Source organism: Rhizobium sp. WSM4643 (genome assembly GCF_025152745.1).
GTDB classification, from domain to species: domain Bacteria; phylum Pseudomonadota; class Alphaproteobacteria; order Rhizobiales; family Rhizobiaceae; genus Rhizobium; species Rhizobium leguminosarum_I.
In genome coordinates, this window is sequence record NZ_CP104040.1 from 3,274,260 (window position 1) to 3,331,930 (window position 57,671).

Genomic DNA, 57,671 nt, shown 5'->3' on the forward strand with positions numbered 1-57,671 from the left:
CTATTCGTTCCTTTTTCGTATTTCTGGATCTGCTGGAAGGTAATGCCGAGAAGTTCGGCCAAGCCGTTCTGGGTCATCCCGAGCGTCTTCCGCCGAACTCTCACGCGGTTGCCAACATAGACGTCGATCGAATTCGGCGATTTAGCCTTCATGTGAATTAGTCTCCCGCGTTATCAGCACGCCCAGCTGTATAATGGAGAGTTTAAGCAAGAATGCAACTAAAAGTAAATATTTCGCAAGGGTTTTTTTCAGCCGTGCACCAGTAAAAGCAACTTGTGGATTATTGCAACGGGGTGCCATTTGGCGCGGTGCTGCTATCGCGCATGTCGCAGCGGACGAATCCCGTTCGAAACCAGCGCCGCTCCGACGCCGTGTCTAAGAGGCTTTTGCGCAACAGCGATCATCGACTTGGCGAAAACGGCAATCCTTCCAACATATTCAAACGAACATTGTCGAAGCCGGTATCCAAAATATGCAGCGCGCCTTCCTGATGACGAGGCACAAAGGTGCCCAATTGCCGACACGAAGCCAAAGATATTTAACGGCTGAATGTATATGCTGGATCTAGAGCAATTCCAGCAAAAGTGCGCAGCGGTTTGTGTCCGGAGTTGCGCAAAAACAAAAAGATAGAGGGTTCCGTGGCTTGGAGAAAAACGGAAATGCTCTAGCCAGCCCGATCGAAACCCTTCTCGCGCGCCGGAGAAGACAAGCTTGCCCGATAATTCGTCGTCCGCATATGCGAAACAGCCGGTGGGAAAACCGCGGATTCCCGTGGTCTTCTGGTTGCTGCTGGCGATTTCCCTCTCACTGGTCATGGGGACGGTGCTGCTTTCCAACGACATGAAACACTTAAAGACAGTCAGCCATTATTTTGGCTTCGATCTTTTTCCCCATGAGGTGAGGCCGCCTCCACCCAAACCCCTTCCCCGCCCGATGCCCCCAGCCAGCTTTAAGCTTCCCTTGCATGCCATCGAACCGCCGATGGTAGAGGCCGCGTCGACTTTTCTACGGACATGGCGGATATCCGGCGCCGCGATGTGTGCGGCACTGCGCAATGCCGGCATCGAGACCAGCGATTGGGCAGCGGCGAGCTTCAACGCCGATACATTCGAGTGCTTTTTCGAGCAGAGCGGCAAGCGGGAAAAGGATCAGCTCCCAAAGTCCATCTTCGTCATCGTTCGCGGCAACGCCGCCGGCACGATCAACAATATGCGCGTGAAAATCATCAATCCCGAGACTGATCGAAATGGCCAGCTCGATCCCGGCATTCTGCGAATTTTCGAAATCATGCTGCGGCAACCGCAGTGGCTCGATTTTCACGAGACCCTGAACGCGATCAAGAATCTGAGGGACATCAAGGAAGACGGATTCGGAGCCAGCATCAGCTTCACCCGCGAGGTGCTCAATCCCGGGAATTACAATTTCACACTCTCGCTGGATGCGACTTCAGGAGCTCAGAAAAGAACGAGAAACTATTTTTCCGGCAGAATATGGCTGCCATTGCCGGACCCCGCGGTCGAGACCGGCAGCCCACAACCGGAAGCAGTCTCCAGGCCTCCCGATGCCGAGGCCCCGGCAGAAAGTCGGGAACACCCGCATTAGAGCCCCTGCGTAGTTTCAGACGCACAAAGGACGCTTTAACTCTTTCAATCCTCGCATCAGCAAAACTGTGCAACGGTTTCACAGGACTTGCGCGAAAACAAAGAGATAGAGCATCTTCGCGACCTGGAGAAAGGCGAACATGTTGTCGATTTCCGGTTTCGCCCCAAGCACCGGCCTGTCACGCCATGTGACTTACATCGTCACGATGTCTGGCCAGAATCTTGTAGAGCTTTTCAAGCTGTCCGCACTCGGCCGTTCGGTGCTGTCCCCACCCGCCAGGCGCCAGACACGCTCGGCATTGAGGTCCTGTGTAACTTGCACAAGGTCATCGTTCAGCGAGCGAATGACGATCTCCGATCGACGCAGCCGCACGACATTCTGACGATCACTGCGAACGGGAGGAAAATGACGCCGACGATGTCGAGAACAAGGGCAGCGAACTGCCGGTCATCGAGAAGAGATAGATCGTTTCGGACGGTCGCCATAAAAAAAACGGCATTTTGAAATGCCATATAAAAATAGCTCGTCAGATAGCTAGACCAATCTTCCATCACCGGCGCCCTCCCCCAGCGGTCTATATCTTGGAGTATGCTGAAAAGTCTTGCAGACACTGACAATGTCCCCTGCCGGGAAAGTATATTTGAGGTTGCATTAGCCTGCTGAATTGAACGCGAATCCCCTGGCGGATCGGTGCCGACGAGCTCGGTCCTTCAAATTCCACCGCGCACATGAAAAAGCTAACAGAGAGAGATAGAATGAATAGAAGACGTTTCCTCGCCTCGCTTCCGCTCGCGCTGTTATATGTTCGTGCAGGCCAGGCCTTGGCACAGGTGCCTGCCGCTGCAGGCTTACGCGCCCTTGCCGACAAGAAGTCGTTCCGATTCGGATCGGCAATCGACCTGCAAAACATCAACGATCCAATCGCTTCCGAGATCTACATCGACAACGTCAATTCGATAACGCCGCGAAACGAGCTGAAGTGGAATGCGACGGAAAAAAGACCAGGCGTTTTCAGCTTCGGCAGTGCTGACCGCATGGTTGCATTTGCACGCAAAAACAACATGAAGGTTTATGGCCATACGCTGATCTGGTATCGCGTCCCGGGCTGGGTGTCTGATATCACGGACGCAAAGACCATTCAGGCGGCGATGAACCGTCATATAAAACAGGTTGTCACTCGCTATAAGAACTCGATCGATGCTTGGGATGTGGTCAACGAACCGTTGGAGTATGATGCACCGGATCTGCGGGATTGTGTTTTCCGACGCCTTCTTGGCGACGATTATATTCGTATGAGTTTCGACATGGCGCACCAGGCCAATCCCGACGCAACGCTGGTACTCAACGAAACGCATCTGGAGAAAAAATCCGACGTGTTCGAACAGAAGCGCGCGCGCATCTTGAAAATCGTCGAGGATCTCGTGGCAAAAAAAACGCCGATCAATGCGGTGGGGCTGCAAGCGCATTTCCGCCCCGGACTCGACCGGATCGATCCGGAAGGAATGGGGCGCTTCTGTGCGGCGTTGAAGGACATGGGTGTCGGCGTTTTCATCACCGAACTGGATGCGTCCTGCCACTTCCTGAACCGCGACAAAGCCCTCACGCCGGCATCCTACGCCGATATTTTCAGTGACGTGATCACCGTGGCGGCCGAACATGGCGACTTGAAAGGCGTGACAGTATGGGGCATGTCGGAAAAATACGGCGAGCGCGATGAGAAAGCGGCCGATCCCGCCGCCGCTTGCACGAAGCGTGTTAATCTTTACGACGAAAATAATGCGCCAAGAAGTGCGGTTGACGGTGTCCGGCGGGCAATAGAGGCGATGTGATGCATAAGACAACGGAGACGCGAACAGATTCATGAAAAAAGCCGTTATTTATGTGGAAAAATTTTTGCCTGCCAGCCAGGCATTTGTTCTCAACCAGGCGGTAGCGTTTCGTACTTTCGAAGCTGAAATTCTTGCCGGCTCGCGAATTTCTTCGGCGCATACAAAAAAATCCACTGTTCCGGTTCATGACATCCGTCGGTCTCCCATTGCGCGGGCCGGTGAACTGCTGCTGAAAATCCCGCAGATCGGCCTTCCCTTCCTCTTTCCTGCGATCGGCAAAGCCGATCTCGTTCACGCCCATTTCGGTAAGAACGGCTATGTCATTGGCCCGCTGGCCCGGGCCGCCGGCAAGCCGCTCGTCACGACGTTTCACGGCTTCGATGCCACCTATCGCGGCGACCCGAAAAAGCCGGGCGGCTTCAATCAGGTGCGTTTCTTCGCCAAGGGCCGGAGCGAGATGGCCAGCTGGAACAGCTGGAACATCGCCGTTTCCGATTTCATCCGCGACCGGCTGCTGGCCCTCGGCTTTCCAGCCGAACGCGTCTATCGCCATCATATCGGCATCGATCTCGATCTCTTCAAAATGGAACCCCGCCCCCGAAAAAAAGGGCTCGTGGTTTCAATTGCCCGCTTCGTCGACTATAAGGGCCATCGTTTCATGATCGACGCGCTTTCGCGTGTGGCCGCCGCCGGCACCCCGGTCGAATTCGTCATGGTCGGCCAGGGTCCCTTGAAGGAGGAAATCGAAGCACTGGCGCGTCGTTCCTTGCCAAGCGTCACGATCCATGAAAATCTGTCGCAGACTGAGATAAGAGATCTGCTCGCCAGTGCGGAGCTCTATCTCCATGGAAGTGTGACCCTCGACAATGGTCACGCCGAAGCTTTCGGCCTCGCAAATCTCGAGGCGGAAGCCGTTGGTACTCCGGTCGTCGCATTTCGCTCGGGAGGCGTCGGCGAAGCGATCGAAGAGGGGAAAACTGGTTATCTCGTGGAGGAGCGGGATGTCGCGGGAATGGCGGACGCGGTCGGAAGACTGCTCAACGACCAGACCCTGTGGACAGCCTTTAGCGCGCGGGCACCGCTTCTGGTGGCCGAGCGCTTCGACTTACGTCGTCAGACGGGGACGCTCGAGGACTATTACAGTTCCGTGCTAGACGAATTTTCCAGCCGGGGTCGGACTTGATGGTGCAGACGGGAAAAAAGCCGAAGTGGGGACTGAACGTATTTCGGCCGCTACGGAACGGATTTGTGAAGGCGAAGTGGCTCTATTATACGAAATTCTGGGGAATGGACATCGATCCGACGGCGAGCTTTTCCTTGAGCGTGCGTTTCGACAAGACCAACCCTAGGGGATTGCATATCGGCGCGGAAACTTACGTCGCCTTTGAGGCTGCTATTCTGACCCACGATCTCACACGCGGGCTCTACCTTCACACGAGGATCGGCAAACGCTGCTTCATCGGCGCCCGCAGCATCATCCTGCCCGGCATCGAGATCGGCGACGAATCCGTCATCGGCTCGGGCTCGGTGGTGACCAAGAGCGTGCCGCCGCGCTCGCTCGTCGCTGGCAATCCGGCAAAGATTATCCGCAGCGACATCAAAATAATCTCCCGCTACGGCCGGATGGATCCAGACAGCGGTTACCGTCCCGATGCGGAATTCCAGAAAAGCTGAGCGGCCTTCGGACGCGTCTGAGAGAGCAATATGAGCACGATAAAGGTCACCATCCTTTTTTCGACCTATAATGGCGCAAAGACGCTACCCCGGATGTTGGAGGCGCTGACCAAGACGACGCTTCCGCGCGATCAGTGGAAGATCGTGGCCGTCGACAACAACAGCAAGGACAATACGCGCGAAATCCTCGACGCCTTTTTGGACCGGCTGCCGCTTGAGATCTATTTCGAGCCCAGGCAGGGAAAGGAAAATGCGCTCGAAACCGGTTTCAAGCATCTCGATGGTGATCTTGTCATCTTTACTGATGATGACGTTATCCCCGAATCAGATTGGGTTGAGACGTTTCTGCGGGTGTCGGAAGAGAGGCACGACTTCAATATCTTCAGTGGCCTCATCAAGCCCGCTTGGGACGTGACGCCTCCAGAATGGGTTCTGAGCTGGGCGCCACTCAATATCCTTTATGCCGACAATTCGAAGGTGCCGGTGGGCGAAATACCGAGTGCCTGGGTCCACGGTCCCAATTGCGCCTATCGTCGAGCGAGCCTGGGCGACGCCTACCGCACCAATGCCGGATTGGGGCCGAATGCGAGTGTTGCCCAATATGCAATGGGGCAGGATACGATGTTTGCCATCGGTATCGATGCCAAGGCATACCATACCGATGCTGCCGTTGTCGGGCACATCGTCCCTGCTGATTATCTTTCCGAGAAATGGATACTGGGGCGCGCGGAGCGCTATGGGTTGGGACAGCCAGTGACGATGCCCGCCTGGTTCAAGGAGCCCCTCTTTGTATTCGGAATTCCGGCCAAGTCCACGATGCTTATGGCTTATGCCTTTCTCAGATATTTTCTCCTGCGATGGATGGGCGACGCCGAAACGCGTTTCAAAGCCGCATGGGAATATCGGAGGCGACTTGGAAACTTTAGGAAAATTAGGTCTTTAGGGCAGGATAGCCGGGGCGCCTTGAAAGGCGATCCTGCATGAAGATTGCCATTATCGCACCCATCCAGCATCCGATCGGAAAGCCTTTTCGAGGAGGCGTTGAATCACAATTGTGGTTCCTCACGCGCGGGCTCGTCAGCCGCGGGCATGACGTAAAACTTTTCGCCGCATCAGATAGCGACAGCTCACTGCCTCTGCACCCGATCGTGGATAGCTCCGTACTGAATTCTGAGCACCTGCAGAAACATGACGGGCGGTGGATCGAAAAATATCGGCGCTTTCAAAGAAACCGGATCGCGGATCAAGCATATTCGCACATGATCGATGTGGTCTGCGCTTCCAAATTCGATATCGTGCACAACAATTCACTATCGAAATACCCCCTAGCGAATGCGCATCGACTGGGCGCTCCGGTGGTGACGACGATCCATACGCCCGTCTTCAAGGAAGTGGTTGAAGGCGCTAAGGCCGCGAGGTCTAAAAAGGGCTCGGATTTCGTTTGCGTTTCGCGATTTCTACAAGAATCTTGGCGCCCCTATATCGAAAGCAAGGTCGCCTATAACGGCGTTGATCTAAATGGCTGGCATTTCAGCGAACAACCCGATCGGAAGAGAACGGCCATATGGTATGGCCGAATAAATCGCCAGAAGGCGCCGCATATGGCGGTGCGAGCTGCCCTGGAGGCAGGATTTTCCATCTCGTTATACGGCTTGGCAGAAGACACGTCGTACTTCGAGACTATGGTGAAACCGCTGTTGGATCCTGAACGCGCAGTCTATCATGGTTTGGCGGATCATTCCGAGCTTTCACTTGCCATCGGCAAAGCGTCGGTGGCGGTATTTTTGCCTGAATGGGATGAACCCTTCGGCCTGACTTTCGTGGAGGCACTGGCTTGTGGGACGCCGATCGTTGCTTATCAAAGCGGTGCGGCACCCGAAATCATCGACAAGGACAGCGGTATTTTCGTCGAGCGGAATGCGAACGTGAATTTCAAGCAGATTTTCACTGAGGCGAGCCAGTTGTCGCGCGAGAACTGCCGTAACCGTGCAAAGCAGTTTTCGATGGATTCGATGCTTGCAAACTACGAGAGAATTTATTCCGAAACCATACAGGGAGCCAGTGTTCGCTGATGAATACGATGACGACCGAGTTGAATGTTGTCTATTTCAGTCTGAACTATCCGGAGCTCAGCCAGACCTTTGTATTCAATGAGATGCGCAGTCTTCGTGATGAGGGGGCAGGTGTGCGGGTTGTCGCATTGCGCCACGCGGAAGTCGGGGCGTCCGATCTGCCGGCAAAATATGGCTTCTCGAACGCCGTAGATTTTGTGCTGTCGCCGGGCGTTCGCCCCCCCAGATCCAGAAGGGTCTTGCAAGCTGCTCGAGCAATGACGGAATGCGGTGTTGGCATTGGCGCTGCACTCCGTGCCAGCATGAAAAATCGGGCTAATGGTTTGCGCGAAATGCCCTTTTCGCTAAAGCTCCAGGTGGCTGCCAAACTGCAACCGAAAAGCCAGAGGCCGGTGATCCACTGCCATTTTGGTCCTGCCGGTCAATTCATGGCGGATCTGAAGAAGCTCGGACTCGGCACAGCGCCGCTTTCAGTGGTTTTTCATGGTTATGACCTTACCCAATATATGCAGGACAAGCGCGCCGACCTATACCACGATCTGTTCGAGCAAGCAGACCTTCTGCTGCCGATCAGCGATCTCTGGCACCGCCGTTTGATCGAACTCGGCGCGCCGCCAGAGAAGATCCGCACCCAGCGCCTTGGCATCGATTGCAGGGCCTTTCGCTTCAGGGAAAGGGTGAAAAGGTCCGACCAGCCACTACGCTTGATCTCAGTGGGCCGTATGACCGAAAAGAAAGGGCACCGCTATATTCTTGAGGCATTTGCCCAGCTGGTCGCCAGCCAGCCCGATCTCGACATCCGCCTCGACTTGATCGGATCAGGCCCGCTGTTCGATGACATTCGCGCGCTCGCCGACCATTATCAGCTAGGCAGCCGTCTCGTCTTGCACGGAAGCCTTCAGCATGACGAGGTGCGCACGCTCCTGGATGAAGCGCATGTATTCGTACTGCCGAGCGTGACAGCTGCCGATGGCGATATGGAAGGCATACCAGTTGCGATCATGGAAGCCATGGCTCTAGGCCTTGCCGTTATTAGCACACATCACAGCGGTATCCCGGAATTGGTCGCAGACGGAAAGTCCGGTCTGCTGGTCTCTGAACGCGATGTTGAGGCCTTAAGCGCGGCAATGCAAACACTTGCGGTGAACCCCGAAAAGATCGCATCGATGGGACGCGAAGGACGAAATATTATCGAAGAAAATTATAACGAAGAAAAGCAGGCCAAAAAACTCCTCGCAGCTCTGAGTAGTATAAGATGATGCTATTTAAGCAAGTGCTTTAATGGCTTCAAACAAAAGGATCTGATGGGTCGTCATGTTGATTTTGATAGAAAATACCGTTTGTTTGAACGCGGGTGATGCGGCGATCGCGCTGGCAATAATGCGGATCTTGCGACGCGCATTCGGTGAGAAAAGTGAATTTGTCGTTTTTGACAGTAACCCAGAGGTTGCAGCGCGATATTATCCTGACATCAGATTTCGACCGCTGACAACAACTCTGACAGCAACACCATCGATTTCGCTCCCATTCGTTGGGAAGCGCTTCGCGATACGGTTGCGCCGCAATATCGACCGTTTAAAAAAGCATGAGTTTCGGAGATTGCTGAGTTCGGCGCGAAATAATGGAAGCGTCGGCTGGAGTCCGCTTCTGAACAAGCAAGTTCGCGAAAATATCGAACTCTACGCCAAGGCAGACCTTATTGTATCCACAGGGGGGACATACCTCGTTGAGCACTACGATATTTCATCTCGCCTTGAAGAATTCGAAAAGGATTTAATGCTTGGAAAGCCGCTGGTATTGTTTACGCAGTCACTCGGCCCGTTCAACAAACGGGAAAACCAGAGCAGAATTAAATCTATCATCGATCAAGCCAGATTTACCCTTTTGAGAGATGTAAAATCCGAAGGTAATTTGCGCGCTATCGGCGTCAAGCATGATCGTCTTAAAGTTGTATCAGATAGCGTTTTTGCCTTTGCAGATATGGAACGTCTATCAGCGCGCCCGCAATCAGGGGGATCAAAAAAGCTCAAAGTCGCTATATCCGTCCGTGACTGGGCACATTTTGACGGACTTTCGCCACAGCAAGGTATGGCTCAATACAGAAATGCAATCTCTCAAGCAGTTGTAGCGCTGGTGAAGACAAAGAATGCAGAGGTCACGTTTCTGTCAACTTGCCAGGGCATTGCCGAGTACCACTATGATGACTCCATTGTCGCCCAGGGGATTGCTAACGAATTGGATGCAGAGACACAAAAATCGGTCTCCGTTGATTCAGGGTTTTATGGCCCCGATGCACTCCTCAAAAAAGTGGCCGATTTTGATTTCGTGATCTCCACACGCATGCACATGGCTATTTTATCACTGTGTGCCGGGGTGCCGGTGCTTCCAATCTCATATGAATTCAAGACCACAGAACTGTACAACGGTCTGTCTCAGAGCCAATGGGTAACAGACATATCGCACATCGAACCCGTGAGCTTTACCGAACGCGTACTCGAATTCACCGAGCATCTGGATGAATTCTTTCAAGCTGCCGCGCCAAAGATTCGTGAACAGTCTTTATCGGCTTGGTCGGCAGGCGCACTCATCCAGGCATCCTTGTCGTCGCAGTTGCATGACGCAAAAATTGACGCAAAATTTGTAGAGCAGGCATCATCATGACAAATGCACCCAAGCGGATAGGAGCGAAGACACTCCAAGCGTCGTTCTGGTTGATGACAGGTGTCTTCTATGGCCGCCTCGCAAATCTGGCGATGACGATAATCCTCGCACGTATCCTCGTGCCCGCAGATTTTGGTCTTGTGGCGCTGGGCACGACATTACTTATTATCCTGACATCAGTGACGGACTTGTCTCTGGCAAATGCCCTCATTCATCATCAGGATAACAAGGAGGCTGATTTCCATACTGCTTTTACGCTGAGTGCAATTCGCGGCTTTTTGCTGGCGATTGTTATGGTGATCAGTGGATTTGTTATGGCTCACCTCTATAACGACCCTAGGCTTATTGGCGTTTGCACGGGCCTCGCAGTGCGCCCGCTTTTTAGCGGACTAGGAAGTCCCTACTACGTAACCTTCGCGAAGGAACTCGATTTCGGTACGGTCGCCAAAAACGAGGCGTTGAATTATACCGCGCAACTGGTCGTAGCCGTCGGTGTCGCCTGGTTTACCGAGAGTTACTGGGCAATCGTCGCAGGTGCGGTGGCCGCGTCCACTACCGGAATTGTCGCGACTTATATTAGGGCGCCTTATATTCCCCACTTCACATTGTCCTCGTGGCGAAAACTTACCAACTTTTCAGTTTGGGTTACGCTAAATCAATTCGTTACGATTATCGGGAATCGCTTCGATAACTTCCTTGCCGGCGGCCTGCTCGGAATTTCGAGCTTTGGCGCATATAATGTCGGCAACAATATCGCAGCTATGATTACGCAATCCGCGTTTCAGCCGCTGGAACGGGTCCTGTTTCCCAGTTTTGCAAAATTGACTGGAGACAAGGCGAGATTAAATGAAGCTTTCCAGAAAAGTCAGGCTTCTCTTTTCGCGATCGGCTTTCCGATGGGTGTCGGCCTTGCGTTGGTGGCCGAGCCTTTCGTGTATCTGACGCTCGGACCCAAATGGTCTATTGCCGTCACTGTTATTCACTTTATCGCACCGGTACTTGGAATGCAGATCGTGTTCGGCCCCTCGAACGCTCTTGCCTATGCTCTGGGCGCCACCCGAACTCTTTTCAACAGGGGCATCGTACTCCTCATATTTAGAGTGCCGATCGTGCTGACTGGCCTCTATTTCTTTGGCCTCGTTGGTCTGCTCGTTGCTCGAGTGATATCCGGAGGCGTAGTGGTGTCGATTGTCAATTTCTATATCGTCAGATCCTTGACCGGGCTTAGTCCATGGCGGCAGTTGCTCGTGACCTGGCGGTCATGGGTCAGCGGCGGCGCCATGGTGTTAGCACTCCTGACGCTACGAGATTTTTCGGCGCCGATAGCGACCAATTTGGGCGCGGGCAAGATGCTTGTCGAAACCGTCCTGCTTGGGGGCGGCGTCTATTGCTGCGTTCACGCCTTGCTTTGGGTGATGAGTGGCCGATCGCAAGTTGGGATTGAGTCGGAGTTGGTCAAGATGGCTTCTGGTGTTTTAGGGCGTTTCAAGAAACTACACCGGCGATCGATATAAGGCGGCCCGCCAATGTAGATTCGAAAAGGAGTCCATGAGGCATGGCAGATCCTAAAATCAGTGTCGTCTTTTCATCTTATAATGGTGCAAGCCGCAGGTTGAAGCACACCTTGGAATCCCTCGTTCATCAGGATCTATCCCCTGATCAGTGGGAGTTGATTGCTGTCGATAACAACAGCGGAGACAACACAATGGATCTATTGGAGACGTATCGCGAGCGCCTGCCAATCTTGATCCTGAAACATTCGCAGCCGGGCAAATCAAGCGCGCTCAACGCCGCACTTGAGAAAGCCGGCGGGTCTCTTGTCGTATTTACCGACGATGATATACGCGCCGAACCTGATTGGCTTCGCGAAATTGCTGCTTGCGCGGATGCCAACCCGCACTATGGCATTTTTGGCGGCAGGATTGTTGCCGAATGGGAGCATCTTCCGACCGGAAATCCTCTGCTCGAATGGATTCCTATGGGATCGACCTTTGCGATTGTCGACGAGCAGATCAGCGGGCCCTGCGATCCTACGAAAGTGTGGGGACCGAACACTATCGTGCGACGGAGCGCTCTCGGTTCGGACGTTCGATATAGAGAAGATCTCGGCCCCCTACCGGGAGGGTTGTTCGCAATGGGCGAAGACCAGGAGATCATCATGCGCCTCTCGGCGCGCGGGGTGCAAGCCTATCGTTGCGCCGAGGCCGTCGTTCATCACTGGATTCCCGCATCCAGCGTGAATGAGCTTTGGGTTCAGAAGCGCGGAGAACGACTTGGATACGGCGTACCCGCGCTCTTTCCGCAGGATGTCCCAACTGGACCGCGGATCGCGGGTGTACCCGTGAAGACTTGGATCGAGAGCGCGCAATGGGCGTTGCGCGCCGCCCTGCTCTATCCCACGCCCTCTTCGAGGAAGCGGTTCTGGGCAATCTGGAAGAACTACTATATGCGCGGCTATAGAGCGGGCGTAAGGCGGTATGCACCGTCGATACCGGTTACAAATCGCTAGGGGATGGGCATGAAAATTTCCGTTCTGATCAACAACTACAACTACGCGACCTATCTACGCGCCTGCATCGATAGCGCACTCGAGCAGGATTATCCGGAGTTCGAAGTGGTGGTGGTCGACGACGGATCGACCGACGATTCCCGCCAGATCCTTGCCTCCTATGGGGAACGGATCCTGACGGTATTGAAGGAAAACGGCGGCCAGGCATCGAGCTTCAATGCGGGTTTTGCGGCCGCAAGCGGCGATATCCTCTTTCTCCTCGATGCCGATGATGCGTTTCTGCCCGGCAAACTTGCTCGTATCGCCGAGATCTACGATCGCAATGAGATCGACTGGTGCTTCGACCGGGTGACGACCGAGGAAAGCGACCTGCCGCCTGCAACGCTGCAAGTGACACTGTTCGACAAGCGGGACACGCTTCGCAGGGGCGGCTTTCCCTCGCTTCCGGTTCCGACATCGGGCTTGAGCTTCCGCCGCCACCTGCTGTCCCAGATCCTGCCGATGTCCGTCGCGACAGACGTCGTCCTCAGCGACAATTATATCAAGTTTGCTGCTGCCTTTCTCGGCCGCGGCGCGATCGTCGAAACACCGCTGACGTTTCAGCGCATTCATGAGTCGAACCGCTACACGGGTACAAGCAGAGCAAAGACGCTGCGCCCGCGGATCATGATCGCAACTGGGCTGGAACTGGCACGCCGCTATGACGGGCTGCAAACACTCGGCAAGAGCCTGGTGGCCGGCGGCATTGCCGAAACGACATCGCTGCTGAAGCTCAGGGGCGAAGCTCGCAACACGGTGGCCGGCGGTCCGTTCGGCGCTGCAGCAACCGAAGTGGCCTTGATGGCGGCGCGCAAACGTTTGGGAAATATGCTGCGGAGAGGACAGTCATGAATCAGCAACAGACTTTTCCGCATTCATCCGTCGTCACAGAAGCAGGCAACGCACCGTTGAATATCGCCGTCGGCGTGCTGACCTATCGACGCCTCGACGGGATCGCCAAGCTGCTCGACGTGATGACCCGCCAGGTCAGGCATCCGGATCGCCCCTATCATCTCACTATGGTGATCGTGGATAATGATGCGGCCGGCAGCGCAAAGGCCACGGTGGAGGGTTTCGGCCAGACTGGTGCCTACGACCTGATCTACGTCATCGAACAAAACCAGGGCATACCGTTTGCGCGCAATCGCGCGCTGGATTCAGCGCCCCTCGGCACCGACCTCTTCTGCTTTCTCGACGATGATGAATGGCCGGTCGACGGCTGGCTGGACGCGATGCTGGAGACAAGGAAGAAAAACCGCGCCGATTGCGTCTATGGCCCCGTCCAACCGGTCTATCCCGAAAACCCGCCGGAATATTTCATCAAGGCAAGGGTGTTCGAGCGCAAGAAGAACAAAGACGGCCAACGCATTTCTTATGCCGCCTCGAACAACGTCATGTTCGACTATCCCCTGATCCGCTCATGGAATCTGCGTTTTGAAGAGAAGATGCGCTTCACCGGGGGCACGGATTATCTGTTCTTCAATCAGGCCATTCGCCGTGGCATGCAGGTTTTCTGGGCTGATAAGGCGCTTGTCCATGATATCGTTCCTGCCAGCCGGATGACCTGGAAATGGGTATTGCAAAGACAATACCGGCTCGGCAATACCTTCGCAGTCAGCGAGGTCCTGCATGGCAACCTCAAGCGCCGGATCTATCGCGCGGCCTATGGCGCCACCAGAGTCGTGCTTGGACTGCTCATGCTGCCGGCGATCTTGATTTCGCCCTATTGGGGCATGCGAGCCCTCACCCATGTTCTGCGCGGTGCGGGCATGGTTAATGGAATTCTTGGACATGCATATCAGGAATACAAGCCCAATGCCGCTCTCTGATATTGTTTGCAAGAGCGCCCCTTGGAAGAGTTCTGACCCTTATTATCTTCCAGATGAAAACTCATGAGTGATTGGCTGTCCATGAACTTCAAGGCTTCAACCAACCGGGCCAAAAATGCTACACTTCTACTGAACTATCGTGACACAGCCGCTATTCGAACCGAATGGTTTTTCGCGCTTCATCGGTCAAATATAGGAGATGCCTGTCTATGGCTGAGAAAAAATTGAAGGTTCTCGCTGCCTCGTCGGGAGGCGGCCACTGGGAGCAGCTGATGGCCATGCGCGGCGCATTCGAGGGCTGCGATATCGTCTTTGCGACGACCATCCCGGGACTGCTTGCAAAATACGACATTCGGGACGGACTGGTCCTTCCCGATTGCAGCCGCGACTCGATTGCAATGTCGATCCGGTGCTTTTTCAGCGCCTTCTCCATCGTCATCAAGCAGAGGCCAGACGTCATTATCTCGACCGGTGCGGCGCCTGGGCTTTTTTGCCTGCTTGCCGGCAAATTGACGGGCAAGCGGACGATCTGGATCGATAGCGTCGCCAATGTCGAGAAGCTGTCCCTATCGGGTAAATTGGCTGGCCATATTGCAACGCTCTGGCTCACGCAATGGCAACATCTGTCGCGGCCGGATGGCCCCCATTACGCAGGAGCTGTCCTTTGATCCTTGTCACCGTCGGAACACAGCTGCCGTTTGATCGCCTCGTCAGGTCTGTCGACACCTTTGCAAAGGAACTGTCCAAACCGGTTCTGGCGCAGATCGGCAGAGGCAGTTACACGCCACAGAATATGAAATGGATCAAGAATATCGAGCCTAAGGACTTCGATAAGGTCTTTCGCGATGCAACGGTCATCGTCTCTCATGCGGGAATTGGTACAGTGCTCACGGCCAAGCGTTTTGGGAAGCCGATCATTCTCGTTCCCCGACAGGCGGCGCTCGGCGAGCACCGAAACGATCATCAGCTTGCCACGGTGGGTCAGCTCGCAGGCCGACCGGGTATCTACGTCGCACATACCGATGACGATCTCAGGAACTATCTGCTTGAAGAGCTGGATAGCCCGTCTCACGAAGATTCGTCGGAGGCCGGCCGGGCTTCGCTGGTCACCTACTTGAAAACCTATATTGCGGCCGTCTGACCTGGAAGCCGCCAAAATCTGTGACGGATTTGAGAAATCTTTTCACTCTCCGCAATTGTTGCCGGCGATACGTTTGACGAGTTCAGGCGCGATGATTTTGGAGGCCATGTCGGGCTGAGGATGCACGCCGTCGGGAATTGCCGTGGCCAGGTCATCCGGTGTAAGACGCTCCCAGTTGGGCCGGTGGTCGACAAACTCCAGACCACGTTTTTCCGCCTCCGCCTGATGTGCAGAGACATAGCTATTGACGAAGGGGCGGATCAGCCCACGCAATCCTGAAAACGGATTCATGGCCATGACGATGATCCGCGCTTTCGGCAGGCGCTGCTGGAGTTGGTCGAGAATGTCGCCGATATTCTTTCGGCTTTGCGCAAGCGACACGAACCGATGCAATGTTGCGTCATTGGCGTAGAGTTCAATTAGGATGATATCCGGCTGCGCGGCAACCACGCGATCAACTTGGGTAAGGGCCCATAATGACGTCTCGCCGCTCTTTGCAACACTCTCGACTTTCACGGGCCTTTGCAGGCAGGCTGCAAGCCTTGTCTCGAGAGCGGGCTGCCATCCCCCGCGAGCCGTTAAGGATGTGCCGAAAGCCACTATTTTCAGCGGCTGAGCACCATCGGCATGGCCGTTTTTGACCGCTGAAAACATGACCAGACACGCCAGAAACAAAACCAATCCATAAGCCGATCGCTTCTCAGTCGGCGCCCCTCGCCAAAGCAGCAAACACATCATGGGGAGACCTTGCAGCAGGCTTGAGACAATTTGGTGAAATGGCCGCTCATGCCCATTCGAGCAAGGCGAAACTATCCAACCTCAGCCTGGCGGATGATACCGGCTGCTTTGAGATGTTAAGGCTCCTAACGACCCGAAACAGCCGCCAATCACTCCTGGCGAAATACGTGCTGCATCTGATCGGTCAGCGGCTTCGTCAGATAGGATATCACGGTCCGGTCGCCGATCTTGATGAAGACCTCGGCCGGCATGCCGGGATAGAGCTTTATCGTCTTCAATTTGGCAATGCTTTCAGCTTTCGGCTTGACGCGCAGGGGATAGTAGCTGATGCCCGTGCGCTCATCCTTGACGATATCAGGGGCGATTGAGGTAATCTCACCGCTCACATCAGGCGTCGTGCGTTGATCGAAAGCGCTGAAACGCACATCGACGGACTGGCCGACGTGAACCTGATCAATATCGCGGGTGGCGACTTTCGCCTCGACCGTAAGTTCGTTATTTTCGGGAACGACGAGCATCAACGTCTGACCGGGATCGATAACACCATTGACGGTGTGAACCGAAAGTTCGTGAACTCGCCCAGTCAACGGTGCGGTAATGTCGAGACGGTGCAGCTGATCGACTGCGGTTCCGCGGCGCTCTTCATATTCGGCGATCTGCGCCTCGACGTCGGTCAGGTCCTTTGCAATTTCCGAACGACGGTCCTCATCCAACTGGATCGACTGGCGATCGATCTCGATTGCCTTACCTTCGGCCTCCGCCTTAGCTGCGATTTCCTGGCCGCTGTTGCCCTGGAGATCGGCGCGGGCGCGCTTGAGCGTATTCAAACGCTGAAGCGTGACGAGGCCTTTCTTGTAGAGCGTATCAATGCCTTCAAGCTCCTGTTCGATCAAGCCCAGGGAATCGTTGGTGGCGTTGATCTGAACGACCAACCCCTTTACCTGCTCGGCCAGTTGATCCTTGCGGGATGCCAGCTGGCTCTTCATTCCGATGAGCGCCGTCCTGCGACTGTCGAACAATTTCTGCTCGCCATCGAGAAGCTTCTGCGCGGAAGTGCTGGATGTCAGATCGCTGATGTTTTCCTCGACCTCGAACGATTCGGCGCCGATCCGTTCCGCCTTCAGACGGGCACGGCGCGCATAAAGCTGAGCGAGCGTGCTTTCGACAATCGAGAGGTTCGCTCTGGTCGTCGTTCCATCGAGCCGGATCAGGACCTGCCCTGCCGTCACATGGTCGTTTTCCGAGACCAGCAATTCCGACACGATACCGCCTGTCAGGTGCTGGATCTTCTTTACATCGCCGTCGACGACGATTACGCCCTCGCCGATGACTGCGCTCGACAGCTCTGACGTCGCCGCCCAACCGCCAATGCCGCAAACGAGGGCTATCGACAACACACCGACAACGGCAACATGCCGATTGAGGGAGCGTTTCGATTCACTGATAACCTTGATCACAATCTTCCTTCTGGCCTATTCGGCCGCATTTATGCCGTCGACGACGACTTTAAGCTGAGCCACGCGCTCGGCAATCGGCGTACGTGCCGCTTCCGGTCGGCTGACCCTTGCCAGAACTTCCTCTTTGGGACCGAACGCGATCATACGGCCTTCCTGCATCATCAGCACGAAGTCGCAGACTGCCAGAACGCCTGACCGATGTGCGATGACAACGACAATGCCGCCCCGCGCCCGCACGCTCATGATCGCGGCACTCAGCGCCCGCTCGCCTTCTTCATCGAGATTGGAGTTCGGTTCGTCGAGCACGACGAGAAATGGTTCGCCGTAAAGCGCCCTTGCAAGCGCGATACGCTGCCTCTGGCCGGCCGAAAGCGCAGCACCGCCTTCGCCGATTTCGGTTTCGTAACCGTTCGGTAGACGAAGAATAAGATCGTGAACACGCGCCGCTCTCGCTGCGGCAACCACTGTCTCAGGCGACATCTCCTTCGCGAAACGGCAGATATTCTGCGCGACGGTCCCCGAGAAAAGCTCCACATCCTGCGGGAGATAACCGATATGCCGGCCAAGCGCGTCGCCATCCCACTGGTCGAGTGCTGCGCCATCGAGACGAATGGACCCTCTGACGGTCGGCCAGATACCCATCATCGCCCGTGCCAGCGACGACTTACCCGAGGCGCTGTAACCAATGACACCAAGCGCGCTCCCTGCCCTTAAGCCGAAGCTGATATCGGAGATGACCAGGCGCTGACCCGCCGGCGGTCCACTCGCCAAGCCCTCGACCGTGACTTGCTTGGTAGGAGCCGCGAGCGCAAGGGGGGCTGGAATCTCAGGAATGGTTTTCAGCAGGCTCGAAAGCCGCGCCCAGCTCTGCTGAGCAGAAACGAAACCACGCCAATTTCCAATCGCCGCTTCGACAGGCGCCAGGGCGCGCGAGGTCAATATCGAGCCCGCGATGATAATTCCCGAAGAGGCCTGCCCTTGAATGACCAGGATTGCGCCGGTCGCGAGCGTTCCCGATTGCAGAGCAATACGGAAAATCTTCGACAAGGTCGCATATCCGTTGCCGACATCCGATGCCTGCCGGGTGATCGTTCGATATTCACTGTTCTTGCGGTCCCAGATTTCGGCCATCGTGCCTGCCATGCCCATGGCGTGAATAACCTCGGAGTTGCGGATCGAGGTCTGCGCGAAGGCATTCCGCATATTGGCGGAGTCAGACTGCTTTTTGGAGAGCGTACGCGTTCCCTGATTGGTCATGAACGTCAGGATAGCGAGAACCAGCGATCCACCGATCGCGATATATCCGATCGCCGGATGAAAGAGGAAGCAGATCACGATATAGAACGGCAACCAGGGCAGATCGAACATCGCTGTCGGCCCCATACCGGACAGGAAGGTTCGGATCTGGTCGAAGTCGCGCAACGGCTGAAGCCCGTCGCCGCCGATTTTGACCTTCAACGGAGCCTTGATCAGCGCGCGGAACACACGTCCGTTCACCATCTCGTCAAGCGCACCGGCAACACGTACAAGCATCCTGCTTCGCAGAACCTCGAACGCTCCTTGAAAACAGTAAAGCATTAACGCAAGTATTGCCAGGACAACCAGCGATGGTATACTTTTACTAGGGATGACCCGGTCATACACCTCAAGCATAAAAAATGAACTTGTAAGGTATAGGATATTAATAAGCGCGCTTGCTATTCCGATGAAAACGAGCCCCCCCTTGCATTTCTTTAATGCTTTGGATGGCTCGCTGACATCAGCTGCTGAATTCTGAAACACGAAATAATCCCTCTCTTACCGCATCGCACGAAAGCAAATATGCCGGCGCAACTCCAGCTCCGGGTCCACGCCCGATCAATGACACGACTGCATTGGACCCCCGGCACCGGCGCCGGACCCGCTTGCAAGCCCACGACCTATTACATGAATCCAACCAAAAAGTGGCCAAAAACTCCAATTTATAACGAGCGGTTTCAGGGATTCTGTCTTGACGCTACGCTAAATATACCAACCTAAGCAAGTGAAAATCGCAAATTGCCCAACAACGGCGCAGAGAGATGAACGTATCGCGCGCATATGTGCGACGATTACTCCGGCGTTAACTGTAAATTCAATCTATAGTTCATTTTTCCTTTGAACGGCGGAACTATCTTTTATCCGCACCTTCGACCGCCGCGACACCCCTTCATCATCAAGCTCTCAGATGTTGAACAGCGGGCCGGCGCTCTTTTTGGCGTGATTCAAACCAGCAGGTGCGATGCTTGGCTGCTATGGAACGCGTCCACATCGATATAAACGCCGAGCGAGTCGGTATCGATGTGAGAAGCGCCGTCAGAAATCTTGTATTGGAAGGATTCGCTGACCTTTCCGCTGAGACCGGCGATTTTCACCGCATCGACCGTATACGTGTAATCACCATCGCTCTCCACATGGATGACTCCGTATTTCCCGGTCAGCGTCAGGCCATGCTTATCCACTGCACTGTCACCGAAGCGACGAAGCAGCACGGTTCCATTGATTGCGCTGTCGTTTTCGAGGAGGTTGCCATGATAGGCGCTGCCCGTATCCGTCGAGATCTTCAGGCTGTCATGGGCTGCGACGATCTTGGGAACGGCGACGGTGGGTGCGGTGGAAACCTGCGCTTCAGTCGCGGGCGCCGGAGTGCTTGTCTGCGTCGGTGTTGACGGTTCGACATGCGGCTCCACAACCGGTGTGGTAGGCGTCTCACTGTTGGACGGGGTGTTGCCAGTCGCAGCGTCGAGTTCGGCCTGCGCTTGCTCCAGCGTTTTATTATCGTTGATCAAAAAGGTGCTCTGGAGGGCAATTGCGACCGGCATTGTCAACGTCGACACCACGCTGTCGATGATATTATCATGAAAAGAGCCGGATGCAGGCCTGTCGACCTTCAGCGCCGAAGACGACAGGTCGTCAAAGACATTACCATGAATATCGATATCGATGCGCGTATAACTCGGGTAACCTGCAGCGCTGATCGACACGCCCCAGACGCCGTCATGAATATAGTTTCCACTGATATCATAGTTTGTCGCATTGCCCTGATCGCCAAGGCCGATACCGTAGGACCAACTATAGCCGCCGTATCCCGAGATGTCGTTGTTGTGGATGGCGATATTCGTGCCCGCGTTGGCACCTATCCCGAAACCGCCGCCGACCACGGTGTTGTCCTCGACCACTGCATTTACAGCCCGAACAAGCGCCAGAACGCCCTTTGCGCTATTGGTCTCCGTTTGCTCCAGATGGTTACCCTTGATCAGGATATTGCTGCTGTCGTTCAACTGAACGGCGTCCGCCGCAGCGCCTTGGCTGTTAACGATCAGGTTATTGACGATGGTAACGCCAATCACCCTATCCATCCAGATGCCGTCTCCATTCACCCCGGAAATCTTGCTGTTTTCGATGGTAATGTTCTGGCTGCTCTGGAAATTGACGGAACCGGGCTTGCCGGCAAGTCCGGTATTTTCGACCTCGACGTTGCGGACGATCCAGTTAGAGACATTTCCCGCGTATATCGCCCCACCGCCGGTATCAGCAATCTTGATGTTCTCCACAATGATGTTTGACGCTTTCGATCCGTGGATGCCGTCATTGCTACTGTGAATGACCGGCGCATCGCCAACGCCGTAACTACCAATGGTAATCGGAGAGCTGACAGTGCCGGAGTATTTCAGGTCGAATTGTTCGTTAAACACGCTTCCGGCGGCAAGCAGCACGTTGTCTCCCGGCTTTAACCTCAAGGATTCGACTGCGGAAAGCGTCGCGAAAGCCGACTGCTCGCTCATCCCACTATTCTGATTGGATCCCGTTGCCGAATTTACATAGTAGACGGTCACGCCATGATCTCCCAAAGATACTGGAAAATCTTTTACCTGCGGACCCCTCTCTGCCTCCTGAAATGGAACACTAAAATGCGTTCTATCTCGCGATAATTCTTACATCCTCTACAAATTATCTTCGCTTCTCTCATATTTCGCATTGCAAAAAAAGTTGCGCTGCACAATTATGAATAAGTCGGCTGACATCAGCGGTGACATTAAGACTATCTTCCAGGACACGCATATTAATTTGCGAAACTTGCGCCTCGAAAGAAACGTTACCCGATAAACATATGTGACAAGAGCTCGACATCAGTTACTTCGCCGAAAATCATGAGATCGAGCGGGGAACGAAACAATATAGCGATCCCACGCCATAGCCCGTAGTGATTATGTCAATATCTCATCTGCACATCTGAACCTCAGCGTATTTTTATAAATTGCCTTTGCATAAACATCCTTATCTCCTGAAGAAAAATGGATTCGTATCTGTTATTCGACATTTTCTCTTATTTTAAACGTAACAATCCCCTGGCGTTTCATTGCCTTATGCGAGTTCAATGTGTGTCATTATTGTACAATACACCCCAAAAACGTTCACTTGCTGTTAATTACACCCTTGACTCTCAGTATTAAGATATCCTTAATCGGGCGGCTCGCTAAAGGTCAGAATTGACCTAGCAAAGAACAATTCAAGGAGAGAACCGATGGCTGTTCACGCAACCGACGATAGTGCAACATTCCTGGAAACTGACGCCATTTCAGGAAATCTGCTTTCCAACGACTCATCCGATAACGGACACCTGTTCCTGCGCGCCTTCGACGGTGCGAGCGTTGGCGCCAAGAGCGGCAACAGCCAGGTCACAGAGATCCAGGGCGACTACGGCACCTTCTTCGTCAAGCCTGACGGTAGTTACACTTATGTCCTGAGCGACGCTGCCAAGATCGGCTTCACCAATGGTGAATTGATCCAAGAGAAGGTCTCGTACAAGATCTCCGACGGCAGCGGTCATACCGATTTTGGCCTGTTCACTCTGAACATTCAGGGCGTAACCCAGGTCAAGCCGATTGCGGTCGACGATCACTACAGCTTCAACGAAGGCGACGTCATTGGCGGCAACGCCCTGGACAACGATATTGCCGGCGACAATGGCAAGCTCTTCCTCCGTCAGTTCGATGGCAAGGCTGTAAACGGCGATCCGAGCGCAACGACCAACGTCACCGGCGCCTACGGTACGTTCCATGTGAAGGCAGATGGCTCATTCACCTATGATCTGGCAGCGGATATCGCTCCGGGCGATCACGTCACGGAAACCGTCCAGTATTACAAGATCTCGGACGGCGAAGGCCACACCGATGCCGGCATTCTGACGCTCAATATCACGGGCACGGATTTTGTCTCCGGCGCCAGCGTCTGATCGTCAACACCCAGTCAATAAACGATGCCCGCCGCGCAGACGGCGGGCATTGTTCATGCAAGTTGAGTTCCTCAAGAGAATAGGTGCTCAGCTGTCTGCGACCAGATAAATCGCTTCGAGGCTTTCAGCAAGGCGCGAAACGACCACGCCCAGAAACGCACGAATTACGTTCCATCCGGGCATCGGTTTATCGGGCCGCGCTTGTTCCGGCATCCTACGCAGCGCTCCTATTCGGCTTGTGTAAAGCGGCGTCCCGTCTGTCGGAAATACCCGATAAAATCGAGGTGGGTGTAAACGGCCCTCTGGTCCTGTCCGCCTATCGGGTCTCATACCACCGTGTTGTCCAGCAACATCAGGGGGTACCCGCCGATGTGAAATGTTGACGCCATATCGGTCGTGTTCGGGAGGCCCTACTTTCTTGACAATGATAAGCTAGGCAGGTTTAAGAGTCTCTCATTAGCGCGGGGACTTTGATGATCTACTCGCTTCAGTACCTAAGGGCGCTGGCCGCCACTGCCGTGGTCATTTTCCACATTGGACTAATCTTTGGCTGGAACTGGCGACCAATGGCTGCCGGCGTCGATCTGTTCTTCCTGATCAGCGGCTTCATAATGTGGTCCGTAACGGCTAACAAACAAACGAGGCCGGGCGAGTTTCTAGCGCGTCGCTTGATAAAGATCGTTCCTCTCTATTGGCTCTTCACTGCCGTGTTCGTTGTCGGGGTGACATTATCACCTGGGCCGTTTAACAACCATACGTCGCAGCCACTACAGGTTGTTATGTCATTGTTCTTCATCCCCTATTACGATCAAAGCGGAAAAATAATACCTGCCTTGGATGTCGGCTGGACACTCAACTATGAGATGTTCTTCTATTTGATTTTTTCGCTTTCCTTGCTGCTTCGTGAGCGCTATCGCCTACCGTGCATCACCCTGACCTTAGTGTCCCTCGTCCTGGCTGGAGCGCTCCCCTTCAAAAATGCGCCATTCGAGGTAGCCACGTCCCCTATGCTTGTGGAGTTTGCTGCAGGAATTTTGATAGCAGCTTGGCACCAGTCTGGCCGCTCTCTCACCAGAGGCGCGGATCTGCTTTTCATCGTTGCCGGCCTAATCGGCATCGCACTTTCGTTCATTATGCAGCCACTGGAAGGCACTGCCGGGCGTGTTTTGATGTGGGGCCTTCCTGCGGCGTTGATACTCTTTGGGGCGTTGTCCTACGAAAAGAACCACAGAGTGTGGCGGATCGAATGGCTAAAGATGCTCGGGGACGCCTCCTATGCCACTTATCTATCGCACCCGATTACAATCGCCGTCTGCAAATACTTGCTTTCCAAGGCTGGCCTTGAACGGCGGGATATAGCGCTGAGCCAGCAGTTGCTTCTTTTCACGCTGACATTCTTGGCGCTGATGGTAGTTGGCGTCGCCTGCTATTATCTCTTTGACAAGCCATCTCATGATTTTCTGCGCCGACGGATAAACAAATTTGGGAAAAGGCCGGCCGTCAGATCAAGCCCTCTTCAATAACGAAGCGCTTACGAACTTAGTTAGCCAGTCCCGTACGGATCGCGAGCGACGCGACACTTTCGAGCGCAGTTTCTATGTTTCGACCTGCCATGACCGCCGAAACTTGCAAATCAATACTTCATAATTCCCGTGAGATCGCCAATTCAGGGCGTTGGGTATTCTTTGCATGCGGCTAAAAAAACCGCATTGCGATTACTTGCTGCAACGCTGTCGGAATCGCGCCGTCGCAGCCTCTCCAACGCTCGTCCAGGTTTGATCGAAGATTGGACGAAGCTGTGGGCTGATCTCTTTTATCGTGGCGTTGACCCTGCAACGATCGCCCAGTTTCAGCATCGTCGTGAGATCGCTATCGAGCGCACGCTTTGCCGCGGCAAGCGTTGCATCGGTAAAATCGTTCCAGAAATAAAACCGCGTCAGAATCATCACCTGGTCGTAGGGCGCGAGCACGACCGAACGCTTCATAATCTCTGCGATCGCGACCGGCTCTTCCGCAATTGTCGACTCCACGGCCGCAAGGCGAAGCCAAAAATTGCTGTTCGTCGGCATGCATGAAAGCGCATACCGCAGATACTGGCGGGCACTCGACGCCGCAACGGCCCAGGCATCGTAGTTGACATTAACATTCTGCCGATCGAGTTGCGCCAGAACGAGGGTTACGCCAGCAGCCACGATGTCTGATCGACAATAATGTCCGTCAACGACGTCGACACTACGCAACGCATATTTGGTCACGACATCATCCGCGACGGTCTCCCCACGCTCGATCCTTTCGGCGACGATCGAGATGCTGGCCGTTCTTATCGAAGCGGAGAGCTCTCGACCGGCCAGCACTGCAAAGACGACGGTGACGATAACGAAAGCGATCCTGGTAACCGAAACGACCTGACCGCGGAACATCAGCTTTCGGTGTAGTATCGCGAATACCGCTTATAATAATACTCGCTCGAACCGAATGTCCGGTAAAGCTTCATCTGCGACGGGTCGACCTTGGTCAATATAGTGCCGACGCATTTCGCATAGAGCTCCGGCTCGGACAGCAGGGTCGACTGCACGACCTTGCGCGATGTCTTTCCCCACTCAATAACGAAAACCACCGCATCCAGCTTCGAATTGATGGCGCGTGCATCCACAACCGGCGCCAAGGGCGGCAGGTCGACGATAATATAATCGAAGCTTTGACGTGCCGTTTGAAGAAGCTGATCCATGCCGCGTGACGCAAGCAGCTCCGACGAATGCGGAACACGATACCGTGCCACCGTCGGCAAAAATGCGAGCTTTGTTTTGGGATCGAGAAGGATAAGATCCTTGAGCGGGCGGCTGTCGACGATCGCCTCGAGCAAGCCGGCCTCGGCATGGCGGCCGATCGCCCGGGTAGCACCAGGATTGCGCATGTCGCCGTCGATAAGCAGGCAACGCGCACCCTGCATTGCCAGGAGCTTGGCAAAGTTGATGGATGTCGTCGACTTCCCCTCACCGGGCAAGCTCGACACGACACCGATGACCTTGCAGCGCTGGTCGGCAGCACTGAGGTCGATGGCAATCTTCGCGCTTCGAAGCGTCTCGGCAAATGCCGAGAGCGGATGCTCCTCGACATAGGTCGTGGTCTTCCCGCCCCTGGCGATGCTTCGCGGATTGCCGGGATCAACGAGCGTCGGATCGTCGACGCTATTTTCAATCAGTGGCATGACACCGAGAGACTCGACATCGAGCACGTCCCTGACATCATCGCCGGTGCGGAAAAACCGATCCCGGAATTCGCGGAAGGCGGCTATACCACTTCCAAATGCACATCCCACGAACATCGCGAAGGCCACGACGAGAGCTCTCTTCGGAGCGCTCGGCTTCGTCGGCGTCTCCGCTGTCGTGATGATGCGCGCAGCGGTAATCGGAAAGCTCTGCTGTTGAATTGCTTCCTGATAGCGCGTCAAGAAGCTCTGATAGAGATTCTTATAGGTATCGCGCGTGCGCTCCAGCTCGCGAAGCTGCACCTGCGTTTCGCCCGCCGTTGCGGCAACGCCCGTCGCCTGTGTCACACTGTCGCGCAGAGAAGTTTCCCGCGATTTCGCGACCTGCAGCTCGCTTTGGTAGCTTTCGGCGATGCGATTCAACTCATCGAACATGAGCCTCTTATATTCTTCCATTTCCGCACGAAGCCGAACCGCCTGGACGTGATCGGGCCCGAGCCGCGCCTCAATTTCGGTCTCGAGCTTGGAAGCTTCCAGATATTTCTTGCGCAGGTCGTTCGAAATGGAGCTGTCGAGCACATCCGTGACGATCGCATCGGTCTGCTTGGCGTCGATGATCGACTTGACGCGGGCATATCGTGCCTCGGCCTTCGCTGTCTCGGCCTGCGCATTGATCAATTGGGTGTTGATCTCAGAAAGCTGCTGCTCGCTAATCAGCGTACCGGATCCGGCCTCGACAAGCCCATGCTCGCCGCGGAATTTTTGAACCGCAAGGTCGGTGTCCAGCGCCTGCTGCCGGAGCTCTTCGATACGCTCCTGCAGCCACTGGCCGGCCCGGCGTGTCGCCTCGTATTTCGAATTGAGCTTGTCGACCAGATAGACGTCGGCGATCCCAGCCGCGATATCACGCGCCAGGCCGGGCGACTGCGCGGTATAACTGACGTCAAGGACGTAGGAGCGGCCGACGCGTTCGACATCGATATTGCCTGCGACAGTTTCCGCAGCGCCTCGCCGCCTCATTTCCGGATCGGGGGCCACGACTGCATCATCGGCAAACCACGACCGAAAATTCATGAAGGATTTCAATGTTGACACGGAAAAGAGCGAGGTTTTCGGTGCCATGAACTCCGGATTGTCGACGAGTTTCAGCTTGTCGACGACAGCATAGGCAATGGTGTCAGACTTCAATAGTTCGACCTGACTGAGGACAGTACCTTCGTCATCGTCCATCTGGCCGAAAGCCGCCAGCTGATTGATCACTTGACTATCGCTGCGGTCGATCAGCACACTTGTGTCGGCGGTGTAAACAGGCACCGACGTCAGGACATACACAATGCCCAGAATGGCGAAGGCGAAACCGCACGCCGCAACCATCCGCCACTGTCGGCGGGCGATTGCGATGAGCTTGTCGAAATCGATGAAGTCAGCTTCGTTTCCAGTATCGCGGGAGGGGTCGATACGCGGCGTAAGTTTATCTGGCGATAGCAATTTCGATCTCCAACAAAAGCGTCAAGCGCTAAGATCTACGGGCAATTCCAGCTATTGTATGACCGGGACACTCTGACTCGTCGACTGCGTCGGATCGGTGGACGACTGCCCAGCCGCTCCGATGCTGACGATCGTCGTCGTTGAAGTCGACGATGAATCATCAGCGCCGGCATTCGAAACCTTCAGCGTGCCCGCAGTTGTGGCAGCGCCGTCGAACGGCGTACCATCGTCCGCTCCAGGCCCGGTTTGTCCAACTTGCCCGTCATTGCCGATGCCGGATGCGGCAGCTGCAGCGCTTCCACCCGGACCGAGCGCCGCGGTGCCGCCTTCAGCCAGAACCTTCGCAAAGGCGGCAAGGAGCGGCGCAAGATTCGGATCGGTGCTCGCCGCCTCGGCGACGGCCTTTTCGATGGCTAGCTTGAATAGTGGATCCGTTACCTGGCAGCTGTTTGCAGCCCGCCCAAGACCGGAACCGATAGCGGCCATCTGTGCGGCATCGGCTTTCTTGGCCTGCTCGATCACCAGCGACAGCGCGTCATTGCTGCTCCCAACCAGTGCGCGGACGCTCGATGACAAAACCAGCGGATCGGACATATCAAGCAGAGCGGTGGGGTTGGCCGTAAATCCATTGATATCGACGAAAGTCACGCTTGAAAGCTTGACGCAAGCCGCTGCAAAAGCGCTTGAATTCATGCTGGCAAATGTTGCGACGACAATTCCGCTGTACGCAAGCTTACGATAAACACCTGAACTTGCCATAACCACAGTCCTTCACCAAATCCGCAATATAGGCCGCCGGCACTGATCATTCGCGATCGATGCCGGCGACCTATTTCAATCAATTTCCAAGATCCTGTACCGCGTTGCGGGTATCCCTCGTATCGTCGGCCACTCCGGAAACAGTGGATGATACCGAATTCACGATGTCAAGGAACTTGACCAGTTCAACAGAGTCCGAATTGGAAATATAGATAATATCCTTGTCTTCCATCTTGAACTGCTGAACAGCAAACAAAGTTGCCGGGTCGCGCATATTCGCACGGATGATCACCGGAACCATTTCACCCGTAAACCTCGTCGCGTCCACGTGCATCGCTGCAACCGTTTTCCTGGGGACAAGGCGGTAGAGCAGGACCTGAGCCGGATCGGCGCGGTCGTCGCGCAAGCCGCCCGCCTTGGCGATTGCCTCTCCAAGTGTCAGATCAGACTCTTCGAAATCGAAGCGGCCACTGACGCCCGCGGCGCCGAGCGCAAGATATGTGCGACGCTCATGATCGATCGAGATCGTGTCATCGGGCGCAACATAGATATTTTCGGCCGGGTTCTTCAACAGCGTCGTGTAGGCGACGGTTGCTGTCTTTCCGCGACGCTGCAGCGTCACATTCGTTTCGATATTGTTGGTCGTCAAACCGCCCGCCGCGGAAATGACATCCAGAACGCGCTCGCCGGCCGGGCTGATCTCGACGCGCTGGGGATTGTTGACGTCACCGAGCACGGCAACCTGACTGGAGCGGCTTGTGGTTGTCGTAATAACCACCTGCGGCTCGATCGCGCGGCTTGCGAGGCGATCCTCGACGTCCTGCTCTACGGTCTCCTTCAGGCGACCGGCAGCCGGAACCCGACCCGCATAGGGAATTGTGATCGTCCCGTTTCTATCGATGGTCTGCTCCGGCAGCGAGATGTAATTGCCGGGTCGGCTACCTGCGTCCGATGGGATGAAGAGACCGCCGGACTGAGCTTCGAAGATGGCGACCTGGACGACGTCGCCGTAACCGAGCGGAATTTCAGGCGCCCCGCCTCGACCACCACCAAACCCCTTGAACGAGGTCGGCTGGGGAGCGGTAAAATACGACAAGACGTTTTTGCTGAGATCAATCAGAGCGTAGTCGATACCGACGCGACGCTCCTTGGTTGTCACTTTCACGGCTGCATCGCGATCAACATCTTTGTGATCGGGACCGGATCTTGGCAACGATGTGCAGCTTGCCAATATAGTCGTTAGCGCTACAACAATGGCGACGCGTGTACTACCGATACGAGAACAACCCATAGAATACCCTGCGTTTACGCCCCTGAAGCTACTGCCCCGCAATCTGACAAAATACAAGACAATCCCCGATCAATAACACTGAAAGCCGATTAACATTCCCCTAACTGTGGCAGGCTGGCAACGCCGAGCCCCTTAGGAAGCGAAAAACGACTTCGGTCCGACTTTTTTTGCGTCGCAACAATCCGAAGGCTGTACCCGCTATAAAATTTCTAGGGTTTCAGAGTCAACCGTTCGCACCTGCACAATCGATCTTTTCCGAAAATCTTATTAAAATCCATCCGTTTAAACTTTACGTGGTTAACGGGTGCTCATATGCCATGTCCGCTTCTCCGTTGCTGCGTCCCAGACATATCGCGACAACTGCACTCAGGAAGGCGGAGTAAAACACCGCAAAACCCGGTATCTGCAGCGAAAAATCGACCGCCGCATGAAGGGCGACCAAAACGCTCGCCGCCAGGCCAAGAAGAACATAATGCCTGAGGCGCCGTCTTTGGGCGAACCCGCGCCGGAACACTCTGGCAAGCACCGAGAAGGCAAGGACTGCCGCAATGGGGAACAATATTCCGAGGCCCAGAAATCCTTCGAGATAGAAATTATGCGCGCGGTCGAAGACCCCGAAAATTCCGCAAGCCGGATCGCGGTAGGCGGAAAACACTGTCCGGAAGGTTCCGAGCCCCGTTCCCGTCAACCAATGATCCGAAATGGCACGCCATATGCCCGGCAGAATGCAAAACCGATCATCATCTTCGAGCCGCCGCTCCTGCGCGCGCAAAATCGCCTGGCCTGCAAACATCGTCAGTAACACTACGACGAAACCAATCGCTGAGAGGAGTATCAGCAACGAACGCCATCTTGGCGCCGGCCTCAAATGGCGCCTCGAGCCGTTCCAATTGAGGACAAGCCATGGAAAATAGACGAGAGCGGCAACAAAGGTCGCAAATATCCCGGCGCGCGAGCGGCTCAGCATCAACGCGGTGAAGCATGCGCACAAGAGCAGGATGTAGATCCACGATCTCAAAAGAAGCGCGTTTCGGCCCGGTTCGCCGGGCGGATAGTTTGAATAAGCACGCGCTATGTCCCTGACCAGGGTCAGCATCAGCAGCGTTCCAAGCCCGAGGAAGGTCGCGGCGGTATTGCGGTTGACGAAGACTGCAGTCAGGCTGTCGAGGTAGGCGCGTTTCTCCACGACGATCAGGACGTTGGGAAACAGCAAAAACTGCAGCAGGCCGAAAACAGCGACAATGCCCGCCGTAAGCCCAAGCCCCGTCAGCACTTTCCGCGCGCGCTGATCGGTATCGCACAAGAGCAGCCCGGTCAGAAATGTGACGAAAGGCAAGGCGATCCACAGGATCGACGCAAGCGTGTCGGCCGGTTCGACCGAGATCGCTGCGTACCGGACACTTGCCAGATCACGCGCAGCACTCCAGGCAGGATTGGCCAACCAATTGGAAGGCAGCTCGATGGTCTGGACGAACGTCCAGCCTGTCAGCACGACGAGCAGAAACAAAGCGATGCTGAAAACCGATCTGGTCTGCCTCGGCTCCCCGAACAACAGCGCGGAAATAATCGCCAGCACAAACATTCCGATAGCAGCGAAGGCGAAGGGAAAGGGCGTGACGCTTCCGAACGGAATAAGAGTCAATATCACCAGGCAAATGAAGACAACGAGGATCACCTCCCGCATGATCTGCCTGTTGATGAGGTTGGATAACATTTGAATCGCTCACCGGCAGCAGCGGGAATGAGGGGCCTACAGCCAATACGATCAATATTCCCGTACTAACATAAGTTGCATATCAAGCGCCTGCGTGTTAAAGTGCAACAGAATTCCACATCATTTAAAATTGTCGCGAAACGTTTAAATCAATCGAGACAACCCCCTGGCTATGCTCCTTGAAGCAGCAGGAACGGGACAGACGTTCTGCGGCCAATACTTGGCAGATCACTAAGTCGCCATGCCATTGACTGAGACCAAAGGCAAGCCTGATCTCAATCGGTTGCCCGTAACGGGGATTTAAGAGATGAAGAAAACAGTCGTTACACTTCTGGCGCTGGCCTTTACAGCAGGCAATGCATGCTCGGCATTTGCCGCCGGTCCCGCAGGTTTTGCCCGCGGTATGACCGGTAATTCGGCGGCCAGTTATATCTCTGAAAGAGGTAAGATCATTCCACCTTTCGCCCAGGTGCTGTTCTGCGCCCAGAACCCGACCGAATGCCGCGACAACAATGGTTTGGCGGTCGTTGCACTGACGGACACGCAAATGCTGCAACTGAAGGACGTCAACTCTGCCGTCAATCGTACGATGGTCGGCCGGAACGACCCCCGCAACGAATTGAATGGCGACGTCTGGAAGGTGAATGTGCGCAGCGGCGACTGCGAAGATTTTGCATTGACCAAGCGCAGCCGGCTGATAGCGATGGGCTGGTCGTCGCGCGCTCTGCGGATCGCGACGGCATATACGCCCTCCGGTGAAGGGCACGCGGTCCTCGTCGTCAGAACCGACAAGGGCGATCTCGTGCTCGACAACAGGAAGAGCAGCATCAAGAACTGGCGCGATACCGATCTGCGCTGGGACAAGATTCAATCGGGAACAGACCCCTATGTCTGGTACCAGCTATAACGGCCGAGGCAGCGACATAGATTGATTGATCCTGTTTCCGGATTGAAGTCGAGCCTGCTCTGACGAGCCGCTCGACTTGTCATATCGCCCACACAAACCTATGTTTTGGCTATCGACGGGGCAGCGCGCGGCAAACTGCGGTGCCCGGAGTTCGATTTTCGATGTGGGTTTCAGGCGATCTTCGGTATTGTCTTTTCGTCCAGATTAACTATGACGAACGTCATGCTGCGACGCAGCATGACGTTCTACTCTAATGATTTGAGGGAAATATGCGCATCACGATGATTGGATCAGGCTATGTCGGCCTCGTTTCAGGCGTTTGCTTTGCGGATTTCGGCCACGACGTCATCTGCGTCGACAAGGATCTGAGTAAGATCGAAGCCCTTCGCGAAGGCCGCATTCCGATCTACGAGCCGGGTCTGGAGCAACTGGTCGCCGAAAATACCAGCACCGGCCGGCTGTCCTTTTCGACCGATGTCGGCGAAAGTGTCCGCAGCGCCGACGTCGTGTTCATCGCTGTCGGCACGCCGTCCAGGCGCGGCGACGGCCACGCAGATCTCTCCTATGTCTACGCCGCTGCACGCGAGATTGCCACCTATGTGGAAGGCTTCACCGTTATCGTCACCAAGTCGACGGTGCCGGTCGGCACGGGTGACGAGGTCGAGCGGATCATGCGCGAAACCAATCCCGCGGCAGATGTCGCCGTCGTTTCCAATCCGGAATTCCTGCGCGAAGGTGCGGCGATCGAAGACTTCAAGCGTCCCGACCGTATCGTCGTCGGCCTGAACGACGACCGGGCGCGCGAAACCATGACCGAGGTCTACCGCCCGCTCTATCTCAACCAGGCCCCCTTGGTCTTCACCACCCGCCGCACCTCCGAACTGATCAAATATGCGGCCAATGCATTTCTCGCGATGAAGATTACCTTCATCAACGAGATCGCCGATCTCTGCGAGCGGGTCGACGCAAACGTCCAGGACGTTTCGCGTGGAATCGGTCTCGACGGCCGTATCGGCTCCAAGTTCCTGCACGCCGGCCCGGGTTACGGCGGCTCGTGCTTCCCCAAGGATACGCTTGCTCTTGCCAAGACGGCGCAGGATTACGACGCGCCGATGCGTCTCATCGAGACGACGATCTCGATCAACGACAACCGCAAGCGGGCGATGGGACGCAAAGTCATTTCGGCCGTCGGCGGAGACATTCGCGGCAAGAAGATCGCGATCCTTGGCCTGACCTTCAAGCCGAATACCGACGACATGCGCGACAGCCCGGCGATCGCGGTCATCCAGACCCTGCAGGACAACGGCGCGCAAGTGGTCGGCTACGATCCCGAGGGTATGGAAAACGCCCGCAAGGTGATCGAGAACATCGAATATGCGAGCGGACCCTACGAAGCGGCCGCTGGTGCGGATGCGATTGTCATCGTCACCGAATGGAACCAGTTCCGCGCGCTCGATTTCAATCGCCTGAAGCAGTCGATGCGCGCTCCGATCCTGGTTGATCTGCGCAATATCTACCGCAGCGACGAGGTCCGTAAACACGGCTTTACCTATACCGGTATCGGCACCAACCTTTATCAGGAAGCGACCGGCGCCTGAGATAGCTCCGTGAACTTTTATTGTCCTAACGCCGCGGAGCATAATCCGCGGCGTTTGGTTTTGAGCATGACGCCGAAAAGTGTAGGCGTTTTCGGACGACCTCATGTTCGCCGATTTAAAGGATGCCGACTCGCGTCCCCTTTATCGTCAGCACCGTCAGCCGGCCCGTCGCCGAAACCGCAGTGTCGATACCAATGCGTTGCGGCCCGAATGTCGGGATTCGTGCCGGCGTATGCCCGTGGATCACGAGGACAGGAAGCTGCGGCCCTTCATCCAGGAAGGGCTGACGGATCCACATGAGGTCGCTGTCTTTCTGCTTTTTGAGGTCGATGCCCGGTTTGATGCCCGCATGAACAAAGACGACCCTTCCTATCCGCAGCATGATCGGCAGCGATTCCAGGAATTTGATATGCCGCTCGGGTATCATGGTGCGGATGACGCGGGCAATTGTTTCGCTTCCGGCCGCCGACTCCAGCAGATGCTCGATGTCGATACCGTATGAGTGCAGCGTCTCCGTTCCGGCAAAGCCGAGCCATTCGAGAATGCGTGCCGGCTTGCGGTAGAGTTTGACCAGTTCCGCGTCGTGATTGCCGCACAGGACGAAGCGCTGAAATCCCGGCGGCGGGGTCTTGCTCAGGAACTCCAGCACCGCACTCGAATCAGGCCCGCGATCGACATAGTCGCCGAGCATGACGATGAGTTTCGGTCCCGGGATGCGCGCGGCATCCTCGACGATGCGGCGATGCACCTCGACGAGCTCGTTATAACATCCGTGAACATCGCTCATCGCGTAGACCGCAGCGAATTCGCCTTCGGCAAACGTCAGCCGAGCGCGTCTTTTACGGTTGCCGGCCAGTATCGGTATGTGTTGTCGCCACGGCGCTAGATAGTTAAACATGGAACCCATTTATGAGACCCGACCGAATGGCGGGTTGCGGAAATAATCCATCTCTTATCCATCGCTGAAACGGCATGAGGCTCACTGTTCACAAGAATTTGGCCTGATCGCGGCCCCACCGAAGTTGTAACCCGAACCAATTGCCACATTCAGAGTGACATAGTTCTTCGCCGTTTGCTGCACCGCCTGCGCCAGGTTGGCCTGACTGGTCGCGGCTGAACGCTGCGCATCCAGCACATCAAGCAAGGATGATTGTCCATCCTTGTAGCTCCCGATTGAAAGCGCAAGAGTCTCCTGCGTGGTCTTCACCTGCGCCCGCAGCGCCTGAATGGTTTGCGCGTCGCGGTGAACGGACGATAGAGCGCGCTCAATCTCTTCGAGGGCGGCCAGAACAATCTGCTTCCACGCAAGAGACTGCACCTTCGCATTGGATCTCGTCATCTCCACATTCGGGCGCAGCCGATCACCACCGAAAATTGGCGGGTTGAGAGCCGGCCTGAACAACCAGGTGGTCAGGCCACCGGGAGCGCTACCCGCTTGTTTTATGGATGACGGCGAGATCGAACCATTGAGAGTGATGCTCGGATAAGGCTGCGACTCGGCAGCGCCGATATTGACCGTTGCAGCGGCGAGGTCACGCTCCGCCTTGCGGATGTAGTCATTCATGCTTGGGAGGGTGCTGCGGTTAATAATACGCTATAGTTTGCTATATGATGATTAATCCGGCGTTAAGCCGGCGATTATTGCGTTTCTCGCGACATTATCGGCTAATATTCCTCAAATGGAGGAGCCACAGGCATCGGATTTCCACAGGGGTGACCTTCGAGAAGCTGCAAAAATCAACTATAACGAGAGGCCGCGGGAAAAAATGAACGTTAAAGCAGATCGCGCTTGACGCCCTTGCGGCGCAGCATAATGATGGCGCGTTGCGAGCGTGAATGACATTCTTGGTCAGGAATCTCAGATCCAAAACTGCGGGGTGCAAAGTGGAAACTGCGGTTGATTCGAAGCTTATCGAGGCGATCACCTACGACGAAGACAGCCGGCATCTAAGGGTCTATCTGACCAACGGTCAGAGGCGAGAATATGAAGGCGTTCCCAAGGGTGTCGTCGTCGGTTTGACGATGGCGGCATCGCCAGGAAATTTTTATATGAAGGCAATCCGGGGCAAATATCCTCCCCGTCCCTAATGCCTTATCGAGAACGGATGATAGTATCATCGTTCCAGCAAAGATGCGGGACCGGCATTCGCCGGTCCCGCAAATCAGTTTCCCGCCAGCACTTGCATAATTCCTTAAATCGGGATCGATTGAAGGACAAATTATGCCGCACTTCAAAATGCTACGGCGTCGTTTGCGTGTCTAAAAAGACGCGGCGCTGCCGCGGCGCGCGGTCAATAATTGCCGAGGAAATCGCGAACCGCATTGATCTCGAGCGGCGCAATTTCGTGACCGCCGGGGTGCCAGACCACCCTGACCTCCGCCTCTCGCTCTTTCAGATGCTCGGACAGCGCCTCAGTCATGGAGACGGGAGCGATCGGATCCCGTCGTCCCGCCGTCACCAGCACCTTTCTTCCCACAAGCGTTACCTGGGCTTCGGGTTGAAACGGAATGAGCGGGTGCATCAGAACCGCGGCATCGAAGATACCCTTCTCGATCAGCACGTTGGCAAGAATATTTGCGCCGTTCGAGAATCCCAGGCCGAGAATCTCGGAAGCCCGGTACTCGTCAGCGAATGCCTTGACGTAGGCAGCCATCTTCTCGGTCGCGCGCGAAAGGTCGGGCATGTCGTAGACCCCTTCCCCGGTGCGGCGAAAGAACCGCGCCGCGCCGTGTTCGGAAACATCGCCGCGCGGGGAGAGAATCGTCGCTTCCGGCAGCAGGCGCCGACCAAAGTCGAAAAACTGGTTTTCGTCGCCACCGGTGCCGTGCAGCACCAGCAGGATAGGTTTATCAGGTGCACCGGCATGCAGCCGGTGCACATATCCAGTTTCGGTCATATCGCCTCTCCTTACGCTTCGAGCGGCTGCAGGTGCTGCTCGAGCAGCGCGCGAAGATGGGCGTGCTGCTGCGGCAGTTTCAAGGCTTCGCCGAGATGGGCCGTGTCCTCGTCGTGGTCGAAACCTGGCTCATTGGTCGCGACCTCGAACAGCACGCCGCCCGGCGTGCGAAAATAGATCGCCCAGAAGTAGTCGCGGTCGATCACCGGCGTGACCTGATAACCCGTGTCCATCAGCGACTTGCGCACTTCGAGCTGCTTCTCGCGGTTTTCGACGGCGAAGGCGACATGATGAACCGAGCCGGCGCCGGGGAGCGCGCGGGCGATGTTCGGCATGGTCTCGAGATCGATGAGATGCGCGCCATTGCCGGAGGGCTTGATCAGCCGCTTGACGCCGTCCCTTTCTTCAGCGACCTGGTAGCCCATGAATTTCAGGAGTTCCGCCGTGGCGCCCTCGTCCCGCAGCCGCATGGCAACGGAATGGAAGCCGCGAATGGCGTGATCCTCGCTGATGCCGCCATGCGTCCAGGGCTGGCGGTTATCGTCCTCGATTTCAACAAGCGCGAAACCGTCACCGTCGGGACCGGAAAAATTCAGGCGTTTCTCGCCGAAACTTTCCTCAGCCTTCAGGCCGCCGACACCAAGCGCGGCAAAGTGTTCGCTCCAGAAGCCGATCGAGCCTTGCGGAACGGAAAACACCGTCGTGCCGACCTCGCCTGTGCCGGGACGGCCCTGCGCCATCTTCGGGAACGGGAAATAGGTCATTACGCTGCCGGGTGTGCCGGTCTCGTCACCGTAATAGAGGTGATAAACGTCAGGCGCGTCGAAATTGACAGTCTTCTTGACGCGACGCAGACCGAGCGCATTGGTGAAAAACTGGTTGTTGGTGCGGGCGTCCTGCGCCATCGACGTGACGTGGTGCAGACCCTTGATCTGATCGAGCATTTGAGACCCCTTTCATGCCCGCCGTTGCGGGCTTTCGATGAGGCTAAGATGCGCGCTGAAACTCTCACGGAACAGACCCGCAGACCAAAACGCATTGTCTTCTTTTAGTGAACGAACATCAGATTGCGTTCACACCTATGCCCCATGGGGATCGGCCGGCAATTGCCAGTCGATCGGCGCGCGCCCGCGCGACTGCAGGAAGGCATTTGCCTTTGAAAAATGCCCGCAGCCGAAAAAACCGTTATGGGCCGAAAGCGGCGAGGGATGCGGCGCCCTGAGCACGAGATGCCGCGTCGTATCGACGAAAGCGGCCTTGCGCTGTGCATAGGAACCCCAGAGCATGAAGACGACGGATTCACATTCATCGTTGACCTTGCGGATAACGGCGTCGGTGAAGCGCTCCCACCCCTTGCCCTGATGGGCCGCTGCCTGCCCCTCCTCGACGGTCAGCACGCTGTTCAGCAGGAGCACACCCTGTCTTGCCCAATGTTCGAGAAAACCGTGCCGTGCCGGCGCTATGCCGAGATCCGTCTCCATCTCCTTATAGATGTTGACGAGCGAGGGTGGTATGCGCACGCCCGGCCGGACACTGAAGCACAGCCCATGGGCTTGCCCAAGTCCATGATAGGGATCCTGGCCGAGGATGACGGCCTTGACGTTGGAGATCGGCGTCAGATCAAGGGCGCGGAAATATTCGCTGCCCTTGGGGAATATCCGCTTGCCGACCTGCTTCTGCGCGACGAGGAAAGACTTGAGCTGCTGCATGTACGGGCTTGAAAACTCCCCCGCCAGCGCGGCCTTCCAGCTCTCTTCGAGGCTGACAGATGGATCGCTCATCCCGGAAACCCTTCGCATATGACGAAACAACGGTCACACGGTTCTAGCAAAATCGATCTACGCTGCAATGCCTGTCGGCTCGGCAATGGGTCTACACCTTCGGAATTCGGAGAGAGAGGATTTGCGAGAGGCTGGCCGGGGCACCGTCGTCCGTGTTTAACTATATGATAGCTTCGGTATTTACGCCGGCAGGCGGCCTGAGTAGAACCTTGATTGTGAAATCGGAGCCATGTCTTCCTATGAAATTCGGCACGAGCGGCCTTCGCGGACTTTCAGTCGACCTCAAGGGACGCGCCTCTGCCCTCTACGCGACCGCGTTCGGCAAATATCTGCTGCAGACCGGTAAGGCGCGGACCGGCGACGTCATTCTGATCGGCCGCGATTTTCGCGATTCAAGCCCTGAAATCTCGGGAAATTGTGCCGGTGCGCTTGCCGCGCTCGGCTTTCGGATATTCGACTGCGGCAATGTCCCCACACCCGCCCTTGCCCTTTATGGTCTCGAAAGCAACGCCGCATGTCTGATGGTGACGGGCTCGCATATTCCGGCCGACCGCAATGGAATCAAATTCTATCGCCCGGATGGCGAGATCGACAAGGCGGACGAGGCAGCGATCACCAGTTTGGCAGCCGAGATCGAACGAACCGGCGAAACGGTAACGCAGGCGCCGACCGGGACGGAGGATCATGAAGCGATCTGCCGGCAGCTCTTTTTCGAACGCAATGCCGCTCTGCTTCCGCAAGGCGCGCTTGCCGGCCTGAAGATCGGCGTCTACCAGCACAGCACCGTCGCCCGCGACCTGCTGGTGGACGTTCTCGCCCATTACGGCGCCGAGATCACCGCTCTCGGACGTTCGGAGAGTTTCATTCCCGTTGACACCGAAGCCGTTTCCGACGAGACGATCGCGCTGATGAGGCGTTGGGTGTCCGACCACAAGTTCGATGCGATCGTCTCGACCGATGGCGACGGCGACCGTCCGCTGGTCGCAGACGAAACAGGCACGCCGCTGCGCGGTGACCTTCTCGGCCTCGTGGCAGCCAATTTCCTCGGCGCCGGCACGGTGGTGACACCGGTTACCTCCAATTCGGGCATCGAGGCCGCGGGCTCTTTCGCCGTCCGACGCACCCGCGTCGGCTCACCCTTCGTCATATCAGGCATGGAAGAGGCCGTGACGGCCGGCAAGGATCATGTCATGGGCTTTGAAGCCAATGGCGGACTTCTGACCGCAACCGCCTTTGATATCAACGGCCGGAACGTGCGTGCCTTGCCGACACGCGATTGTTTTATCCCGATGCTCGCGATCCTCTCGCTCGCCGCCATTCGCAGGCAGCCGCTTTCGGCCGTTGCCGCCTCTTATCATCTGCCATTTGCAGCCGCCGACCGCCTGGAGAATTTTCCGGTCGAGACGAGCGCAGCGCTGATGCAGTATCTGCGTGCCTCTGATGAAAATCTTTCGGCCTTCGTGCAGCCGATCGGCGAGGTGGCTGCGAAGTCCGACATCGACGGACTTCGCCTGACGCTGAGGGACGGCAGGATCATCCATTTCCGTCCGTCCGGCAATGCGCCGGAAATGCGGTGCTACGTGGAAGCCGAGAGCGAAACCGCAGCCCTGGATCTTCTGACCGCCGGGCTGACCCGTATACGAGACTGGGCGGAGATACCCGCTAAACATGCGACGAACACGCTTTTTTCAAGGAACCCGCCTATGACGCAGAAAATTGTTCCCGTGATCATGGCCGGCGGCAAAGGCACCCGGCTCTGGCCGCTTTCCCGTGCCACCGCACCGAAACAGTTCATCCAGTTCGTCGGTGACAAGACGCTGTTTCAGGAGACCCTCGACCGGGTTTCCAATCCGGATCTCTATGAAGCCGCGATCGTCGTCACCAATGAGGAATTCCGCTTCCTGGTCGCCGAGCAGGCCCGCGAACTCGCCATCCCGCTCGCCGCCGTCCTGCTGGAACCGGTTGCCCGAAACACCGCGGCAGCGGTGGCCGCCGCCGCTATTCTTGCCGGCGAGTTCTTCGGCAAGAACACGATCATCCAGATGCTCGCCTCGGATCACGAGATCCTGGCCGATGAGACCTATTTCGATTGCATCCGCATCGCCCGCGATGCCGCAGGCGACGGCAAGCTCGTGACTTTCGGCATCAGTCCGACGGAGCCGGCGACGGGTTACGGTTATATCGAGATCGGCGATGCGCTCAAAAACGGTGCGCATAAGGTCAAGCGCTTCGTCGAAAAGCCGGCACTTGAGAAGGCCGAGCAGATGCTCGCCGCAGGCGGCTTCTACTGGAACTCCGGCATCTTCATGTTCCCGGTTGCGGAACTTATCGCCGAACTGCAGGAATATGCGCCTGACGTGCTGAAGGCTGCAAGCAAGGCCGTTTCGAAGGCAAGCCGCGACCTCGATTTCACCCGCCTCGACCCCGACCATTTCGCCAAGAGCCCCGACATCTCCATCGACTACGCGATCATGGAAAGGACCTCCAAGGCCGCCGTTGTCCCCTCGCCCTTCAAATGGTCTGATATGGGAAGCTGGGATGCCGTCTGGAAATCAGGCGCACGCGACGGTAACGGCAATGTCGCCGCCGCAAACACCACCGTGGTCAATACCCGCAACTCGCTCGTCATGACGCATGGCGTGCATCTTGCCGTCCAGGGCATGGATGATGTCGCCGTCATCGCCAGCGAAGACGCCGTCTATGTCGGGCCGCTCAAAGACAGCCAGAACGTCGGGCAATTGGTCAAGATGCTGGCGTCCACGTCCGCCACCGCGAAATTCACCGAAACCCATCCGACATCCTATCGCCCCTGGGGCGGCTATACCTCGATCTTCAACGGCGATCGCTTCCAGGTGAAGCGCATCTTCGTTACACCGGGCAAGAAGCTTTCGCTGCAAAAACACCACCACCGCTCCGAACACTGGATCGTCGTCAAGGGAACGGCCGAGGTGACGGTCGGCGAGAACGTGCGTATGCTGCGTGAGAACGAGAGCGTCTACATTCCGCTCGGCGAAGTCCACCGCCTCGCCAACCCCGGAAAGATCCTTCTCGAGCTCATCGAGGTGCAGACGGGTTCCTATCTCGGCGAGGACGACATCATCCGTATCGTGGATGAGTTCGGAAGAACGTAAAATCGCAACCGGAGCGATGGTCGGGTGTTTTCCGGCGCACCATCCTCGCTGTTGAATTTCCTCTTGGGGTTCTCATAGAATGGATGTACCGACAAACATGACCGGAGATATCCCCCTGATGCGTACGTTGCCCGTCCTCGCCGGATTTCTTGCAATCATGGTGCCGGGAATGGCGTTTGCCGAAACGGCAAGCATGCGAACCGCAAGCGAGTCCGAAATTCGCCAGCACCTGCCCGGTACGTCCGAACTGAAAGAAGGCAAGAATGGCTACGAATATCGCGACGGCAATAAGAATGGCTACAAGATAAACAATGGCCAGGTGTGCGTCCTGTTCCCCAGCAAGAAGACCGATTGCGTCAACGTGAAGACCGACGGCAAGACCTTTCAGATGATCGACAAAAAAGGCGGCCGAACAAGATTCTGATTTGTGGCCCGGCAATTTCCTTGCCCGGGCTTGTCTTGCCCCAGGCAAAATCATTTTGCGGGTGAAGTTTCACCGTCCTTGTCGAGAACGAAGTCGGCGATCAGGCCCGAATGATTCGAGCCGAGACTATCATCGAGACGTTTCAGCGATGTCAGATGAATCGGCGCGCGCGCAAATATGTGATCGATGGCGATCCCGAGCCTGCCGGCGCCGACCGGCCATGTTGCCGGTTCTGGCGTGATCGTCTTCAGCTTCTGTTCGCGCAGGAAAGCTTGGATGCTCGGAGCGATCACCGAGGAGTTGAAATCGCCTGACACCACCAGAGGGCCGTCGATTGAGCCGAGCGCTTTGGTGAGATCTTCCAATTCAGCCATCTGAAAATCGTCGAAGTATGGTTTAGTCAGGTGCGCTGAAACCAGATTGATGGTCTCGCCGCCGAAATCGACGCTTGTTATCACCAGCCTGTTTTTTCGCAAACTGCCCATGCTTGCGACCTGCCGGCTGACGAACGGGCGTTTGGAGAGCACAAGCGTATCGCATGTATCCTTCCCGGTATCGCAGCCGATATGGTAGGGATAGGCCTTGAACAATTGCTGCAGGTGAAACGTCAACGGCTTTGCTTCGAGCAGATTGACGACGTCGGCATTCGACGCGATCACCATGTTGGTGATCTCAGTCGAGTTTTTCCAGTTGTCGATGGCGATGTTGAACGACATCAGACGGAAAAGCGGCGGGGTGTCGGTGCTTCTGTCGCCCTCCGCGAATTCGCGCAGCATGATGATGCCGTGAGCGATGAGAAGAAGCGAGGCAAGCAGAAGGATAAAGCCGTAGATCTGTCTCTTGATGGCCAGAATGATGATGCTGGCGGCGACGAACACGACGCCGAGGTGAAGCTGAAAGCTGTAGACGAAGGACAGAAGCCAGAAGTTCGTGACATAGCGTAACGATACGATCGCGATGGCAACGGTCAGAAACGCGCAGAGAATCCAATAAATTATATCTCTCATCGATCCTGACCTGCTTGCAGACGACCGCCCGGCCATAACATGCGATCAGTTATGGTGCAATGCAGCATAACAGCCGCGAGCCGACATCCGGAAAAACAGCGGCGGATAGACCGACGGCAGCGGGGACGGTGCTGTGGCCTTCTCTTTCAAAGACCTATCGACTCGGCCTCTTCTTATCTTGTAAGTGGGGTCACTTGATACGGAATCGGCTCTTTGCCGTCGGCAGGGAGCCGAGAAAAGGTGGGAATGCGCTACTTCATTACAGGGACTGCCGGCTTTATCGGTTTTCATCTGGCCAGGCGCCTGCTGCAGGAAGGGCACGACGTCACAGGCTTCGACGGCCTGACTCCGTATTATAACGTCAAGCTCAAGGAGATGCGCCATGCGGCACTCTCCCAGTTTCCGGCTTTCAAACCTGTCATCGCTATGCTTGAGGACCGCCCAGCGCTGGAAGCCGCCGTTCTGGAGGCCAAGCCCGACATTTTGATCCACCTCGCCGCACAGGCTGGCGTCCGCTACAGCCTGGAAAATCCCGAGGCCTATCTTCGTTCGAACGTCGAAGGCTCGTGGAACATCATGGAAATCGCGCGGCGCGTCGAAATCCGTCACCTGATGCTGGCCTCGACATCCTCGATCTATGGCGCCAATCCGACCGTCCCCTTTCACGAGACCGATCGCGCCGACGAGCCGCTGACCATTTATGCCGCGACGAAGAAATCAATGGAACTGATGGCGCATAGTTATGCCCATCTTCACAAGATTCCGACCACGGCTTTTCGCTTCTTTACGGTTTATGGCCCATGGGGCCGCCCGGACATGGCGCTGTTCAAATTCACCAAGAACATGCTCGAAGGCCAGCCGATCGAGATTTACGGCGAAGGCAATATGAGCCGTGACTTCACCTATATCGACGATCTCATTGAAGCGATCGTCAGGCTGTCGGCAATCGCTCCGAGCGAGGAAAATCGTCTTGACAACGTAGCTGTCGAAACGCTTTCGCGCCAGGCGCCCTTCCGCGTCGTCAATATCGGCGGGGGCAAGCCGGTCAGCCTGATGGATTTCGTCGAAACGGTGGAGAAAGCGCTCGGCCGTCCTGCCATCCGCAAGATGCTGGCGATGCAGAAGGGTGACGTGCCGCGCACCTTCGCAGCCCCCGATCTGCTCGTCGCGCTGACGGGATACAGGCCGGATACGACATTGGATATCGGCGTCAAGGCCTTCGTCGACTGGTATCTCGACGTGCGCGGCGAACTCGACGCTTAGAACAGGGTGTCGTCCGAAAACCCCTCACACTTTTCGGTATCATGCGCTAGGTGTCGCAGAGGATGCGACAGGCCGAAGCCGGCCCAATGTTTCAGCGGAGAAACGTGACGGCGTCGACGGCAGCGACCGCCGTCGCAAACACGTAACCGACGACAACGGTCAGGCTCTGCGAATAGGTCTTGAGCCGGTAGCCCTCGCCCTCGACCGTAGCAGGGCCGCGCAGGACGAAAGGAACGCCTGGGCGCATGAAACCGGCGCGTGTCGTCAACGGAACCTCGGGCGAATGGCCGATGGCGGAGGTGTACATCAGGTCGCGGGCAAGGCTGGCTGGGCCGATGGCGAAGGCCGGCTCGGCAGCGGCAGTGATCGTCAGGGTCAAGGCGATGGCGGCAAGAGTTCTGTGCATGTCGAAGTCCCCGTTTGCGGATCGGCGGGCTTCATTTTGCCCGCTCCAAACGATCGACGCGTCTGTCCACGCTTCGGTCGCTTTCATGAGACCACTCTACACATCAGTATTTTCAGGGCTTTTAAGCAGATCGGTCAAATTTTACGAAATTTGATTTTCCGGTCGCACCGGTTCGGAATCCACGGAAAAAACGCGGAAATGCCGATGGCCTCGACGCTGCATCGCAGTCTACAGGACACGATCCAGCTTCTTGTTGATGTGCAGGTTCGGCATCAATCCCGCACTTTGCGCAGCATGATAGGATTCTCGCGCCGCATCGAACGAGATCGACCACATGATGGCGCTGAGCAGCAGAGCGATAATATAGATCTGAATACGCATCGAACTGCCGATACGGAAAGAGCAAGGCAGTTTTGTGTCAAAACATAGTCACAGGGATCACGAAAAAGTGGCGCGTTCTTTGTTTTGCAGCCGGCTGGCACCAGACATATTAGTGTCGTGAAAATTAGTGATATTGCACTGCTACCTGTTAGCAGTCGACCCCGAGGCTTGGTTCCTCTTCCCACCCCGAGAACCCTGAGAGGTCCGTTCCCACGGGCCTCTTTGCTTTCTTTCCAAGCGTTTTTCCGGAACAGTGGGATCGCCTGATCCGAATTGACGTTGGACCGCTGAACGGCATATCTCGATCCCAAACCAGACCACACGTCCCACGAGCAATGTCATCTTCTTGCCTTGGCAAGTATATCAATCGATTGACTTACTTTTCGACCAATGTTACAAATTGCCATGACCCGAGAAGCTAACAGCCAGCCACCGGCCTCCGCCCGCGCCGAGATCGCGCGCCAGAAGATGCTGGACGCTGCCCTCGACGTCTTCGGCCGCTATGGCTTCGATGGCGCCTCGACGCGCCAGCTCGCCGATGCGGCCGGCGTCAACCTGCAGGCGATCCCCTATTATTTCGGCAGCAAAGAAGGTCTCTACATCGCCACGGCCGAATATCTGATGATTCGGATCAATACGCATGTCGGTGACATGAGGGCGCGCGTCGGTGCGCATCTGCTGGCGCTCGACGCTGCGGGCAAACCGCTTGGGGAAGCGGAGGCCCGCCATTTCTTGATCGAGATTTTGCAGACCATGGTGACGCTGTTCGTCGGCGGGGAATCCGAATCCTGGGCGCGTTTCCTGATCCGCGAGCAGATGGAGCCGACCGAAGCCTTCACACGGGTCTATCAGGGCCTCATGCGGCCGATGATCGAGGTGGGCCGGCGGCTGATCGGAGCCATCCTTCACGAGGATCCCGCCTCGGAACATGTGCGCCTTCGCACCTTCACCCTTCTCGGCAGCATTCTCGTCTTCCGCGTCGCCCACGCGGCCGTGCTCGCCCAGATGGAGTGGGACGGAGTCGGCCCGGAACAGGTGGAAACGGTGCGCGGCCTTGCCGCAGAGTTGGTCGATTGCATCGGCTCGCCGAAAGGAAGTGCAGCATGAAACGCATCCTTCCCCTCGCCATCCTTCTTCTCGTTGCGGCAGGTGCCGCCGGCTGGTGGTACGGCATGCCCCAAAAGCTCGGCTGGTTGCCTGAGGCCAGCCGCGAGTTCGTCCTTTACGGCAATATCGATATCCGCCAGGTCTCGCTCGGCTTCCGCGTCAGTGGTCGCCTCTCCGAACTCCTTGCCGACGAAGGTGACGTCATCAAGAGCGGAACGGTCATGGCGAAGCTCGACGCAACCCCCTATGACTTCGCGGTCCGCTCCGGCGAGGCCAATGTCGCAGCCCTTCGGGCGACGCTCGACAAGCTGAAAGCCGGTCCGCGGCCGACCGAGATCGCCCAGGCACGCGCCGCCTATGACGAAAGTATCGCCGATCTCCGCAATGCCAACCTCGCCTATGACCGCGCCCGCCAGTTGCGACCGCAGGGCACGATTTCCGAGGCGAGCCTTGATCAGGCAACCGCTGCAAGGGCCATGGCCGCCGCACGCTCCGATTCCGCCAACGAGGCGCTGAAACTGCTGCTGGAAGGCTCCCGTGTCGAGGATATTGCCGCTGCCGACGCCCAGTTGAAGGCGGCACAGGCAACACTCGCTTCCGCCCGCACTTCGCTAGATGACACCGAACTGCGCGCGCCGAACGACGGCGTCGTCCTCTCCCGCGTCCGGGAAAATGGCGCGATTGTTTCCCCCGCCGACACTGTCTTCGTGTTGTCGCTGACAGAACCCGTCTGGGTTCGCACCTATGTCGCCGAACCCGATCTCGGCCGCATCCATCCCGGCATGAAGGTTTCGGTCACTTCCGATACGGCGTCCAACAAACCCTATGAAGGTACGATCGGCTTCATCTCGCCGGTTGCCGAATTCACGCCGAAATCGGTGGAGACGCCGGAGCTCAGGACCGACCTCGTCTATCGCCTGCGGATTGTCATCGATAAGCCCGGCCCGGATCTGCGCCAGGGCATGCCAGTCACCATGCGTCTTCCTACGCCGACGGCGGACGAACGATGACCGCCGCCGAGACCGGCCGGGGCGACAAGCCGCTTGTCCGGATCGACGGCGTCACCAAGCGCTTCGGCGATGCGCCGGCCGCCCTTGACGCCGTCTCCGGCGTCATCGGTGGCGGCGCGATCACCGGTCTCGTCGGCCCTGACGGCGCCGGCAAGACGACGCTGATCCGCCTGATGACCGGCCTGATGCTGCCCGACACGGGAGCTATGGAGGTTCTCGGCTTCGATACCCGGAAGAATGCCGCCGGCATCCAGGCGGCGATCGGCTACATGCCGCAGCGCTTCGGTCTCTATGAGGACCTTTCGGTACAGGAAAACCTCGACCTTTACGCCGATCTGCGTGGCCTGCCGAAGAGCGAACGTGCGAGCGCCTTCGACGAACTGCTCACCTTTACCGATCTCAAGCGTTTCACCGGCAGGCTCGCTGGAAAGCTTTCCGGCGGCATGAAGCAAAAGCTCGGTCTTGCCTGCGCGCTTCTGAAGAAGCCGCGCCTGCTGCTGCTCGACGAGCCGGGCGTCGGCGTCGATCCAATCTCGCGCCGCGACCTCTGGAAGATGGTCGAGAACCTGACGAAGGAAGGCATCGGCGTCCTTTGGTCGACCGCCTATCTCGACGAGGCCGAAGCCTGCGATCATGTGCTGCTCTTAAACCAGGGCAAGCTGCTCTTTTCGGGGAAACCGGCTGACATGACCGGCCGCGTCAGCGACCGGGTTTTCCGCGTCTCGGGCTTGACAGGGCGCCGCCGGCAGGTGCTCGCCGGACTTCTGCAGGCTGATGGCGTCATCGATGGCGTGATCCAGGGCGAGGCGATCCGCCTCGTCGCCGCCAAGGACAGGAAACCGGATATAGGCTCGGCCGGCGATGGCGCGACACTCACCCCTGCCCCGCCGCGCTTCGAAGATGCCTTTATCGACATGCTGGGTGGTGGTCCTGGCGGCCGCTCGAGATTGGCCGAGGCGCAAGAGCCGACGAAAGGCGAGGATGACCGGCCGGTGATCGAGGCCAAGGCGCTGACCAAGCGCTTCGGCGATTTCACCGCTGCCGACAATATCAGCTTCGATATCCGCCGCGGCGAGATCTTCGGCCTGCTCGGCCCAAACGGCGCCGGCAAATCCACCACCTTCAAGATGCTCTGCGGCTTGCTGAAGCCGACAAGCGGCGAAGGCCGCGTCGCCGGTTTCGACCTTCGCCGCGATGCCGCCGAGGCCCGCAACCAGCTCGGCTACATGGCGCAGAAATTCTCGCTCTATGGCGATCTGACTGTCATGCAGAATCTCGAATTCTTCTCTGGCGTCTATGGCCTTCGCGGGCCGCACAGGCGCGAACGCATCGAGCTGATGGCCAGCATCTTCGATTTCGGCCGCCATGCCAGCCAGCCGGCGAAAGATCTGCCGCTCGGCCTGAAGCAGCGCCTGGCGCTTGCCTGCGCCGTCATGCACGAGCCGCGCGCCCTCTTCCTCGACGAACCGACCTCCGGCGTCGATCCGATCACCCGGCGAGAATTCTGGACGCATATCAATGCGCTGGTCGAAAAGGGCGTTACCGTGCTCGTCACCACCCATTTCATGGACGAGGCGGAATATTGCGACCGCATCTCGCTGATTTATCGCGGCCGTTCGATCGCGCTCGGTTCGCCCGATGAATTGAAAGCCCGGGTTGCAACCAAGGAGCAGCCGGACCCGACGATGGAGGACGCCTTCATCGCCCTGGTGCAGCAATCCGAGAAGGAGGATGCCGCATGAGCACCTCCTCCGGCCGGATGCGGCGTCTCTTGGCCCTCGTGCGCAAGGAAAGCTTTCAGGCGATTCGCGATCCGAGCAGCATCCTCATCGCCTTCGTGCTGCCGCTGATCCTGCTCTTTCTCTTCGGTTACGGCGTCTCGCTCGATACCACCCACACCCGCATCGGCCTCGTGACCGAGGAGATGACGCCGCTGACACAGGATCTGTCGGCGAGCTTCCAGGCCTCGCGCTATTTCGAGGTCGCCGTCAGCCGCGACCGGCGCCTGTTCGAGGACGATCTTGTGCTCGGCAAGGTACGCGGCATTGTCGTCATTCCCGCCGATTTCACCACACGCTACACCGCCGGCAACCGTCCCGATATTCAGGTGATCGTCGACGGCTCGGATCCGAACACGGCGAATTTCGTACAGAATTATGCGCAGGGCACCATTGCCAACTGGGAGCGGCAGAGGCAAGCGGACGTCGCCTCCCATAGTCCTGCCATCTCGGTCGAGCAGCGCTTCTGGTTCAACCCTGAACTGACCAGCCGCAATTTCCTCGTGCCCGGCTCCATAGCCATCGTCATGACGCTGGTCGGCACGCTTCTGACCTCGCTTGTCGTCGCCCGCGAATGGGAGCGGGGCACGATGGAGGCGATGATGGCAACGCCGGTAACAGCGGTCGAGCTGCTCGCAGGCAAGATCCTGCCTTATTTTCTGCTCGGCCTCACCTCGATGACGCTCTGCGTGCTGCTTGCGGTCTTTCTCTTCGGCGTGCCGTTCCGCGGCTCCGTCGCTGCCCTCTATGCACTGTCGGCCGCCTTCCTGATCCCGGCGCTCGGCCAGGGCCTGTTGATCTCTACGGCAACGAAGAATCAGTTCCTCGCCTCGCAGTTGGCGCTGATCTCGGCCTTTCTGCCGGCATTCCTGCTGTCGGGCTTTCTCTTCGAGATCAATTCCATGCCGACCGTGATCCAGTGGGTCACCTTCATCGTGCCGGCGCGTTACCTGATCCCCAGCCTGCAGACGGTGTTCCTCGCCGGCGATATCTGGCCGATGTTCCTGCAGGCGATCGGCGTGATGCTGACGATCGGCGTCATCATGTTCGTGCTTGCGGCGCACAGCACCAGAAAGAGGATCGGCTGAGATGGGTTGGACAAGGCTTTACGCCCTGATCGTCAAGGAGCTGCTCGCCGTCCTGCGTGATCCGAAGGGCCGCGCCATCCTGATCGGCCCGCCGATCGTCCAGCTTCTCGTCTTCTCCTATGCCGCGACGCTCGAAGTGCGCAATGTCGATGTGATGATCCTCAACCGCGACAGCGGTCACTGGGGCCAGGAACTGATCGAGCGCATCGACGGCTCGCCGACTTTCAGGAAGATCGAGATTGCACAAAGTCAGGCGGAGGTCCGGGTGGCGATCGACAATCAGACGGCCATTGCCGCCGTTGAGATCGGCCCAGACTTTTCCCGCAATATCGAGGCCGGGACGCCAGCCGACCTGCAAATGGTGCTCGATGGCCGTCGCTCCAACGCCTCGCAGATCGTCGCGGGCTATCTCTCGCAAATCGGCGCCGCCCTTGCCGCCGAGACACCGGCCGGCAAACGTGCCGGCGCCGACATCGTCTCGACACTACCGCGCAACTGGTTCAACCCGAACCTCACCTATCAATGGTTCATGGTGCCGAACCTGATCGCCAGCATCGCGCTCCTCATCGGCCTGATCGTCACGGCGCTGTCGATTGCTCGCGAGCGCGAGCTCGGCACCTTCGACCAGCTGATGGTCTCGCCGCTGCGTATGCACGAGATTCTGATCGGCAAGCTGATTCCACCGATGATGATCGGCCTCTTCCACATCACCGTCTATATCCTGGCCGCCGTCTTCCTTTTCGAGGTGCCGCTGCGCGGCTCGCTCTTCCTGCTTTACGGCAGCGCGATCTTCTATCTCGGTTCGGTCGCCGGCCTCGGCCTCTTCATCTCGGCGCTGTCGATGACGCAGCAGCAGGCGATCCTCGGCGCCTTCCTTTTCATGGTCCCGGCTATGCTGCTCTCCGGCTTTGCGACGCCGATCGAGAACATGCCGGGATGGTTGCAGCCGGTGACCCTGATCAATCCGCTGCGCTATTTCCTGGTCGTCGTCAAAGGCGTCTTCCTCAAGGATATTCCTTTGAGCGAGGTGGTGACCCAGACGATCCCACTGGCGCTGATCGCCACTGTTACGCTCAGTGCCGCCGCCTGGCTTTTCCGCCGGCGGCTGGAATAACGCATTCCGACCCGGACTTTAACGGCCTCACATAATGTGAACCGGCCGTCCAAAGCGTGACACTCTCCTGCCGGAACCTCGGATTGGCGCGGTCGTTACCCCAGTGCAATCCCCAGAAAAGGAGAAGCAAAATGTACAAGATTCTCGTTGTTTCCAGCGCCCTTGCGCTGTCGTCATTTGCAACCAATGCGCTCGCTGATGGAGCCGTGACCGGTGCAGCCGGCGGCGCCATCACCGGCGCAATCGTCGGCGGCCCTGTGGGTGCTGCCATTGGCGGTGTGGCCGGCGGTGTCGCCGGTGCCGTTGTCGATCCGCCGCCGCGCGAGGTCGTCACTTATGTCCAGCAGCAGCCAGCCCCGACCGCCTCCGTGGTGGTCCAGGAACCGATCGTCGTCGGCAAGCCGCTTCCGGCAGACGTCGTGGTGACGCCGGTACCTGACAATCCGAAATATGCCTATACGGTCATCAACAATCAACGCGTGATTGTCGAACCCCGCACCCACCGTGTGGTGCAGGTCATCGAATAATCAGGCAACCGAAGCCGCCCGTTGTGGTTCGGCAACTTCCGGCTCCGCTTCGGCGGAGCCTTTTTTCGTGCGCTCGCGCCACCTGCCGATCAGCGAGAACAGAACGACAGCGTACTCTGGCAACTCGAACCCCCGCGGCAGCGCCTCTATCGGAATTTGGTCGCCGTAAAGCTTGCCCTGCCTGAGCGATAGAATATGCACGGTGGAAAGCATGAGCCGATCCTCCATCGATTGACGGGATCAGCATCGCCGAAATGTCCGCTTTGGGTCCTTAAGAGACCGATTAAGGGCTACTAAAACTTCCAAGAGCTTTCAGCGCGGTCGCATTCCGGCCCGCGCCAGTCCTTCCAGAACCGGAACAAAGCGCCGCGGGTCCCTGGCCGGTTGACCGGCTTGAATTTTCTCAAGGGTCGCGCCGGGTGCGATCGCCTCAAGCGCATGCAGGTACTGCCGCGCCTCGGCCATGTTGCCGAGATGCGCATGTGCTGCGATCAGCATCCAGTAGGTCGGGTCGAAATGGGCATTGAGCGCCAGCGAGCGAGCGCCGAAAGAGACCGCCGCCTCGTAATTGCCGCGGAAGATCTCGGCCATCGCGATGCCCGTCAGCGAAAAACGCGCGTCCGGATCTCGCGGCCCCAGCCTCAAGGCGCGGTGGAGACGCTCGAGCGCGTCATCGATATCGCCGCAGTGCAGGGCCGCGATGCCGGAGCATGCCGCGACGCGAAGATCATTGGGATTGGCGGCAGCGGCAGCCTCCAGCACGGCCATGCCGCCTTCGTAATCCTTGCCCGTCTGCAGCAGCGCCATACCGCAATGGACCATCACCCGGGGATCGCCGGCCGAATGCTGGAGGCCGCGGCGTGCAAGCCTGAGGCATTCCGCCTTGTCGTCTTCTCCGAGCGGCGGCCAGCCCATGGTCGTGCGATGTTCGAGCGCCCAAGCGGCAAGCGACAGGATCAACGCATTTTCCGGCTCGATGGCCAGGGCCTCGCGCAGCAGCGCATAGGCAACGGCATTGCTTTCGATCGACTCGTCGGTGATGGCAGCAAGCGCACGCAGATAAAGATCGTAGACCGCCGGGCTGTTCGGCCGGTCTCGCCGCGATCTCCGGATTTCGGCGATCTCGATCGCCGGCTCGACGATCGTGGCGACGCGCTCGGTGATCCGATCCTGGAAGGCGAAGATGTGGCTGATGCCGTCTTCGAAATGATCGGCCCAGAGATTGGCCGCCGAAAGGCCGTCGACCAGTTGCACGTTGATGCGCACCTGCGCGCCCTCTCGTCGGATACTGCCTTCGAGCACGTAGCGCACGCCGAATTCCCTGGCCACCTCTCGCACATCGACGCTGCGTCCCTTGTAGACGAAGGCGGAGTTCTGCGAGACGACCGAAAAGGAACGGAAGCGCGAAAGTGCGGTGATGATCTCCGCCACCACGCCGTCGGCGAAATAATCCTGGTCGGCGTCACCGCCGAGATTGACGAAGGGAAGAACGGCAACCGACGGCGCCTGCGGCTCCACGGGCGCCACGGACGCCATCCCGGCATCGTCCTGGCGCGGCAGGCGATAACCAACCCTGGGAACGGTGGCGATCCACTCCGTGCCGTCCGGTCTTGCGCCGAGAAGCTTCCTGAGCGTGGCAATCTGGACCGTCAGGTTGCCTTCTTCTACGGTAAGTCCCGGCCAGGCCCGCTCCATCAGATCCGCCTTGGTGACGACGCGGCCCTCAGCCTCCAGCAGCAAGCCGAGCAGCGCTACGGGCCGTGGTCCCGTCGCAACGGACTTTCCGTCCCGCCACAGGCTTCCTGTCACGGGATCGTAAAGGAACGGACCAAACGAAAGCCTTGAGCTGCTCATTGCCAGAGCATAGCGCGAAAATATTGCGGACTGAAAGCCGATGGTGCGCCGATGCGCTGGATAAGCCACCGTCGGATGAACGGCAGCTTATCCAGCGGACAGGGTCAAACCTTCAACTCGCGTCGCTCGCGCTCGGTCACCATCGCAAGGTCGAGCACCTTCTGCAGGTTGGCGGCGTGGCGGAAGTTCGGGTCCGGCTGGATGCCGCTTGCCACGGCCTCGGCAAAACGCTCGTAGTTGGTCGCCACCGGTTCAACCTCGATCTTCGTCCAGGTCGCGGTTTCGACATCCTCGCCGAGGCAACCATGCAGCTCGGAACCGCTGGGACGATGGATGACCTCAAGGCTGCCCCTCTCGCCATAAATGCGCAACTTCAACTCGTTCAGATGCCCTGTCGCCCAGCGGCTGGCATGGATGACGCCGAGCGCGCCGTTGGCGAAATCGACAGACATGGTGAAGCTGTCATTGGCATCGAGCAGATATTCGCCGATCTGGCCGCCCGGCGCCTTGTTGAAGGTCTTCAGCCGCGCAAAGACGTGATCGATGTCGGTCGCCGCGCCATAGGCGGCGAAATCGAGAATATGGATGCCGACGTCGCCGAGCACGCCGTTCGAACCATGGCCGGTGGAAAGCCGCCACAGCCAGGTCGATTCCGTGCGCCAGTCGCCCCAGGCGCGCGACACCAGCCAGCTCTGGAGATAGGAGGCTTCCACATGTCTGATCGTGCCGAGCTCGCCAGCAAGCACCATCTCACGGGCGCGCTGCAGCGGCGCGACGTTGCGATAGGTGAGGTTGACCATGTTGATGACGCCGGCCTTTTCGGCGGCCTCCGTCATCTCCAGCGCCTTTGTATAGTTCTCCGCCAGCGGCTTTTCGCAGAAAACGTGTTTGCCCGCAGCAATCAGCGCCATCGTCGTCGGGTGATGGATGCGGTCGGGCGTGACATTTGTCGCCGCATCGAATTCACCCCAGGCGATGGCCTCCTCCAGCGAAAGAAACCGCTTTTCGATGTTGAATTTGTCGGCGAAGGCCGAAAGCCGTTCGGAATCGGTGTCGACGGCGCCGACCACCGTCACGCCGTCGATGAGAGGGAAGCGGGCGAGCTGGTTTTTCGCCATCACCCCCGTGCCAAGAACGAGTAGTCGCATGGATGCTCCTCAGCGGTAACCGGCTTCGCCGGCCTGGTGCAGTCTCGGGCCGCGTTCGACGATCGGCTCCAGCGCTTTTTCTACCGGCACATTTGGAGCGTCGGTGATACCAGTCAACGCCCCCTCAGGGCTATAGGCCCACTTCACGCCGTTGATCAGCACCTTCTGCACATTGACGTCGTGATAGGTCGGATAGGTCTCGTGGCCTGGGCGGAAATAGAAGACGTTGCCGGCGCCACGACGCCAGGTCAGGCCCGAGCGGAACACTTCCCCGCCCTGGAACCAGGAGATGAACACCGTTTCAAGCGGTTCCGGCACCGAGAACTGCTCGCCGTACATTTCCTCGTTCTCGAGTTCGAAATGCTCGCCGATGCCGGCGGCGATCGGATGGCGCTGGTTGATCGTCCACAGACGCTCGCGTTCACCCGCCTCGCGCCATTTCAGCGCGCAGGGCGTGCCCATCAGCCGCTTGAAGATCTTGGAGAAATGGCCGGAATGCAGCACCAGCAAGCCCATGCCTTCCCAGACACGCTTGGCGACACGCTCAACGACGACGTCGGAGACCGCGCCGTGATCCTTGTGGCCCCACCAGGTCAAGACGTCGGTCTCAGCAAGGCGGGCTTCGCTGAGACCGTGCTCCGGCTCCTGCAGCGTCGCTGTCGTCGCCGAGATACTGGGATCGGTGTTCAGCGCGTTGGCGATCGTCGTGTGCATGCCCTCGGGATAGATACTCCGGACGACCGCATTGGTATTCTCGTGGATATTCTCTCCCCAGACGACGGTGCGAATGGCCATGATGTGCTCCTGTAGAACCTGGAAGTATCGATAGGCGGGAAGTCAGGATTCAAAGCGCTTTGGAAAACGGCGCCGACTGCGCCTCGTCTCCTCCACGTCCAAGGAACACATAGACCTTTGTCAGTATTTTGACAAAGGGGAAAATTTACCGACTGAAGACGGAAAAACCGGCTGGCAATATAGCAGCAATATCAATGCGAAACCGCTTTAGAAAATAGATTGACGACTAAAACGCCAGATATGATCAACCCGAGCCCGACAATTGCTGGCAAATCGAGACGCTGCTTGAAGAAGACCAGACCCACCGAGGAAATCAGCACGATTCCCAAAGCGCTCCAAATCGCATAGGCGATACCGACGGGGATGCTCTTCAGGGTCAACGATAGGCAATAGAAGGCAGCCGCATAACAGGCGAGGACGATTGCCGTCGGCCCGATGCGGGTGAACTGCTGCGACAGTTGCAGCGCGGTCGTGCCGATGACTTCGAGCACGATGGCTGCAAACAGCAGCCCGTAAACGGCGGCCTGGCTCATGGCGAATTCCTTTTCGAATTACTTGCCGGTCAGTTCGACAAGGCGATCGATGAGATCCCGCCTCAGAACGCCGCTGATATCATGGCTTTCCAATGTATCTGCGAACCAAAGTCCGTCGGCGGCGAAACGCACGACTTGTGCGTCGAGGGAGGAGTCGGTGCCGATATATTCCTCCGCCCGCGCCTGCACCCATTGGCGCCACCGAAGACGCAGCCGGGGTTCGGCAAGAAGCGCGATCGTCACCTGCGTCCAACTCCGGGAATCGTCGGGACGATCCTTGAGACCGGATACCGCCCTGAGATAGGCGCGGGTGAAGCGGCCCTGCGGCAGCGGATCGCCGCGCATCAATTCCTCTATATCGGCGTCAAACTTTTCGAGCAGGCTTTCAAACAGGGCATCGAGCAGCGCGTTCTTCGTCGGGAAGTGATGCAGCAGCCCGCCCTTGCTGACGCTGGACGCGGCGGAAACCGCATCGAGCGTGACGGCGGCCATGCCTTCGCTGGCAGCAAGGCGCGCGGCGACATCCAGCAACTGCTGGCGCACGAGGGCGGGCTGCTTCTTGCGATGATGAGCGTTCGACATGCAAATTAAAAGATACCGTCCGGACGGTTTTGTCAAACAGAATCGACGGCTACCCCTGCTGCTTCGGCATTATGTGCGAAATGCCGCGGCGCCTTGATGACAGTTGCGATCATTTTCCGCCCGGTGCATGAAGAGGCCGGGGTTGGTCCAGGCAGTGGGGATGGTTTCGTGACGGAGAAGGTCACCACCTTATATCAGGCGATCGGCGGCGATCCGGTCGTGCGGGCGCTGACGCACCGCTTCTACGAGCTGATGGACACGCTGCCGGAGGCGAGCAACGTGCGCGCCGTGCATCCGCCGAGCCTTACGGGCAGTGAAGTGAAATTCTACGAATATATGAGCGGTTATCTCGGCGGCCCGCCGCTCTATACCGACAAGCGCGGCCATCCGCGTCTGCGCAGCCGCCATTTCGTCGCCGAGATCGGCCCTGTCGAGCGTGACGAATGGCTGCTCTGCTTTCGCCGCGCCCTGGACGAGACGATATCGAGCCAGGCGTTGCGCGATCTTATCTGGGCGCCGGTGGAACGGCTCGCCTATCACATGCAGAACAAGGAATAGCCGATGCGCCTCAATGACCGTTTCGTGCCGCTGTTTTACTTGTTGTCGGGCCTGTTCGGCTTTGCCGGCGTGGCGCTTGCGGCAGCGGCTGCGCATGGCGGTGGCGATGCCCACCTGCTCGCCTCGGCCTCGGCAATGTGCCTGGCGCATGCGCCTGCCTTGCTGGCATTGGCGCTCGCCGCCGACAGAATCAATACCGCCTGGCTGGCCGGTTTGCTGATTGGCATCGGCACGCTGCTCTTTTCAGGCGAGCTCGTTTCGCTGCGTTTTGCCGGTTCCGGCCTATTCCCGATGGCCGCCCCGACCGGCGGTTTCGCCATGATGTTCGGCTGGCTGGCCGTTGCCGCCGGAGCGGTTTTTCGCGTCCGGGCCTAGGATTGTCGGTTCGGCATAGCGCTCTGCCGATATTGCTCAGGGGCTTAATGAAGGTTCACAGAGTAGATATACCATCGTAGATACCATCCCGAGGAATGGCTGGGGCCCGCGGCTTGCTCCCTCTTCTCCCCTCGGGGAGAAG

General features: G+C 57.3%; 54 protein-coding genes and 4 pseudogenes (1 of these 58 only partly in view). 31 read left to right on the top strand and 27 right to left on the bottom strand.

Translation table 11 applies throughout. From position 1 onward, the window contains the following. On the bottom strand, positions 1-152 hold the start of the coding sequence (locus tag N1937_RS16450) for a helix-turn-helix domain-containing protein (RefSeq protein WP_017965729.1). The gene continues 274 nt to the left of window position 1, outside the view; only the first 152 of its 426 coding nucleotides appear in the window; the start codon lies at positions 150-152; its stop codon lies beyond the left edge, outside the window. 162 nt (positions 153-314) lie between these two features. Continuing rightward, a pseudogene (locus tag N1937_RS31575) lies at positions 315-472 on the bottom strand (class I SAM-dependent methyltransferase); the annotation flags it as partial. Between the two features lie 239 nt (positions 473-711). Here N1937_RS31575 and N1937_RS16455 point away from each other — a divergent pair. After that, positions 712-1,602 carry a DUF6030 family protein gene (locus N1937_RS16455; RefSeq protein ID WP_260056565.1) on the top strand — a complete coding sequence of 297 codons (891 nt, stop codon included), beginning with the start codon at positions 712-714 and terminating at the stop codon, positions 1,600-1,602. 178 nt (positions 1,603-1,780) lie between these two features. Here N1937_RS16455 and N1937_RS16460 read toward each other — a convergent pair. Continuing rightward, positions 1,781-2,219 (bottom strand): annotated as a pseudogene (locus tag N1937_RS16460) (hypothetical protein). Between the two features lie 138 nt (positions 2,220-2,357). Between N1937_RS16460 and N1937_RS16465 the strand changes: the two are divergent. From N1937_RS16465 to N1937_RS16525, 13 genes are all read left to right on the top strand, one after another. Further along, positions 2,358-3,431 carry an endo-1,4-beta-xylanase gene (locus N1937_RS16465; protein ID WP_017965731.1) on the top strand — a complete coding sequence of 358 codons (1,074 nt, stop codon included), beginning with the start codon at positions 2,358-2,360 and terminating at the stop codon, positions 3,429-3,431. Positions 3,432-3,462: 31 nt separating this feature from the next. Next, positions 3,463-4,614: a glycosyltransferase gene (locus N1937_RS16470; protein WP_222280976.1), complete on the top strand. Its 1,152-nt coding sequence runs from the start codon at positions 3,463-3,465 to the stop codon at positions 4,612-4,614. Then, the gene (locus tag N1937_RS16475) at positions 4,614-5,105 is read left to right on the top strand and encodes an acyltransferase (RefSeq protein ID WP_017965733.1); all 492 of its coding nucleotides are present in this window, start codon (positions 4,614-4,616) and stop codon (positions 5,103-5,105) included. Before N1937_RS16470 ends, N1937_RS16475 begins: the two co-directional genes overlap by 1 nt. A 30-nt stretch (positions 5,106-5,135) precedes the next feature. After that, positions 5,136-6,089: a glycosyltransferase gene (locus N1937_RS16480; protein ID WP_260056566.1), complete on the top strand. Its 954-nt coding sequence runs from the start codon at positions 5,136-5,138 to the stop codon at positions 6,087-6,089. After that, entirely contained in the window at positions 6,086-7,177 is a 1,092-nt protein-coding gene (locus tag N1937_RS16485; protein ID WP_260056567.1) for a glycosyltransferase, read from the top strand. Before N1937_RS16480 ends, N1937_RS16485 begins: the two co-directional genes overlap by 4 nt. Further along, positions 7,177-8,436 carry a glycosyltransferase gene (locus N1937_RS16490; protein ID WP_260056568.1) on the top strand — a complete coding sequence of 420 codons (1,260 nt, stop codon included), beginning with the start codon at positions 7,177-7,179 and terminating at the stop codon, positions 8,434-8,436. The genes N1937_RS16485 and N1937_RS16490 overlap by 1 nt, the downstream gene beginning before the upstream one ends. A gap of 55 nt (positions 8,437-8,491) precedes the next feature. After that, positions 8,492-9,838 carry a polysaccharide pyruvyl transferase family protein gene (locus tag N1937_RS16495; protein WP_260056569.1) on the top strand — a complete coding sequence of 449 codons (1,347 nt, stop codon included), beginning with the start codon at positions 8,492-8,494 and terminating at the stop codon, positions 9,836-9,838. Next, positions 9,835-11,352, top strand: coding sequence for a lipopolysaccharide biosynthesis protein (locus N1937_RS16500; RefSeq protein ID WP_017965738.1), 1,518 nt, complete (start codon positions 9,835-9,837; stop codon positions 11,350-11,352). The genes N1937_RS16495 and N1937_RS16500 overlap by 4 nt, the downstream gene beginning before the upstream one ends. Before the next feature lie 41 nt (positions 11,353-11,393). Then, complete coding sequence (locus N1937_RS16505; protein WP_017965739.1) at positions 11,394-12,347, top strand: glycosyltransferase; 954 nt, start codon at positions 11,394-11,396, stop codon at positions 12,345-12,347. Positions 12,348-12,356: 9 nt separating this feature from the next. Then, on the top strand, positions 12,357-13,238 hold the full coding sequence (locus tag N1937_RS16510) for a glycosyltransferase family 2 protein (protein ID WP_017965740.1): 882 nt from the start codon (positions 12,357-12,359) through the stop codon (positions 13,236-13,238). Then, positions 13,235-14,215, top strand: a complete 981-nt coding sequence (locus tag N1937_RS16515) for a glycosyltransferase family A protein (protein ID WP_017965741.1) — start codon at positions 13,235-13,237, stop codon at positions 14,213-14,215. The genes N1937_RS16510 and N1937_RS16515 overlap by 4 nt, the downstream gene beginning before the upstream one ends. 209 nt (positions 14,216-14,424) lie before the next feature. Beyond that, a complete protein-coding gene (locus N1937_RS16520; protein ID WP_017965742.1) occupies positions 14,425-14,883 on the top strand; it encodes a glucuronosyltransferase in 459 nt (152 codons plus the stop codon). Then, positions 14,880-15,356 (top strand): glycosyltransferase, encoded by a 477-nt coding sequence (locus N1937_RS16525; protein WP_017965743.1) that lies wholly within the window; start codon positions 14,880-14,882, stop codon positions 15,354-15,356. The genes N1937_RS16520 and N1937_RS16525 overlap by 4 nt, the downstream gene beginning before the upstream one ends. 42 nt (positions 15,357-15,398) lie before the next feature. On the opposite strand, the gene N1937_RS16530 is transcribed toward N1937_RS16525, so the two are convergent. The 4 genes from N1937_RS16530 to N1937_RS16545 all read right to left on the bottom strand — a co-directional run bounded on the left by N1937_RS16530 (position 15,399) and on the right by N1937_RS16545 (position 21,405). Beyond that, positions 15,399-16,094: an SGNH/GDSL hydrolase family protein gene (locus N1937_RS16530; RefSeq protein ID WP_260056570.1), complete on the bottom strand. Its 696-nt coding sequence runs from the start codon at positions 16,092-16,094 to the stop codon at positions 15,399-15,401. 149 nt (positions 16,095-16,243) lie between these two features. Beyond that, on the bottom strand, positions 16,244-17,551 hold the full coding sequence (locus N1937_RS16535) for an HlyD family type I secretion periplasmic adaptor subunit (protein WP_017965745.1): 1,308 nt from the start codon (positions 17,549-17,551) through the stop codon (positions 16,244-16,246). A 15-nt stretch (positions 17,552-17,566) separates the two neighbouring features. After that, positions 17,567-19,333, bottom strand: a complete 1,767-nt coding sequence (locus tag N1937_RS16540) for a type I secretion system permease/ATPase (protein WP_017965746.1) — start codon at positions 19,331-19,333, stop codon at positions 17,567-17,569. 461 nt (positions 19,334-19,794) lie between these two features. Further along, complete coding sequence (locus N1937_RS16545) at positions 19,795-21,405, bottom strand: right-handed parallel beta-helix repeat-containing protein (RefSeq protein ID WP_260056571.1); 1,611 nt, start codon at positions 21,403-21,405, stop codon at positions 19,795-19,797. A 689-nt stretch (positions 21,406-22,094) separates the two neighbouring features. Here N1937_RS16545 and N1937_RS16550 point away from each other — a divergent pair. Continuing rightward, the gene (locus tag N1937_RS16550; RefSeq protein ID WP_170262140.1) at positions 22,095-22,805 is read left to right on the top strand and encodes an Ig-like domain-containing protein; all 711 of its coding nucleotides are present in this window, start codon (positions 22,095-22,097) and stop codon (positions 22,803-22,805) included. Between the two features lie 87 nt (positions 22,806-22,892). Here N1937_RS16550 and N1937_RS16555 read toward each other — a convergent pair whose 3' ends face one another. Next, on the bottom strand, positions 22,893-23,018 hold the full coding sequence (locus N1937_RS16555) for a hypothetical protein (RefSeq protein WP_260056572.1): 126 nt from the start codon (positions 23,016-23,018) through the stop codon (positions 22,893-22,895). 260 nt (positions 23,019-23,278) lie between these two features. Between N1937_RS16555 and N1937_RS16560 the strand changes: the two genes are divergently transcribed. Then, positions 23,279-24,328 (top strand): acyltransferase family protein, encoded by a 1,050-nt coding sequence (locus N1937_RS16560; protein ID WP_260056573.1) that lies wholly within the window; start codon positions 23,279-23,281, stop codon positions 24,326-24,328. Between the two features lie 192 nt (positions 24,329-24,520). Here the strand turns inward: N1937_RS16560 and N1937_RS16565 are convergent, their stop codons facing one another. From N1937_RS16565 to N1937_RS16585, 5 genes are all read right to left on the bottom strand, one after another. Then, positions 24,521-25,225, bottom strand: coding sequence for a hypothetical protein (locus N1937_RS16565; RefSeq protein WP_170279017.1), 705 nt, complete (start codon positions 25,223-25,225; stop codon positions 24,521-24,523). Beyond that, on the bottom strand, positions 25,225-27,501 hold the full coding sequence (locus tag N1937_RS16570) for a polysaccharide biosynthesis tyrosine autokinase (protein WP_162118007.1): 2,277 nt from the start codon (positions 27,499-27,501) through the stop codon (positions 25,225-25,227). Before N1937_RS16570 ends, N1937_RS16565 begins: the two co-directional genes overlap by 1 nt. Positions 27,502-27,552: 51 nt before the next feature. Continuing rightward, positions 27,553-28,260: a sugar transporter gene (locus tag N1937_RS16575; RefSeq protein ID WP_170279018.1), complete on the bottom strand. Its 708-nt coding sequence runs from the start codon at positions 28,258-28,260 to the stop codon at positions 27,553-27,555. Positions 28,261-28,339: 79 nt separating this feature from the next. Further along, positions 28,340-29,551 carry a polysaccharide biosynthesis/export family protein gene (locus N1937_RS16580; RefSeq protein WP_032985158.1) on the bottom strand — a complete coding sequence of 404 codons (1,212 nt, stop codon included), beginning with the start codon at positions 29,549-29,551 and terminating at the stop codon, positions 28,340-28,342. Positions 29,552-29,840: 289 nt separating this feature from the next. Further along, positions 29,841-31,265: an O-antigen ligase family protein gene (locus tag N1937_RS16585; RefSeq protein WP_170282251.1), complete on the bottom strand. Its 1,425-nt coding sequence runs from the start codon at positions 31,263-31,265 to the stop codon at positions 29,841-29,843. 307 nt (positions 31,266-31,572) lie between these two features. Between N1937_RS16585 and N1937_RS16590 the strand changes: the two genes are divergently transcribed. Further along, positions 31,573-32,172: a transglutaminase-like cysteine peptidase gene (locus N1937_RS16590; RefSeq protein ID WP_260056574.1), complete on the top strand. Its 600-nt coding sequence runs from the start codon at positions 31,573-31,575 to the stop codon at positions 32,170-32,172. A 269-nt stretch (positions 32,173-32,441) separates the two neighbouring features. Then, positions 32,442-33,770, top strand: coding sequence for a UDP-glucose dehydrogenase family protein (locus N1937_RS16595; RefSeq protein ID WP_017965755.1), 1,329 nt, complete (start codon positions 32,442-32,444; stop codon positions 33,768-33,770). A gap of 115 nt (positions 33,771-33,885) precedes the next feature. Here N1937_RS16595 and N1937_RS16600 read toward each other — a convergent pair whose 3' ends face one another. Beyond that, the gene (locus N1937_RS16600) at positions 33,886-34,677 is read right to left on the bottom strand and encodes a metallophosphoesterase family protein (RefSeq protein ID WP_162118004.1); all 792 of its coding nucleotides are present in this window, start codon (positions 34,675-34,677) and stop codon (positions 33,886-33,888) included. Between the two features lie 72 nt (positions 34,678-34,749). Then, positions 34,750-35,322: pseudogene (locus N1937_RS16605) on the bottom strand (TolC family protein); the annotation flags it as partial. Between the two features lie 284 nt (positions 35,323-35,606). Between N1937_RS16605 and N1937_RS16610 the strand changes: the two are divergent. Then, positions 35,607-35,858 carry a KTSC domain-containing protein gene (locus tag N1937_RS16610; RefSeq protein WP_162118002.1) on the top strand — a complete coding sequence of 84 codons (252 nt, stop codon included), beginning with the start codon at positions 35,607-35,609 and terminating at the stop codon, positions 35,856-35,858. 203 nt (positions 35,859-36,061) lie between these two features. Here N1937_RS16610 and N1937_RS16615 read toward each other — a convergent pair whose 3' ends face one another. From N1937_RS16615 to ung, 3 genes are all read right to left on the bottom strand, one after another. After that, complete coding sequence (locus N1937_RS16615) at positions 36,062-36,667, bottom strand: alpha/beta hydrolase (RefSeq protein ID WP_260056575.1); 606 nt, start codon at positions 36,665-36,667, stop codon at positions 36,062-36,064. A gap of 11 nt (positions 36,668-36,678) precedes the next feature. Further along, positions 36,679-37,611 carry a VOC family protein gene (locus tag N1937_RS16620; protein WP_260056576.1) on the bottom strand — a complete coding sequence of 311 codons (933 nt, stop codon included), beginning with the start codon at positions 37,609-37,611 and terminating at the stop codon, positions 36,679-36,681. Positions 37,612-37,746: 135 nt separating this feature from the next. Further along, entirely contained in the window at positions 37,747-38,448 is a 702-nt protein-coding gene (gene ung, locus N1937_RS16625) for a uracil-DNA glycosylase (RefSeq protein WP_162117999.1), read from the bottom strand. A 239-nt stretch (positions 38,449-38,687) separates the two neighbouring features. Between ung and N1937_RS16630 the strand changes: the two are divergent. The 3 genes and pseudogenes from N1937_RS16630 to N1937_RS16640 form a co-directional block, all read left to right on the top strand. Beyond that, positions 38,688-40,100 (top strand): annotated as a pseudogene (locus N1937_RS16630) (phosphomannomutase); the annotation flags it as partial. 51 nt (positions 40,101-40,151) lie between these two features. Beyond that, a complete protein-coding gene (locus N1937_RS16635) occupies positions 40,152-41,579 on the top strand; it encodes a mannose-1-phosphate guanylyltransferase/mannose-6-phosphate isomerase (RefSeq protein WP_260058970.1) in 1,428 nt (475 codons plus the stop codon). Between the two features lie 118 nt (positions 41,580-41,697). Next, a complete protein-coding gene (locus N1937_RS16640; protein WP_026154312.1) occupies positions 41,698-42,003 on the top strand; it encodes a hypothetical protein in 306 nt (101 codons plus the stop codon). 50 nt (positions 42,004-42,053) lie between these two features. Here N1937_RS16640 and N1937_RS16645 read toward each other — a convergent pair whose 3' ends face one another. After that, positions 42,054-43,010: an endonuclease/exonuclease/phosphatase family protein gene (locus N1937_RS16645; protein ID WP_260056577.1), complete on the bottom strand. Its 957-nt coding sequence runs from the start codon at positions 43,008-43,010 to the stop codon at positions 42,054-42,056. Between the two features lie 246 nt (positions 43,011-43,256). Between N1937_RS16645 and N1937_RS16650 the strand changes: the two genes are divergently transcribed. Further along, positions 43,257-44,273: an NAD-dependent epimerase/dehydratase family protein gene (locus N1937_RS16650; protein WP_162117996.1), complete on the top strand. Its 1,017-nt coding sequence runs from the start codon at positions 43,257-43,259 to the stop codon at positions 44,271-44,273. Positions 44,274-44,364: 91 nt separating this feature from the next. On the opposite strand, the gene N1937_RS16655 is transcribed toward N1937_RS16650, so the two are convergent. Continuing rightward, positions 44,365-44,679 (bottom strand): hypothetical protein, encoded by a 315-nt coding sequence (locus N1937_RS16655; RefSeq protein WP_204340279.1) that lies wholly within the window; start codon positions 44,677-44,679, stop codon positions 44,365-44,367. 228 nt (positions 44,680-44,907) lie between these two features. Then, a complete protein-coding gene (locus tag N1937_RS16660) occupies positions 44,908-45,060 on the bottom strand; it encodes a hypothetical protein (RefSeq protein ID WP_003581757.1) in 153 nt (50 codons plus the stop codon). A 405-nt stretch (positions 45,061-45,465) separates the two neighbouring features. On the opposite strand from N1937_RS16660, the gene N1937_RS16665 reads away from it, so the two are divergent. From N1937_RS16665 to N1937_RS16690, 6 genes are all read left to right on the top strand, one after another. After that, positions 45,466-46,167: a CerR family C-terminal domain-containing protein gene (locus N1937_RS16665; protein ID WP_260056578.1), complete on the top strand. Its 702-nt coding sequence runs from the start codon at positions 45,466-45,468 to the stop codon at positions 46,165-46,167. Beyond that, complete coding sequence (gene hlyD / locus N1937_RS16670) at positions 46,164-47,177, top strand: secretion protein HlyD (RefSeq protein WP_260056579.1); 1,014 nt, start codon at positions 46,164-46,166, stop codon at positions 47,175-47,177. Before N1937_RS16665 ends, hlyD begins: the two co-directional genes overlap by 4 nt. Continuing rightward, a complete protein-coding gene (locus tag N1937_RS16675) occupies positions 47,174-48,919 on the top strand; it encodes an ATP-binding cassette domain-containing protein (RefSeq protein WP_162117992.1) in 1,746 nt (581 codons plus the stop codon). The genes hlyD and N1937_RS16675 overlap by 4 nt, the downstream gene beginning before the upstream one ends. Beyond that, a complete protein-coding gene (locus tag N1937_RS16680) occupies positions 48,916-50,043 on the top strand; it encodes an ABC transporter permease (protein WP_260056580.1) in 1,128 nt (375 codons plus the stop codon). Before N1937_RS16675 ends, N1937_RS16680 begins: the two co-directional genes overlap by 4 nt. 1 nt (position 50,044) lies before the next feature. Further along, positions 50,045-51,157, top strand: coding sequence for an ABC transporter permease (locus N1937_RS16685; RefSeq protein ID WP_260056581.1), 1,113 nt, complete (start codon positions 50,045-50,047; stop codon positions 51,155-51,157). 131 nt (positions 51,158-51,288) lie between these two features. Next, a complete protein-coding gene (locus N1937_RS16690) occupies positions 51,289-51,684 on the top strand; it encodes a DUF1236 domain-containing protein (protein WP_162117989.1) in 396 nt (131 codons plus the stop codon). Here the strand turns inward: N1937_RS16690 and N1937_RS16695 are convergent, their stop codons facing one another. The 6 genes from N1937_RS16695 to N1937_RS16720 all read right to left on the bottom strand — a co-directional run bounded on the left by N1937_RS16695 (position 51,685) and on the right by N1937_RS16720 (position 56,596). After that, entirely contained in the window at positions 51,685-51,897 is a 213-nt protein-coding gene (locus N1937_RS16695; RefSeq protein WP_017965772.1) for a hypothetical protein, read from the bottom strand. Between the two features lie 99 nt (positions 51,898-51,996). Continuing rightward, the gene (locus N1937_RS16700) at positions 51,997-53,538 is read right to left on the bottom strand and encodes a winged helix-turn-helix domain-containing tetratricopeptide repeat protein (protein ID WP_260056582.1); all 1,542 of its coding nucleotides are present in this window, start codon (positions 53,536-53,538) and stop codon (positions 51,997-51,999) included. Positions 53,539-53,642: 104 nt separating this feature from the next. Beyond that, entirely contained in the window at positions 53,643-54,686 is a 1,044-nt protein-coding gene (locus N1937_RS16705; RefSeq protein ID WP_222295637.1) for a Gfo/Idh/MocA family protein, read from the bottom strand. 9 nt (positions 54,687-54,695) lie between these two features. Beyond that, entirely contained in the window at positions 54,696-55,481 is a 786-nt protein-coding gene (locus N1937_RS16710) for a ThuA domain-containing protein (protein WP_222295636.1), read from the bottom strand. Between the two features lie 191 nt (positions 55,482-55,672). Next, positions 55,673-56,014 (bottom strand): SMR family transporter, encoded by a 342-nt coding sequence (locus tag N1937_RS16715; protein WP_222295635.1) that lies wholly within the window; start codon positions 56,012-56,014, stop codon positions 55,673-55,675. 18 nt (positions 56,015-56,032) lie between these two features. Next, complete coding sequence (locus tag N1937_RS16720; RefSeq protein WP_017965777.1) at positions 56,033-56,596, bottom strand: TetR/AcrR family transcriptional regulator; 564 nt, start codon at positions 56,594-56,596, stop codon at positions 56,033-56,035. Between the two features lie 168 nt (positions 56,597-56,764). Between N1937_RS16720 and N1937_RS16725 the strand changes: the two genes are divergently transcribed. Together N1937_RS16725 and N1937_RS16730 are read left to right on the top strand one after the other, a co-directional pair. Continuing rightward, a complete protein-coding gene (locus tag N1937_RS16725; protein WP_170257319.1) occupies positions 56,765-57,154 on the top strand; it encodes a group II truncated hemoglobin in 390 nt (129 codons plus the stop codon). Between the two features lie 3 nt (positions 57,155-57,157). Then, a complete protein-coding gene (locus N1937_RS16730) occupies positions 57,158-57,529 on the top strand; it encodes a DUF423 domain-containing protein (protein ID WP_222295634.1) in 372 nt (123 codons plus the stop codon). The last annotated feature ends 142 nt before the right edge of the window (positions 57,530-57,671 follow it).

Bases quoted from the DNA above. Each gene is read 5' to 3' on its own strand.
- N1937_RS16465 (WP_017965731.1), top strand. From the start codon at position 2,358: ATGAATAGAAGACGTTTCCTCGCCTCGCTTCCGCTCGCGCTGTTATAT.
- N1937_RS16470 (WP_222280976.1), top strand. From the start codon at position 3,463: ATGAAAAAAGCCGTTATTTATGTGGAAAAATTTTTGCCTGCCAGCCAG.
- N1937_RS16475 (WP_017965733.1), top strand. From the start codon at position 4,614: ATGGTGCAGACGGGAAAAAAGCCGAAGTGGGGACTGAACGTATTTCGG.
- N1937_RS16480 (WP_260056566.1), top strand. From the start codon at position 5,136: ATGAGCACGATAAAGGTCACCATCCTTTTTTCGACCTATAATGGCGCA.
- N1937_RS16485 (WP_260056567.1), top strand. From the start codon at position 6,086: ATGAAGATTGCCATTATCGCACCCATCCAGCATCCGATCGGAAAGCCT.
- N1937_RS16490 (WP_260056568.1), top strand. From the start codon at position 7,177: ATGAATACGATGACGACCGAGTTGAATGTTGTCTATTTCAGTCTGAAC.
- N1937_RS16495 (WP_260056569.1), top strand. From the start codon at position 8,492: ATGTTGATTTTGATAGAAAATACCGTTTGTTTGAACGCGGGTGATGCG.
- N1937_RS16500 (WP_017965738.1), top strand. From the start codon at position 9,835: ATGACAAATGCACCCAAGCGGATAGGAGCGAAGACACTCCAAGCGTCG.
- N1937_RS16505 (WP_017965739.1), top strand. From the start codon at position 11,394: ATGGCAGATCCTAAAATCAGTGTCGTCTTTTCATCTTATAATGGTGCA.
- N1937_RS16510 (WP_017965740.1), top strand. From the start codon at position 12,357: ATGAAAATTTCCGTTCTGATCAACAACTACAACTACGCGACCTATCTA.
- N1937_RS16515 (WP_017965741.1), top strand. From the start codon at position 13,235: ATGAATCAGCAACAGACTTTTCCGCATTCATCCGTCGTCACAGAAGCA.
- N1937_RS16520 (WP_017965742.1), top strand. From the start codon at position 14,425: ATGGCTGAGAAAAAATTGAAGGTTCTCGCTGCCTCGTCGGGAGGCGGC.
- N1937_RS16530 (WP_260056570.1), bottom strand. From the start codon at position 16,094: ATGATGTGTTTGCTGCTTTGGCGAGGGGCGCCGACTGAGAAGCGATCG.
- N1937_RS16550 (WP_170262140.1), top strand. From the start codon at position 22,095: ATGGCTGTTCACGCAACCGACGATAGTGCAACATTCCTGGAAACTGAC.
- N1937_RS16555 (WP_260056572.1), bottom strand. From the start codon at position 23,018: ATGCCGGAACAAGCGCGGCCCGATAAACCGATGCCCGGATGGAACGTA.
- N1937_RS16560 (WP_260056573.1), top strand. From the start codon at position 23,279: ATGATCTACTCGCTTCAGTACCTAAGGGCGCTGGCCGCCACTGCCGTG.
- N1937_RS16565 (WP_170279017.1), bottom strand. From the start codon at position 25,225: ATGTTCCGCGGTCAGGTCGTTTCGGTTACCAGGATCGCTTTCGTTATC.
- N1937_RS16575 (WP_170279018.1), bottom strand. From the start codon at position 28,260: ATGGCAAGTTCAGGTGTTTATCGTAAGCTTGCGTACAGCGGAATTGTC.
- N1937_RS16580 (WP_032985158.1), bottom strand. From the start codon at position 29,551: ATGGGTTGTTCTCGTATCGGTAGTACACGCGTCGCCATTGTTGTAGCG.
- N1937_RS16585 (WP_170282251.1), bottom strand. From the start codon at position 31,265: ATGTTATCCAACCTCATCAACAGGCAGATCATGCGGGAGGTGATCCTC.
- N1937_RS16590 (WP_260056574.1), top strand. From the start codon at position 31,573: ATGAAGAAAACAGTCGTTACACTTCTGGCGCTGGCCTTTACAGCAGGC.
- N1937_RS16595 (WP_017965755.1), top strand. From the start codon at position 32,442: ATGCGCATCACGATGATTGGATCAGGCTATGTCGGCCTCGTTTCAGGC.
- N1937_RS16600 (WP_162118004.1), bottom strand. From the start codon at position 34,677: ATGGGTTCCATGTTTAACTATCTAGCGCCGTGGCGACAACACATACCG.
- N1937_RS16610 (WP_162118002.1), top strand. From the start codon at position 35,607: ATGACATTCTTGGTCAGGAATCTCAGATCCAAAACTGCGGGGTGCAAA.
- N1937_RS16615 (WP_260056575.1), bottom strand. From the start codon at position 36,667: ATGACCGAAACTGGATATGTGCACCGGCTGCATGCCGGTGCACCTGAT.
- N1937_RS16620 (WP_260056576.1), bottom strand. From the start codon at position 37,611: ATGCTCGATCAGATCAAGGGTCTGCACCACGTCACGTCGATGGCGCAG.
- ung (WP_162117999.1), bottom strand. From the start codon at position 38,448: ATGAGCGATCCATCTGTCAGCCTCGAAGAGAGCTGGAAGGCCGCGCTG.
- N1937_RS16635 (WP_260058970.1), top strand. From the start codon at position 40,152: ATGACGCAGAAAATTGTTCCCGTGATCATGGCCGGCGGCAAAGGCACC.
- N1937_RS16640 (WP_026154312.1), top strand. From the start codon at position 41,698: ATGCGTACGTTGCCCGTCCTCGCCGGATTTCTTGCAATCATGGTGCCG.
- N1937_RS16645 (WP_260056577.1), bottom strand. From the start codon at position 43,010: ATGAGAGATATAATTTATTGGATTCTCTGCGCGTTTCTGACCGTTGCC.
- N1937_RS16650 (WP_162117996.1), top strand. From the start codon at position 43,257: ATGCGCTACTTCATTACAGGGACTGCCGGCTTTATCGGTTTTCATCTG.
- N1937_RS16655 (WP_204340279.1), bottom strand. From the start codon at position 44,679: ATGCACAGAACTCTTGCCGCCATCGCCTTGACCCTGACGATCACTGCC.
- N1937_RS16660 (WP_003581757.1), bottom strand. From the start codon at position 45,060: ATGCGTATTCAGATCTATATTATCGCTCTGCTGCTCAGCGCCATCATG.
- N1937_RS16665 (WP_260056578.1), top strand. From the start codon at position 45,466: ATGACCCGAGAAGCTAACAGCCAGCCACCGGCCTCCGCCCGCGCCGAG.
- hlyD (WP_260056579.1), top strand. From the start codon at position 46,164: ATGAAACGCATCCTTCCCCTCGCCATCCTTCTTCTCGTTGCGGCAGGT.
- N1937_RS16675 (WP_162117992.1), top strand. From the start codon at position 47,174: ATGACCGCCGCCGAGACCGGCCGGGGCGACAAGCCGCTTGTCCGGATC.
- N1937_RS16680 (WP_260056580.1), top strand. From the start codon at position 48,916: ATGAGCACCTCCTCCGGCCGGATGCGGCGTCTCTTGGCCCTCGTGCGC.
- N1937_RS16685 (WP_260056581.1), top strand. From the start codon at position 50,045: ATGGGTTGGACAAGGCTTTACGCCCTGATCGTCAAGGAGCTGCTCGCC.
- N1937_RS16690 (WP_162117989.1), top strand. From the start codon at position 51,289: ATGTACAAGATTCTCGTTGTTTCCAGCGCCCTTGCGCTGTCGTCATTT.
- N1937_RS16695 (WP_017965772.1), bottom strand. From the start codon at position 51,897: ATGCTTTCCACCGTGCATATTCTATCGCTCAGGCAGGGCAAGCTTTAC.
- N1937_RS16700 (WP_260056582.1), bottom strand. From the start codon at position 53,538: ATGAGCAGCTCAAGGCTTTCGTTTGGTCCGTTCCTTTACGATCCCGTG.
- N1937_RS16705 (WP_222295637.1), bottom strand. From the start codon at position 54,686: ATGCGACTACTCGTTCTTGGCACGGGGGTGATGGCGAAAAACCAGCTC.
- N1937_RS16710 (WP_222295636.1), bottom strand. From the start codon at position 55,481: ATGGCCATTCGCACCGTCGTCTGGGGAGAGAATATCCACGAGAATACC.
- N1937_RS16715 (WP_222295635.1), bottom strand. From the start codon at position 56,014: ATGAGCCAGGCCGCCGTTTACGGGCTGCTGTTTGCAGCCATCGTGCTC.
- N1937_RS16720 (WP_017965777.1), bottom strand. From the start codon at position 56,596: ATGTCGAACGCTCATCATCGCAAGAAGCAGCCCGCCCTCGTGCGCCAG.
- N1937_RS16730 (WP_222295634.1), top strand. From the start codon at position 57,158: ATGCGCCTCAATGACCGTTTCGTGCCGCTGTTTTACTTGTTGTCGGGC.